Source organism: Rhodovulum kholense, assembly GCF_003053725.1.
GTDB lineage: Bacteria > Pseudomonadota > Alphaproteobacteria > Rhodobacterales > Rhodobacteraceae > Rhodovulum > Rhodovulum kholense.
In genome coordinates, this window is the sequence record NZ_QAYC01000004.1 from 1 (window position 1) to 55,306 (window position 55,306).

The 55,306-nt window shown below is 68.6% G+C and carries 53 protein-coding genes and 3 pseudogenes (1 of these 56 cut by a window edge); 26 read left to right on the forward strand and 30 right to left on the reverse strand.

Going from position 1 to position 55,306, the window contains the following annotated elements; genetic code table 11:
* Positions 1–68 precede the first annotated feature (68 nt).
* From C8N38_RS06525 to C8N38_RS06535, 3 genes are read left to right on the forward strand one after another with little or no spacing between them, the layout of a single operon-like run.
* A complete protein-coding gene (locus C8N38_RS06525; RefSeq protein WP_108025111.1) occupies positions 69–1,115 on the forward strand; it encodes an ABC transporter substrate-binding protein in 1,047 nt (348 codons plus the stop codon).
* A complete protein-coding gene (locus tag C8N38_RS06530) occupies positions 1,108–2,100 on the forward strand; it encodes a FecCD family ABC transporter permease (protein WP_245895562.1) in 993 nt (330 codons plus the stop codon). The genes C8N38_RS06525 and C8N38_RS06530 overlap by 8 nt, the downstream gene beginning before the upstream one ends.
* Entirely contained in the window at positions 2,088–2,921 is an 834-nt protein-coding gene (locus C8N38_RS06535; RefSeq protein WP_108025115.1) for an ABC transporter ATP-binding protein, read from the forward strand. Before C8N38_RS06530 ends, C8N38_RS06535 begins: the two co-directional genes overlap by 13 nt.
* On the opposite strand, the gene C8N38_RS06540 is transcribed toward C8N38_RS06535, so the two are convergent.
* Positions 2,909–4,996 carry a TonB-dependent receptor plug domain-containing protein gene (locus C8N38_RS06540; RefSeq protein ID WP_108025117.1) on the reverse strand — a complete coding sequence of 696 codons (2,088 nt, stop codon included), beginning with the start codon at positions 4,994–4,996 and terminating at the stop codon, positions 2,909–2,911. The genes C8N38_RS06535 and C8N38_RS06540 overlap by 13 nt on opposite strands.
* 729 nt (positions 4,997–5,725) lie before the next feature.
* Here C8N38_RS06540 and C8N38_RS21815 point away from each other — a divergent pair.
* The 3 genes and pseudogenes from C8N38_RS21815 to C8N38_RS21825 form a co-directional block, all read left to right on the forward strand.
* Entirely contained in the window at positions 5,726–6,016 is a 291-nt protein-coding gene (locus tag C8N38_RS21815) for a recombinase family protein (protein ID WP_245895564.1), read from the forward strand.
* A 9-nt stretch (positions 6,017–6,025) separates the two neighbouring features.
* Positions 6,026–7,567: a recombinase family protein gene (locus C8N38_RS21820; RefSeq protein ID WP_245895566.1), complete on the forward strand. Its 1,542-nt coding sequence runs from the start codon at positions 6,026–6,028 to the stop codon at positions 7,565–7,567.
* A 551-nt stretch (positions 7,568–8,118) separates the two neighbouring features.
* Positions 8,119–8,220 (forward strand): annotated as a pseudogene (locus C8N38_RS21825) (plasmid partitioning protein RepB C-terminal domain-containing protein); the annotation flags it as partial.
* Between the two features lie 18 nt (positions 8,221–8,238).
* Here C8N38_RS21825 and C8N38_RS21830 read toward each other — a convergent pair.
* Both C8N38_RS21830 and C8N38_RS06565 read right to left on the reverse strand, forming a co-directional pair.
* Positions 8,239–8,337: pseudogene (locus tag C8N38_RS21830) on the reverse strand (IS5/IS1182 family transposase); the annotation flags it as partial.
* A gap of 18 nt (positions 8,338–8,355) precedes the next feature.
* On the reverse strand, positions 8,356–8,970 hold the full coding sequence (locus tag C8N38_RS06565) for a cupin domain-containing protein (protein ID WP_108025119.1): 615 nt from the start codon (positions 8,968–8,970) through the stop codon (positions 8,356–8,358).
* A gap of 235 nt (positions 8,971–9,205) precedes the next feature.
* On the opposite strand from C8N38_RS06565, the gene C8N38_RS06570 reads away from it, so the two are divergent.
* The 4 genes from C8N38_RS06570 (at position 9,206) to C8N38_RS06585 (ending at position 12,695) form a co-directional block, all read left to right on the forward strand.
* Positions 9,206–9,946, forward strand: a complete 741-nt coding sequence (locus C8N38_RS06570; protein ID WP_108025121.1) for a substrate-binding periplasmic protein — start codon at positions 9,206–9,208, stop codon at positions 9,944–9,946.
* A gap of 94 nt (positions 9,947–10,040) precedes the next feature.
* Positions 10,041–10,697: an amino acid ABC transporter permease gene (locus C8N38_RS06575; RefSeq protein ID WP_108025123.1), complete on the forward strand. Its 657-nt coding sequence runs from the start codon at positions 10,041–10,043 to the stop codon at positions 10,695–10,697.
* The gene (locus C8N38_RS06580; protein ID WP_108025125.1) at positions 10,694–11,425 is read left to right on the forward strand and encodes an amino acid ABC transporter ATP-binding protein; all 732 of its coding nucleotides are present in this window, start codon (positions 10,694–10,696) and stop codon (positions 11,423–11,425) included. Before C8N38_RS06575 ends, C8N38_RS06580 begins: the two co-directional genes overlap by 4 nt.
* A gap of 13 nt (positions 11,426–11,438) precedes the next feature.
* Positions 11,439–12,695: an NAD(P)/FAD-dependent oxidoreductase gene (locus C8N38_RS06585; protein ID WP_108025127.1), complete on the forward strand. Its 1,257-nt coding sequence runs from the start codon at positions 11,439–11,441 to the stop codon at positions 12,693–12,695.
* A gap of 178 nt (positions 12,696–12,873) precedes the next feature.
* Here C8N38_RS06585 and C8N38_RS06590 read toward each other — a convergent pair whose 3' ends face one another.
* The 3 genes from C8N38_RS06590 to C8N38_RS21375 are packed head-to-tail and all read right to left on the reverse strand — an operon-like array spanning position 12,874 to position 15,697.
* A complete protein-coding gene (locus tag C8N38_RS06590; RefSeq protein WP_108025129.1) occupies positions 12,874–14,103 on the reverse strand; it encodes an NAD-dependent epimerase/dehydratase family protein in 1,230 nt (409 codons plus the stop codon).
* Positions 14,100–15,134 (reverse strand): ATP-grasp domain-containing protein, encoded by a 1,035-nt coding sequence (locus C8N38_RS21370; protein ID WP_342750290.1) that lies wholly within the window; start codon positions 15,132–15,134, stop codon positions 14,100–14,102. The genes C8N38_RS06590 and C8N38_RS21370 overlap by 4 nt, the downstream gene beginning before the upstream one ends.
* The gene (locus tag C8N38_RS21375) at positions 15,131–15,697 is read right to left on the reverse strand and encodes a nucleoside-diphosphate sugar epimerase/dehydratase (protein WP_158272315.1); all 567 of its coding nucleotides are present in this window, start codon (positions 15,695–15,697) and stop codon (positions 15,131–15,133) included. The genes C8N38_RS21370 and C8N38_RS21375 overlap by 4 nt, the downstream gene beginning before the upstream one ends.
* Before the next feature lie 299 nt (positions 15,698–15,996).
* Between C8N38_RS21375 and C8N38_RS06600 the strand changes: the two genes are divergently transcribed.
* The 4 genes and pseudogenes from C8N38_RS06600 to C8N38_RS06615 all read left to right on the forward strand — a co-directional run.
* A complete protein-coding gene (locus C8N38_RS06600; protein ID WP_215731102.1) occupies positions 15,997–16,650 on the forward strand; it encodes a cephalosporin hydroxylase family protein in 654 nt (217 codons plus the stop codon).
* 2 nt (positions 16,651–16,652) lie between these two features.
* Positions 16,653–17,339 carry a formyltransferase family protein gene (locus C8N38_RS06605; protein ID WP_108025136.1) on the forward strand — a complete coding sequence of 229 codons (687 nt, stop codon included), beginning with the start codon at positions 16,653–16,655 and terminating at the stop codon, positions 17,337–17,339.
* A 112-nt stretch (positions 17,340–17,451) separates the two neighbouring features.
* Positions 17,452–18,729, forward strand: coding sequence for a glycosyltransferase family 2 protein (locus C8N38_RS06610; RefSeq protein ID WP_108025138.1), 1,278 nt, complete (start codon positions 17,452–17,454; stop codon positions 18,727–18,729).
* Between the two features lie 200 nt (positions 18,730–18,929).
* Positions 18,930–19,923, forward strand: a pseudogene (locus C8N38_RS06615) (integrase core domain-containing protein); the annotation flags it as partial.
* Positions 19,924–20,053: 130 nt separating this feature from the next.
* On the opposite strand, the gene C8N38_RS06620 reads toward C8N38_RS06615, so the two are convergent.
* From C8N38_RS06620 to sfsA, 3 genes are all read right to left on the reverse strand, one after another.
* A complete protein-coding gene (locus tag C8N38_RS06620) occupies positions 20,054–21,586 on the reverse strand; it encodes an alpha/beta hydrolase family protein (protein ID WP_108025140.1) in 1,533 nt (510 codons plus the stop codon).
* An 81-nt stretch (positions 21,587–21,667) separates the two neighbouring features.
* The gene (map, locus tag C8N38_RS06625) at positions 21,668–22,546 is read right to left on the reverse strand and encodes a type I methionyl aminopeptidase (RefSeq protein ID WP_215731103.1); all 879 of its coding nucleotides are present in this window, start codon (positions 22,544–22,546) and stop codon (positions 21,668–21,670) included.
* Positions 22,547–22,613: 67 nt separating this feature from the next.
* Positions 22,614–23,321: a DNA/RNA nuclease SfsA gene (sfsA, locus tag C8N38_RS06630; RefSeq protein WP_108025144.1), complete on the reverse strand. Its 708-nt coding sequence runs from the start codon at positions 23,319–23,321 to the stop codon at positions 22,614–22,616.
* Between the two features lie 108 nt (positions 23,322–23,429).
* Here sfsA and C8N38_RS06635 point away from each other — a divergent pair, with 108 nt between their 5' ends.
* The 4 genes from C8N38_RS06635 to C8N38_RS06650 are packed head-to-tail and all read left to right on the forward strand — an operon-like array spanning position 23,430 to position 26,454.
* The gene (locus C8N38_RS06635) at positions 23,430–24,161 is read left to right on the forward strand and encodes a competence/damage-inducible protein A (RefSeq protein ID WP_108025145.1); all 732 of its coding nucleotides are present in this window, start codon (positions 23,430–23,432) and stop codon (positions 24,159–24,161) included.
* On the forward strand, positions 24,131–24,883 hold the full coding sequence (locus C8N38_RS06640; protein ID WP_245895568.1) for a GNAT family N-acetyltransferase: 753 nt from the start codon (positions 24,131–24,133) through the stop codon (positions 24,881–24,883). Before C8N38_RS06635 ends, C8N38_RS06640 begins: the two co-directional genes overlap by 31 nt.
* Positions 24,884–24,886: 3 nt before the next feature.
* Positions 24,887–25,462, forward strand: a complete 576-nt coding sequence (locus C8N38_RS06645; protein WP_108025149.1) for a peroxidase-related enzyme — start codon at positions 24,887–24,889, stop codon at positions 25,460–25,462.
* Positions 25,459–26,454: an OmpA family protein gene (locus C8N38_RS06650; RefSeq protein ID WP_108025151.1), complete on the forward strand. Its 996-nt coding sequence runs from the start codon at positions 25,459–25,461 to the stop codon at positions 26,452–26,454. The genes C8N38_RS06645 and C8N38_RS06650 overlap by 4 nt, the downstream gene beginning before the upstream one ends.
* A gap of 26 nt (positions 26,455–26,480) precedes the next feature.
* Here C8N38_RS06650 and C8N38_RS06655 read toward each other — a convergent pair whose 3' ends face one another.
* The 5 genes from C8N38_RS06655 to C8N38_RS06675 all read right to left on the reverse strand — a co-directional run bounded on the left by C8N38_RS06655 (position 26,481) and on the right by C8N38_RS06675 (position 31,993).
* Complete coding sequence (locus tag C8N38_RS06655) at positions 26,481–27,383, reverse strand: LysR family transcriptional regulator (protein ID WP_108025153.1); 903 nt, start codon at positions 27,381–27,383, stop codon at positions 26,481–26,483.
* Positions 27,384–27,521: 138 nt separating this feature from the next.
* Positions 27,522–29,546 carry an NADPH-dependent 2,4-dienoyl-CoA reductase gene (locus C8N38_RS06660; protein WP_108025155.1) on the reverse strand — a complete coding sequence of 675 codons (2,025 nt, stop codon included), beginning with the start codon at positions 29,544–29,546 and terminating at the stop codon, positions 27,522–27,524.
* Between the two features lie 483 nt (positions 29,547–30,029).
* Positions 30,030–30,449: a hypothetical protein gene (locus C8N38_RS06665; RefSeq protein ID WP_245895570.1), complete on the reverse strand. Its 420-nt coding sequence runs from the start codon at positions 30,447–30,449 to the stop codon at positions 30,030–30,032.
* The gene (locus C8N38_RS06670) at positions 30,446–31,216 is read right to left on the reverse strand and encodes a DUF6478 family protein (RefSeq protein WP_146176234.1); all 771 of its coding nucleotides are present in this window, start codon (positions 31,214–31,216) and stop codon (positions 30,446–30,448) included. Before C8N38_RS06670 ends, C8N38_RS06665 begins: the two co-directional genes overlap by 4 nt.
* A gap of 105 nt (positions 31,217–31,321) precedes the next feature.
* Positions 31,322–31,993, reverse strand: coding sequence for a hypothetical protein (locus tag C8N38_RS06675; RefSeq protein ID WP_108025159.1), 672 nt, complete (start codon positions 31,991–31,993; stop codon positions 31,322–31,324).
* Between the two features lie 111 nt (positions 31,994–32,104).
* Here C8N38_RS06675 and C8N38_RS06680 point away from each other — a divergent pair, with 111 nt between their 5' ends.
* The 4 genes from C8N38_RS06680 to C8N38_RS06695 all read left to right on the forward strand — a co-directional run bounded on the left by C8N38_RS06680 (position 32,105) and on the right by C8N38_RS06695 (position 36,313).
* Entirely contained in the window at positions 32,105–32,989 is an 885-nt protein-coding gene (locus tag C8N38_RS06680) for a CPBP family intramembrane glutamic endopeptidase (protein WP_108025161.1), read from the forward strand.
* Positions 32,990–33,081: 92 nt separating this feature from the next.
* Entirely contained in the window at positions 33,082–33,957 is an 876-nt protein-coding gene (locus tag C8N38_RS06685; RefSeq protein ID WP_108025163.1) for a CPBP family intramembrane glutamic endopeptidase, read from the forward strand.
* A gap of 83 nt (positions 33,958–34,040) precedes the next feature.
* Positions 34,041–35,042, forward strand: a complete 1,002-nt coding sequence (accD, locus tag C8N38_RS06690) for an acetyl-CoA carboxylase, carboxyltransferase subunit beta (protein WP_108025165.1) — start codon at positions 34,041–34,043, stop codon at positions 35,040–35,042.
* A gap of 32 nt (positions 35,043–35,074) precedes the next feature.
* Positions 35,075–36,313, forward strand: a complete 1,239-nt coding sequence (locus tag C8N38_RS06695; RefSeq protein WP_425440026.1) for a bifunctional folylpolyglutamate synthase/dihydrofolate synthase — start codon at positions 35,075–35,077, stop codon at positions 36,311–36,313.
* Positions 36,314–36,353: 40 nt separating this feature from the next.
* Here the strand turns inward: C8N38_RS06695 and zapE are convergent, their stop codons facing one another.
* The 7 genes from zapE to mbfA all read right to left on the reverse strand — a co-directional run bounded on the left by zapE (position 36,354) and on the right by mbfA (position 42,469).
* Positions 36,354–37,433: a cell division protein ZapE gene (gene zapE / locus C8N38_RS06700; RefSeq protein ID WP_108025169.1), complete on the reverse strand. Its 1,080-nt coding sequence runs from the start codon at positions 37,431–37,433 to the stop codon at positions 36,354–36,356.
* 50 nt (positions 37,434–37,483) lie between these two features.
* On the reverse strand, positions 37,484–38,401 hold the full coding sequence (locus C8N38_RS06705) for an alpha/beta fold hydrolase (RefSeq protein ID WP_108025925.1): 918 nt from the start codon (positions 38,399–38,401) through the stop codon (positions 37,484–37,486).
* Positions 38,398–39,312: an ornithine cyclodeaminase family protein gene (locus C8N38_RS06710; protein WP_108025171.1), complete on the reverse strand. Its 915-nt coding sequence runs from the start codon at positions 39,310–39,312 to the stop codon at positions 38,398–38,400. Before C8N38_RS06710 ends, C8N38_RS06705 begins: the two co-directional genes overlap by 4 nt.
* Positions 39,305–39,931 (reverse strand): HAD family hydrolase, encoded by a 627-nt coding sequence (locus tag C8N38_RS06715; RefSeq protein WP_108025173.1) that lies wholly within the window; start codon positions 39,929–39,931, stop codon positions 39,305–39,307. Before C8N38_RS06715 ends, C8N38_RS06710 begins: the two co-directional genes overlap by 8 nt.
* A gap of 99 nt (positions 39,932–40,030) precedes the next feature.
* Positions 40,031–40,480, reverse strand: a complete 450-nt coding sequence (locus C8N38_RS06720) for a YaiI/YqxD family protein (RefSeq protein ID WP_108025174.1) — start codon at positions 40,478–40,480, stop codon at positions 40,031–40,033.
* Between the two features lie 16 nt (positions 40,481–40,496).
* The gene (fghA, locus tag C8N38_RS06725) at positions 40,497–41,327 is read right to left on the reverse strand and encodes an S-formylglutathione hydrolase (RefSeq protein WP_108025176.1); all 831 of its coding nucleotides are present in this window, start codon (positions 41,325–41,327) and stop codon (positions 40,497–40,499) included.
* Positions 41,328–41,491: 164 nt separating this feature from the next.
* Positions 41,492–42,469 carry an iron exporter MbfA gene (gene mbfA / locus C8N38_RS06730; RefSeq protein ID WP_108025178.1) on the reverse strand — a complete coding sequence of 326 codons (978 nt, stop codon included), beginning with the start codon at positions 42,467–42,469 and terminating at the stop codon, positions 41,492–41,494.
* Between the two features lie 160 nt (positions 42,470–42,629).
* Between mbfA and C8N38_RS06735 the strand changes: the two genes are divergently transcribed.
* Positions 42,630–43,256 (forward strand): TetR/AcrR family transcriptional regulator, encoded by a 627-nt coding sequence (locus C8N38_RS06735; RefSeq protein ID WP_108025180.1) that lies wholly within the window; start codon positions 42,630–42,632, stop codon positions 43,254–43,256.
* An 18-nt stretch (positions 43,257–43,274) separates the two neighbouring features.
* On the opposite strand, the gene C8N38_RS06740 is transcribed toward C8N38_RS06735, so the two are convergent.
* On the reverse strand, positions 43,275–43,997 hold the full coding sequence (locus tag C8N38_RS06740; protein WP_108025182.1) for an NYN domain-containing protein: 723 nt from the start codon (positions 43,995–43,997) through the stop codon (positions 43,275–43,277).
* A 125-nt stretch (positions 43,998–44,122) separates the two neighbouring features.
* The gene (locus tag C8N38_RS06745; protein WP_108025184.1) at positions 44,123–44,569 is read right to left on the reverse strand and encodes a c-type cytochrome; all 447 of its coding nucleotides are present in this window, start codon (positions 44,567–44,569) and stop codon (positions 44,123–44,125) included.
* Between the two features lie 153 nt (positions 44,570–44,722).
* Here C8N38_RS06745 and C8N38_RS06750 point away from each other — a divergent pair, with 153 nt between their 5' ends.
* Complete coding sequence (locus C8N38_RS06750) at positions 44,723–46,603, forward strand: Y-family DNA polymerase (RefSeq protein ID WP_245895572.1); 1,881 nt, start codon at positions 44,723–44,725, stop codon at positions 46,601–46,603.
* 397 nt (positions 46,604–47,000) lie between these two features.
* Positions 47,001–47,345: a DUF2794 domain-containing protein gene (locus C8N38_RS06755; protein ID WP_108025927.1), complete on the forward strand. Its 345-nt coding sequence runs from the start codon at positions 47,001–47,003 to the stop codon at positions 47,343–47,345.
* Between the two features lie 19 nt (positions 47,346–47,364).
* Here the strand turns inward: C8N38_RS06755 and C8N38_RS06760 are convergent, their stop codons facing one another.
* The 3 genes from C8N38_RS06760 to C8N38_RS06770 form a co-directional block, all read right to left on the reverse strand.
* Positions 47,365–48,210 carry a C40 family peptidase gene (locus C8N38_RS06760; protein WP_108025186.1) on the reverse strand — a complete coding sequence of 282 codons (846 nt, stop codon included), beginning with the start codon at positions 48,208–48,210 and terminating at the stop codon, positions 47,365–47,367.
* Positions 48,207–49,589 carry a leucyl aminopeptidase family protein gene (locus C8N38_RS06765; RefSeq protein WP_108025188.1) on the reverse strand — a complete coding sequence of 461 codons (1,383 nt, stop codon included), beginning with the start codon at positions 49,587–49,589 and terminating at the stop codon, positions 48,207–48,209. The genes C8N38_RS06760 and C8N38_RS06765 overlap by 4 nt, the downstream gene beginning before the upstream one ends.
* Positions 49,590–49,659: 70 nt before the next feature.
* Positions 49,660–50,040 carry a hypothetical protein gene (locus tag C8N38_RS06770; protein ID WP_146176235.1) on the reverse strand — a complete coding sequence of 127 codons (381 nt, stop codon included), beginning with the start codon at positions 50,038–50,040 and terminating at the stop codon, positions 49,660–49,662.
* Positions 50,041–50,186: 146 nt separating this feature from the next.
* On the opposite strand from C8N38_RS06770, the gene C8N38_RS06775 reads away from it, so the two are divergent.
* Positions 50,187–50,837, forward strand: coding sequence for a carbonic anhydrase (locus C8N38_RS06775; protein WP_108025191.1), 651 nt, complete (start codon positions 50,187–50,189; stop codon positions 50,835–50,837).
* A 16-nt stretch (positions 50,838–50,853) separates the two neighbouring features.
* On the opposite strand, the gene C8N38_RS06780 is transcribed toward C8N38_RS06775, so the two are convergent.
* The 4 genes from C8N38_RS06780 to feoB all read right to left on the reverse strand — a co-directional run.
* A complete protein-coding gene (locus C8N38_RS06780; protein WP_108025193.1) occupies positions 50,854–51,963 on the reverse strand; it encodes a cytochrome-c peroxidase in 1,110 nt (369 codons plus the stop codon).
* On the reverse strand, positions 51,938–54,562 hold the full coding sequence (locus C8N38_RS06785) for a TonB-dependent receptor (RefSeq protein WP_108025195.1): 2,625 nt from the start codon (positions 54,560–54,562) through the stop codon (positions 51,938–51,940). Before C8N38_RS06785 ends, C8N38_RS06780 begins: the two co-directional genes overlap by 26 nt.
* 208 nt (positions 54,563–54,770) lie before the next feature.
* On the reverse strand, positions 54,771–55,040 hold the full coding sequence (locus C8N38_RS06790) for a FeoC-like transcriptional regulator (protein WP_075784263.1): 270 nt from the start codon (positions 55,038–55,040) through the stop codon (positions 54,771–54,773).
* Positions 55,041–55,050: 10 nt separating this feature from the next.
* On the reverse strand, positions 55,051–55,306 hold the end of the coding sequence (gene feoB, locus C8N38_RS06795) for a Fe(2+) transporter permease subunit FeoB (RefSeq protein WP_108025197.1). The gene runs 2,063 nt beyond the window's last position; the window shows 256 of its 2,319 coding nt (coding positions 2,064–2,319); its start codon lies beyond the right edge, outside the window — the gene reads right to left on this strand; it ends in the stop codon at positions 55,051–55,053.

Here is a 55,306-nt window from a genome sequence, read left to right on the forward strand (position 1 = left end):
GTGCGCGGCCTCGACTGCATCGACGGCACGCCGCTGGTCGATCTCAAGCCCGAATTCGGACTGCTGCCATGAGGCGCCTTCGCCTGACCGCGCTGGTGGCCGGGGCGCTTGCCCTGGCGGCGGCGGCGGCGCTGGCCGCCGAAACGCACACGATCACCGACGCCACCGGCCGCCAGATCGAGGTGCCGAACGACCCCAGGCGGGTCTTCGCGGCGGGCCCGCCGGCGGCGACGCTGCTTTACACGCTGAAACCCGATGCCATGGTCGGCTGGCCGCGCGCGCCGGGCGCCGAGGACCTGCCTTTCCTGCGGCCCGAGACGCGCGATCTGCCCGCGCTTGGCCGGCTGACCGGCAAGGGCGACACGGTGAACCTTGAGGTGCTGCTGTCAGCTCGGCCCGACCTGATCGTCGATTACGGCACGGTGACCGCCACCTATCGCGACCTGGCCCGGAGGGTGCAGGCGCAGACCGGCACCCCCTATGCCCTGATCGACGGGTCGCTGCCGACGATCCCCGCCACCCTGCGCAGGCTTGGCGACCTGCTGGCCGAGCCCGAGCGGGGCGGGACCCTGGCCGCCTATGCCGAGGCGACCTTCGCCGAGATCGACGCGATCCTGGCCGCCGTCCCCGAGGACCGGCGCCCGAGCGTCTATCTGGCACGCGGCCCCGAGGGGATCGAGACAGCCGCGCGGGGCTCGATCAATGCCGAGATCATCGACCGGGTCGGCGGCCGGAACGTGGTCGGGGCCGGGCCGGACGGCCTCCTGACCGTATCGCCGGAACAGGTGCAGGCCTGGGCGCCCGAGGTGATCGTGACCATCGACGCGGATTTCGCGGCGCATGTCAGCGCGATGCCCGAATGGCAGGGCGTTCCGGCGGTGCGAGACGGGCAGGTCTATCTGGCGCCGTCCGCCCCTTTCGGCTTCATCGACAGCCCGCCTTCGGTCAACCGCCTGATCGGGCTGAAATGGCTGGCCGAGAAGCTGTATCCCGAAGAGGCCCGCATCGACATCGAGGCCGAGGTGACCCGGTTCTACACGCTTTTCTACGGCGTGACGCCCGACCGGGCGGCGCTGGACGGGCTTCTGGGTACCGCCGGGCATCCGGGTGAGTGAGCGCGCGGCACCGCCCTTGCTGGCGCTGGGTCTGGCCGGAGCGTTGGCGACAGGGGCGATGCTGGGACCCTACCCGCTGTCGCCCGTCGATGTGGCCGACACGCTGATCGGCCACCCGCCCGACCCGCAAGCCGCCATCGTGCTGTGGAACATCCGTCTGCCGAGGGTCGTGGCGGCGGCCCTGATCGGCGCCGCGCTGGCCGCGGCGGGTGCGGCCTATCAGACGGTCTTTCGCAACCCGCTGGTCGCGCCCGACATCCTGGGCGTGTCGCAGGGTGCCGGGTTCGGGGCGGTGCTGGGCATCCTGCTGGGCCTGCCGGTGCTGGCGATCCAGCTGATGGGGTTCGCCTTCGGGATCGGCACCATCGCTCTGGTCATGGCCATCGCGCTGGCGCTGCGCGGCATGGGGCAGGTGCTGGTCGTCGTGCTGTGCGGCATGGCGGTCGCGGCCCTTGCCGGGGCGGGGATCTCGCTGGTCAAGCTGATGGCCGATCCAGACGACCAGTTGCCCGCGATCACCTTCTGGCTGATGGGCAGCCTTGCCGGGATCAAGCAGGCCGATGTCGCCGCCGCTCTGCCCGCGATTGTCGCGGGCCTTCTTCCGCTGATCGCGCTGCGTTGGCGGATCGGTCTGCTGGCGCTCGGCGATGACGAGGCGCGGACCCTGGGCGTCGAAGCCGGGCGGCTGCGGCTTCTGGTGATCCTGTCGGCCACGCTGGTGACCGCCGCGGCAGTATCGGTCGCGGGCGTGATCGGCTGGGTCGGGCTGATGGTGCCGCATATGGCGCGGCTGATCACCGGCCCGCGCTTCGACCGGCTGCTGCCGGTGGCGCTGGCGATGGGGGCCGCGCTGATGGTGCTGGTCGACGCGGCGGCCCGGTGCATCGCCCAGCAGGAGGTGCCGCTGGGCATCCTCACGGCGGTTCTCGGCGGCCCGGTTTTCCTGTGGCTGTTGGCACGGGGAGGACGGACATGGGCCGAGTGACGCCGCTGGTCGAGGCGCGCGGGCTGGCCGTGGGTCATGGCGGGCGGGCGCTGCTTGAGGAGGTGGGGCTTGGCCTTCACCGCGGGCGCATCCTTTGCCTTCTCGGTCCGAACGGGGTCGGCAAGACCACGCTTTTCCGCACGCTGCTGGGCCTGATGCCGCCGCTGGGCGGCGCGGTCTTTCTGGGCGGGCGCCCGCTTTCGGATCTCAGCCGGGCCGAGATCGCCCAGCGGCTGGCCTATGTGCCCCAGACCCTGACGACACCCTTTGCCTGGCGCGCCCTCGATCTGGTCCTGATGGGGGCGGCAGCGCGGCTTGGTCCCTTCGCCCGGCCGGGCGCGGCCGAGATCGCGCGCGCCGAGGCGGCGCTGGCCCTTCTGGGGATCGACGATCTCGGCCCGGTCGAGATCACGCGGCTGTCGGGCGGACAACGGCAGATGGTGCTGATCGCCCGCGCCATCGCCCAGGGCGCCGAGGCCGTCGCGATGGACGAACCCACCGCCAGCCTCGATTTCGCCAACCGCATCCGCGTGGGCAAGGCGATCCGGGGTCTGGCCGCGCGCGGGATCGGCGTGCTGCTTTGCACCCATGACCCCGATCAGGCCGCCGATCTGGGCGACGAGGCGGTTCTGATCGAACCCGGCGGTGTTCTGGCGGCGGGCCCCGCCGCCGAAGTCATGACCGCCGCGCGGATGACCCGTCTTTACGACATCCCGGTCCGGCGCGACTCCCTGCCCGGAGGACGGCTGCATTTCTCCGGCCCCTCCGGCCGAGGAGACGAAGGCCCCGTTGCCGGGACCTCTGCCGGTCAGAACGTGTAGGCGGTGGTCAGGTAGAACGTCCGGCCCGCCTCGGGAAAGCCCTCGACCAGCTCGTAATTCTTGTCGAGGGCGTTCCGGACCCCGAAAACGATGCTGGCCCGGTCGCTGGCCTTCCATTCCATGTCGAGGTTCAGCAGACCGAACCCGGCATTCCGGGTATAGGACACGTCGGTCGGATCGGCCGGCTGGATCGCGCTGTCGGACAGCCGCGAACTGGACAGTTCCAGCGACGGCGCGATCGAGAAGCTGTCGGTCGCCTGCCAGTCGAGCCGCAGATAGGCGCTGTGGCGCGGCGTGTCCGTGGCCTTCAGGCCGGGGCGGACCGGATCGGTGATGTCGCGGTCGAGATAGGTGTAGTTGGCCGACAGGGCCAGGCTGTCGGTCAGGTCGGTGCGGGCGCCGATCTCAAAGCCCGCATAGGTCCCGTCGCCGACATTCTGGTTCTGCGACAGGCCGACCCCGACGTTCAGCGACTGGATCGTGTCGTCGATCTCGCTGTAGAACAGAGCCGTCTCGACCGCGACCGGCCCCAGATCGCCGCGATAGCCGACCTCGGCGGTCAGGGCGCGCTCGGCATCGAGATCGGGGTTCGGCACGGCGGTTCCGAAGCGGGAGCTGTAGCGCTCGAAGAGGGTCGGAAAGCGGGTCCGCGACGACAGGCTGGCATGGTATTCGCCGCCCGCCGTAGGCGACCAGATCGCCGCCAGCTGCCAGTTCACGGCGTTAGACGACCCGACCGGTTCGCCGTAATCGGTGCTGGTGCGGCTTGCCGACAGGACCTCGGCCCGGTCGAAGCTGAGCCCGCCCACGAGGCTCAGGTCGTCGCGCAGCTGAAAGCGGTCCTCAAGGGCGAAGGACAGGGTCCGTTCCCGGCTGGTCTCGGTCGGGTCGGGGATACTGTTGATATCGGGGCGCGACAGCTGGATGTCGCGGTGCCGGTCATAACGGTAGTGGAACGCCGATGTCAGCGTGTTCCGCTCGCCGATATCCGAGCCAAGCTCGAGGGTCCCGCCCCAGGCCGTGTCGTCATAGGTGCTGTCGAAGGCCCGCCCGACGGTCTGGCTGCTATGGGTGTAATCGTCATAGGCCGAGAGCACGTTGTCGAACTGGTGGTGGAAGAGCTTGGTCTTCAGCCAGGCGCCGCCCCCCAGATCGGTGGTCGAATAGAAGGTCAGCCCTTCGAGATCCCATTCCGGCCATTCCCAGTCGCGCTGATAGCTGGCGCCGACCGGCAGCGGCGCGGGCGTGATGCCCCGCACCGGCTGATCGACATTGTAGGGGGCGTTCTTCGAGCCCTCCTGCCGGGTATAGCTCAGCACGTATTCGTCGGTCGAATTGGGGGTATAGCCGAATTTCAGGTTCAGGCGGCTGTCTTCGCTGTCGGAATAGTCGCGATGTCCCGCCCCCTGAACGTCCGTCGGCGTGTAGTCGCGCGACAGGTAGTATCCGTCGTTGTCGCGCGTGAGGTAGCTGCCCTGCACGAAGAACCGGTCCATCCGGCTGCCCAGCGACAAATAGCCGGTGCGGGTCGTCACGTCGCCGCGGTTGCCGGCTTCCAGCCCGACCCGTGCCTCGCCTTCGAAGACTTCGGTCGGTTGCCGCGTGACCAGGTTGATCGCGCCGCCCATGCCACCCGGACCGTTCAGCACCGAGACATAGCCCTTCTGGATCTGGGTTTCCGCAAGATCCGGGGTCAGGAAGCGCCCGAAGTCGAGCCGGTTGTCCGCAGGCAGGTAGACACGGATCCCGTCGACGTAAAGCGGCACCTGAAAGCGGTCGAAGCCGCGCACGAAGATCAGCCGCTCGTTGCGCGACCCGCCGGTATTGCCGACCGAGACGCCGGGCAGCGTGCGCAGGGCGTCATCCAGCGTGGCGCGGTTGGTGCGCTTGATCTCTTCGGCGCCGACCGTGCTGCTGGTGCCGCCCTGCGTCGCCTCGTCGGACGACCGGACGACGATCTCGCCAAGCGCGAAGACCTCGTCCGGCTTGTCCGAGGACTGCTGGGCAAGGGCAGGAAGGCCGAGGCCGCACGATACCAGACAGCCGGTTCGCACCAGCCGTAGAAGCAATGACATGTCTGTCCCCCAAGTCTTGCAGACGCCGCCGCATGGCGGCGCTGCCGATTCGTTATATTGCCAAACTATATAGCGCTAACGATTGTGACAGTCCTGTGCCGCGCACAGGAGAACGAAGCGGGTCCGATGCCCGCCGCCAGAGCAGATGCGTCCTGCAGTGCCCAACCGCAGGGCGCCTTGATGACGGCGGCCCCGGTGGAACGCCAGGCGAGACCTCGGGGCTCGGCCATGGTCCGGTTCCTTGGACCCCGGGCCGCCCGCGCCTGAGGGTCCGCCACCGCGTCTTTGCAATCGTTTCGCGCATCTCGGGATCCGCATCGTCACAGCGACCGGCCCCTATCAGGACCATGCGGAACACCCTGTCCGAATGCCTGGCCAACCGGATCAGATGCTCTCCGCTGGGCCCGCGCTCTTCGGCGAACCAGTATTCCACGGTCCGCTCGCTTGCCCCGGTCCAGCGCATCGCCGTCTTGATCGCGCGATGGGTCGAGCCAAGCTCAAGCCGCAACGCCATGGCCAGCGTCCCGCGATAGCCGACCGTTTCCGGGCGAAGCTGCACAATTGTGCCCTTCTCCGGCACAACTGTGCCCATCTCGATCCGCATCTCTGCATCCTCCTCCGATAAGACTTCGCGAAGGACATGAGAAACGGCCGTTCGGATTGGCGCCCATTCCTCGGAAAAGGGCCAGTCGCCGGGATCGGCCCGAATGATCGCATCGGGAGGCGGTCGTGGCCCGGGCAAGTCGACCCAGTTCCGAGAGGACCGACCGCCTGCTGGCTGCGGACTACGTCCGGATGTCGACCGAGCATCAGCAATACTCCACCCGGAACCAGGCGCAGACCATCCGCGACTACGCCAAGCGGCGCGGCATCAGGATTGTCAGAACCTATTCGGACGGCGCGAAAAGCGGGCTGGTCATCGGCGGCAGGATGGCCCTGCAGCAGATGATCGCCGACGTCGAATCCGGCGCGGCCGAATTCAGCGTGATCCTTGTCTATGACGTCACCCGCTGGGGGTGATTCCAGGACATGGATGAATCGGCCTATGACGAATACCGCTGCCGGAAGGTCGGCATGCAGGTCGCCTATTTCGCCGAGCTGTTTGAAAACGACGGATCGCCGACCTCGACCATCGTGAAAAGCGTCAAGCGGGCCATGGCCGGCGAATACAGCCGCGAGCTGTCGGTCAAGGTCTTCGCGGGCCAATGCTGCCTGATCGAGCCGGGATACCGGCAGGGCGGCCCGGCGGGCGTCGGGTTGCGCCGCGCGCTGCTCAATGACCGTGGCGAGGTGAAGACCGAACTGAACCGCGGCAAGCACAAGAGCCTTCAGACCGATCGCGTCGTTCTGGTTCCGGGACCGGATGACGAGGTTCGGACGGTGCGCTGGATCTACGACCGCTTTCTCATGCAAGGCCGGACCGAGGACGAGATCGCGGCCGAGTTGAACGCGCGCGGCATCCTCACCGATCTGGGGCGGGCCTGGCCCCGCGCGACGGTCCGCCAGATCCTGACCAGTGAGAAATACATCGGCAACAACGTCTGCAATCGCCGATCCGTCAAGTTGAGGCGCAAGCGGGTCGCCAACGCCCCCGACATTTGGATCCGCGCGGACGGCGCCTTCGAGGCCATTGTCGACCCAAGGCGGTTCCGACAGGTGCAGGCCGTCGTCGCGGCGCGCAACCGCCGCTTTTCGGATGAAGAAATGCTGGAACGCCTGACCCGGCTGTTTCAACGCCATGGCGACATCTCGGGGCCGGTGATCGACGAGGCCGAAGGGATGCCGTCGAGCGGCGCCTATGCCCACCGCTTCGGCAGCCTGCTCAGGGCCTATTCCCTCGTCGGCGTCACCCCGGATCGCGACTATCGCTATATCGAAGCCAACCGCCTGTTGCGCCAGATGCACGGCGAAGCCGGGACCAAGGCGCAGATCGTTCCGATCGCTGCAATCACCTTGGAAAATCCTCGCGAGCGGTCGGAAAAGACGTTTCGCGCCCCGGTGGACAGTATTGGAAAGGTGGGGCGGAAAAAGCCGCTCACGGTGGCCCGGGACGATGCCGGGGCCGCAGATGGCTATCGCCTGGTCTGCGGGCAGGGTCGGATGGAAGCGTATATCGCGCTGGGCGAAACCCATATCCCGGCCATCGTCGTGGACGCGACCGAGGTCGAACGACTTCTACGCAGCGGGATCGAGAGCATTGCCCGCCGTCAGCAGCGATCGCTCGAGTTGCTGCAGGATATCGCCATTCTCAGGAACCGCGGATATTCGGACCCGAAGATCGCCGAAAAGACCGGGCCGTCCCGGTCCTGCATCCATGAAATCGGCGAGCTCATCGCCAACGGCGAGGAGCGGTTGCTGATCGCGGTCGAAACCGGCCGGATGCCCCTGAGCGTCGCGCTTTATATCGCCCGGGCGGAAGAGAAGGATGTGCAGAAGGCGCTGGAGGCAGCCTATGCCTCGGGTGAATTGCGGGGCAAGAAGCTGCTGGAAGCACGGCGGCTGGTGGAACTGCGCCACCGGCATGGCAAGAAAAAAGTGTTGCACCCACAAAGCGATCTGCGGTGCGGATGACATCGGCGGCGCTGGTCCGGGCCTATCGGATCCAGGCAGAACGCCAGCAGGACATGATCCGCAGGGCCCAGTCCACGCGTGATCACCGGCCGTTCCTCGACGCGGCGTTTCAGTCCCAGCTCGGGGACGGGAACTTTGTGACCCTCCTTCGGGCCGAGAGACTGGCTTCCCTGCCAAGCAAGGTGGTCGACGGCCTCAAGGAACATCGGGCCAAAACGCCCCCGCCCAAGGGACCGGGCTTCGAGCCGACCCCGCGTCAGATCCCGATCACCGGCATCCTGCCGCTGACGCAACTGCCGAGCACGGTTCCAAAGGGTCGGCAATATGCACAGATCGCCGCATCCATCCGCGAGGCCGGCCTGATCGAACTGCTCGTGGTCGCGCGCGCACGGCAGCAGGATGGCACCTTCAACCTGCTCGACGGCCCTGTCCGGCTCCATGTCCTGAAGGAGATAGGCCCCGACGCCGTCACCAGCCTGGTCGCCACCGACGACGCGTCCTTCACCTGCAACAAACGCATCGGTCGCCTTGCCACGATCCAGGAGCACAAGATGATCCTGCGCGCCATCGGGCATGGCGCGCCCGAGGCCCGTATCATCGCGGCCCTGAATGTGGATGTGGCACTGATCCGGCGAAAGCGGACGCTGCTGAACGGTATCTGCCCCGAGGCGATCGGCATCATGGCCGCGGTCTCCGAGCAGCCAGTCGACATCTGCCAGGCTGCACAAAGATGCATGTGCGCCGATGCGATCGCCGACCCGACCCGGAGTGGACGCCGGGAAGCAGTGCTACCAGACAGGCGGCGTGGTGATCCAGAGCACCCGCGTCGGTCCGTCAGACAGGTTGCGGAACTTGTGCGGCAGCGCGCTTTCGAAATGGAAGGAATCGCCTTCGTTCAGGTGGAAGGCATGGCCGTCGATCCAGATTTCCAGACGGCCCCCAAGAACAAGCCCGCATTCCTCGCCCGCATGACGATAGGCGTCTTCGCCCGACCCGCCACCCGGCTGAAGGACGATATCCATCACCTGAAGAGTGCCTGCATCATGTGCGGTCACAAAGGACTTCACCATGCCGCGGTCGCCGAAATCGATGCTCCGACGCCGGTCGGCGCGCACGATCATTCGGGCCTCGCGGTCCGAAAGGTGATCGTCCCAGACGAAAAGCGACAGGACGGGAATGTCCAGCACAGCGCAGATGGCCCGCAGGACCCGGATCGACGGCGAAGAGATGCCGCGTTCGATCTGGCTCATCAGGCCGACAGAGATGCCCGCGCCATCCGCGACCTGCTTTAGGGACATGTCGCGGCCCTGACGGGCGCGCCGCACCGCCTGCCCCAGCGACAGGTCCGCTTCGACGGTCCCGGCGGGATCGGTGTCGGGCGAGTTGGGGTCGGTTTGGGTCATCGCTTCTTTTTCATGCAGGTGAAGCCATAGCTATGCATTCGATGCGGCATCCCGCAAGCAAAAAGGCCGACGCTGGCGTGGTCTTTTCGTCTGAGTGAAGGCCTCATGAATTTTCGCTTGCAAAGGGGCGTACGTTCACTAGCGTGAAAAAATAACAGATCGAGACGCGACGGAGATGCGGGGCAACCTGTCCGGATCTGCTGCGCATCGGCGCCCATCAACAGGAGACCTGTTCATGAAACTGAAAATCCCGATGCTCGCCGCCGCGGCTGCGATGGTCGCATCCCTCGCGCAGGCGGCCGACAGCCTGAAAGTCGGCGTGACCACGACAGGCATTCCGTTCACCTTCGTCGACACGGCGACGCAACAGCCGACCGGGGCGATGGTCGATCTGGCCCAAGCCATCGCCGAAGAGATGAACACCGGCGCGAGCTTCGAGATCACCCAGTTCTCGGCCCTGATCCCGGCCCTGACCACCGGCAAGATCGACGTGATCTCGGCCGGCATGTATGCCACCGACAAGCGCCGCGAAGTCGTCGATTTCTCGACCCCGGTCTACAGCTATGGCGACGCGCTGTTCGTGGCCGCGGGCGACGACACGGCCTACCAGCTTGACGATCTGAAGGGCGAGGTCATCGGCGCCCAGATCGGCACCACCTTCGCCGACAAGCTGCAGGCGCTGGGGATCTTCAAGGAGATCAAGCTTTACGACAGCCTCGTCGACATCATGCGCGACGTGAAGCTGGGCCGGATCAAGGCAGGGGTCGGCGACGAACCGATCATCGCCTACCAGGTCTCGCAGAACCCGGGTCTCGGCGTGCATCTGGTCGAGGGCTACACGCCGATGGGCAAGGGCGACGTGGCGCTGGCCGTCTCGAAGGACAACCCCGATCTGCTGAAGGCGGTCGACGCAGCCATCGCCGGGATGAAGGCCAGCGGCAAGCTGGACGAGATCTTCGCGAAATACGGCCTCTGACGGGCACGCAACCCGGCCCCGGGCGCGGGTCTGCGCCCCGGGGCCAGAGACCCGAAACCGCCCCCCCTGAATGGAAAGATGAACGGAAAGATGCATGGCGCCACTTCTTGACCGGGTGCAGGACTACCTGCCGCTTCTGACCCAGGGCCTCTGGCTGACCGTTGCGGTCACGATCCTGGCGCTGGTGCTGGCATCGGCGCTGGGGCTGGTCTGGGCGATTTTGCGGACCTCGGGCCGACGCTATCTGGCGGGACCCGCGCGCTTCGTGGTCGAGTTCCTGCGCGGCATCCCGATCCTTGTGATGCTGTTCTACATCTACTTCGTGCTGCCAGAGTTGGGGATCGACCTGACCGCCTTCCAGGCCGGGGTGATCGGTCTGGCGCTGATCTATTCCTGCTATATCGGCGAAACCTTCCGCGGCGGGATCGAGGCGGTGGACCGGGGCCAGACCGAGGCCGCGAAATCGATCGGCATGCGCCACGGCAAGATGATGCGCCGCGTGGTGCTGCCGCAGGCGATCCGGATCGCCTTGCCGCCCTATGGCAACAATATGGTGATGCTGCTGAAGGACAGCTCGCAGGTTTCGGTGATCTCGGTGGCCGAGCTGACCATGCAGGGCAAGATGCTGGCCTCGTCCACCTTCGACAACATGACCGTCTTCACCCTGGTTGCGGTTCTTTATCTCTGCCTGACGATCCCGCTGAACATGCTGATGCGGCAGGTCGAACGCCGGATGGGAGCGGCCCGATGATCCGTTTTACCGATGTGCACAAGTCCTTCGGCTCGCTCGAGGTGCTGAAGGGGATCGATGCCGAGGTGGCCAAGGGCGAAACCGTCTGCCTGATCGGGCCTTCGGGGTCCGGCAAGTCCACGCTTTTGCGCTGCGTGAACGGGCTCGAGGATTACCAGCAGGGGGAAATCGCCATCGAGGGCGCCCGGGTCGATGCCCACGCGCCGTCGATCCACCAGATCCGGACCCAGGTGGCGATGGTGTTTCAGCGCTTCAACCTGTTCCCGCACCGCACCGCGCTGGAAAACGTGATGGAGGGACCCCTGCATGTCCTTGGCGAACCGAAGGCCGAGGTCCGCGACCGGGCCGAGGATCACCTGAGGCGCGTCGGGCTGGCCGACAAGATGAACGCCCATCCCGCCGCGCTGTCGGGCGGCCAGCAACAGCGCGTGGCCATCGCCCGTGCCCTTGCGATGCGGCCGCGGGCGATCCTGATGGATGAGCCCACCTCGGCGCTCGATCCCGAAACGGTCGGCGACGTGCTGTCGGTGATGGCAGATCTTGCCCATGAGCACATGACGATGCTGGTCGTGACCCATGAGATCCAGTTCGCCCGCGAGGCCGCCGACCGGGTGCTGTTTCTCGATGGCGGGCGCATCGTCGAACAGGGCCCGGCCGCCGATGTGCTGACCTCTCCGCAACATCCGCGCACGCAGGATTTCCTGCGCCGCGTCACCCATCCGGTCTGATCCCGTGGACGACATGCCGCAATCGCTCTGGGTCGCGACGGCCCGCCCCGGCCCCGACCTGCCCGCGCTTGCCGAAAGCCGCCGGACCGACGTTCTGGTGATCGGCGGCGGGTTCACCGGGCTTTCGACCGCGCTGCATCTGACCGAGGCGGGCGTCGCCGTGACCCTGCTGGAGGCCGAGGTTCCCGGCCATGGCGGCTCGGGGCGCAATGGCGGGCAGGTCATTCCGGGCCTGAAGGACGATCCCGATGGTCTGGATGCGCTTTTCGGCCCGGCGGCGACCGCCTTCGCGGGCGGCACGGCCGATGTCCTTTTCGATCTGGTCGCGCGCCATGGCATCGACTGCGACGCAAGCCGCGACGGCTGGATCCAGGCCAGCCTCAAGGACAGTCACCTGCCCGCGCTGGAACGCCGGATGGCCCAATGGCAGGCGCGCGGCGCCCCGGTCGAGTGGCTGGACGCCGAGGCCATCGCAGAGGCCACCGGAACCCGTCGGTTCCGCGGCGGCTGGCGCGACCTGCGGGCGGGCCGGGTACACCCGCTGAACTATGTCCGGGGGCTAGCGGCGGCAGCCCGGCGAACCGGCGCAGATCTTTTCGCGCACAGCCGCGTCGTCGAGATCCGCCGCACCGGCACGGGCTGGCAGGCCCGCACGCAATCGGGGGCGACGGTCACGGCAGACCGTGTCATTCTGGTGACCAATGCCTATACCCCGCCGAACCTCTATCGGCGCATCGAGAGGACGCTGGTTGCGGCCAACAGCATCCAAATTGCAACCCGTCCGCTGCCGCCCGATCTGCTGGAACGTATCCTGCCCGGGCGCTCCGTCGTTTCCGAAAGCCGCCGCGTCGGCACCTATTTCCGCATCGGTCCCGGCAACCGCCTGATGATCGGCGGGCGCGGGCGCTTTTCGTATCGGGGGGCCCCGGCGGACTATGGCATCGTCGAACGGGAATTGCGGGCCTTCTTCCCCGAGGCCGCCCGGCTTGGGGTCGAGTATCGCTGGTCGGGTCGGGTCGGGATGACCGCCGACCACCGTGTTCGCCTGTTCGAGCCGGACACGGGCATGATCGTGGTGATGGGCTATAACGGACGGGGCGTGGCGCTTGGCACCGCGATGGGCAAGGCGCTGGCCGATCACCTTGCCAGAGGCACCCGATTGCCGCTTCCCTCCCGCAAGATCGACCCGCTTCCGTTTCACCGGTTTCACCGCAGCTACGGGACGGCCGCGATCGCCTGGTACCGCCTGCGCGACGCCGTGGAGCGCTGAAGCCGACCTCGCATGGGATTGGCCTTCATCAGCGATGCAAAGGCATGCGAGCGCTCGGCGATCATCGCGCCCAGTATGGGTCGCAGCGAGATCTTCCGCGCTGCGACAAAGACCTTTGCCAATCCGTGCATATCCAGAGCGCACATCCGTTCGATAACGCGCTCGGGTCCAGAAGACCTCAGTCTCGGGAATGTCCCGGTGCCCCCAGCGCGGCCAGCGTTTCGGCCAACCCGTCTGCCAGCGCGATCCGGGGGCGCCAGCCCAGGTCGTCGCGCGTGGCCGACCAGTCCAGCCGGACCCGGTCGGCCCGCCCCGCGACCGGCAACTCCGCCAGGTCCAGCCGCTGGTCGAGCCGCGTCGCGATCATCCCCGCGATTTCGGCCGGGGTCGCGATGTCGTCGGAGCCCAGGTGATAGACCGGCGCGGTGCCCGCTTCGGCGATCTCGACCAGCCCCCGCACCGCGTCGTCGACATGCAGCAGCTCGAGCTTCGCCGGCCCGTCCTCGAAACGATGCGTCGTGACCGGGCGTCCGGCGGCGATGCCCTCGGCGAAGCTCTGGATCAGGCGGGGCCGCAGGCCGCCCGGGCCATAGGTCTGGGCCAGACGCACCACGCAAGCCTCCAGCCCCGAAGCCTCGACCGTCAGTTTCAACAGGCCTTCCTGCAAGGCCTTGATCTGGCCCGCGACCCCCCGGGGACATGGCGGGGCCGAGGACGGAACGGGGCCGGTCGTGGTCCCGCCCGCGAAGACCGCCGCGCAAGAGACGAGGACTAGGCGCACCCCGAGCGAAGCGGCCGCGTCCATCAGGTTCTTCTGCATGGTCAGCGCCTCACCGAGGGCCGCGTTGTTGGTGTAGATACGCGGATGCGCCAGGTGGATCACGCGGCCCGCACGGGCCTCGCCCAACCGGGCGGCGATCTGTGCGGGTGCCGCCATCAGATCGAGCGTCTCGCGCCCGCCACCCCCTGTCACCCGGTTGGGGAAGGCGGTGCAGAGGTGGCGCCCGATGAAGCCTGTCGCCCCGGTCACCAGCGTGCGCCCGCCCTGCCGCCTGCGGGCCGCGCCCAGCGCCGCGCGCACCGTGTCCAGCATGTCGAGCTTGATCTCGCGTTCGCCCGTGGCCTCGATCACGCGGGCCACCGCCGCATCGAAGGGCAGGCCCTGCCAGCGCGCAAGCACCCCGGCGGCCACCGCATTGCTGCGCGACACGCCGAAATCGCAGACCAGAAGCAGCGTCTCGCCCCGCTCGAGCGCGGCGACGCCATCCGCGACATGCCGGGCGACGGCATCGGTGGCGTTGCCCGCGGCATCGACGAGGTGGCGCAGGTCGATCCGCGTGGCGCCCTCCAGATGCGCCTCGCGGGCGGGCCCCGTGGCCAGTCGGCCGGGCACGATCCAGCGGATCATGTCCGCTTCTCGTCCGGGGTGACGGTTTCGGTCAGGCTGCGCAGGTACCAGCCCGGGCGCAGCCCCAGCGGCGCGGCGGGCGGCCGTCCGGTCAGGCGGCGCAGGAAATGGTCGACCTCGTTGAAGCCCGCGAGCGTGCGCAGATAGGTGCTGGCCGAGAAGCGCGGGTTGATCTCGAAGGGCACGAACCGGCCGTCCGGATCGACGCGGCCCTGCACGTTCAGCGGCCCCCGGCTGCCCAGCGTCTCCGCGATGTCGCGCGCGGCCGCGCAGACCTCGGGGAAGGGCTCGATGCGGCCCTGGGTGTAGCCGCTGGAAATCAGGAAATCCGGCCCCCGCGCCAGCACCGACAGCTTGGAGGTAAAGGCCCGCCGCAGCGCGATCACGCCCACAACGCTGCCGTCCGGGTCAGACAGCACGCCCACCGTGAACTCGCCGCCCTCGACCGGCACATAGGCCTGGGCGACCGGCGCGATCCCGTTGCGCAACAGGTAGGCGCAGTACAGCTCGGCCTCGCCAGGGTCGCGCGCGAAGAACACGAAGGCGCTGCCGCCCGAGGCGCTGGAGGGCTTGATCACGCAGGGCGTCGGGAACCCGGCGATGTCGCCCGGCGCGGCGATGCCGCGGGTCATCGGGATCGGCACGCCGGCTGCGCCCAGAATCTCGAAACAGCGGGTGTTTTCGGTGGCGACGGCCACGACCTCGGGCGCGTTCTGCGCGATCCGGATGCCGGCCTCGGCAAACCGCGCCGCGGCGGGCGCCAGAAGCGCGGCCGGCTGGTCGCCGCCCGGGATCAGCACCTCGACCCCCGCCGCCCGGCACAGCCGCAGCACGCTGGCCACGTAATCGTCGCGCTCGGCCAGGAAGGTCTCGGCGAAATGCGCGTCGAAATGGCCATAGGCCAGCGGCGAGATATCGCAGCCCAGCACATGATAGCCGCCCGCCGCGGCCAGCGCCTTGGCGATCTCGGTGCCAAGCGAGGCGCCAGCCATCCCCGCGATCATCACGGTGATGGGCGCGTCCCGGCTCATAGGTAGAAGAAGGAGCGCGGCCGGTCGTGCAGCGCCGCGACCCCCGCGATGATGCCGCGCGCGTCCTGCGGGTTGAGCCCGACATAGACCGCCCCGGCCGCCTCGGGCACTCGATTGGGCGCAAGGATCGGAATCCCCATCAGTTCGCGCCCCTGCCGGAACGGGTTGGCGTCGAGGAAGGCCAGCACCCGCCCGCGATCCTTCAGCGTCGAGGCGATGAACATGCCGTAGACGCCGCTGCCATAGATCACGCAACGCGTGTCGGGATGCCCGGCCTCGAACGCCTCGATCCGCGTGGCGATGTCCTGCCACTGCCGGGCGATGGCGCGGGCCTTGTCCATGGTCTCGGCCAGATCGGCGGCCGAGGGGGCGGGGCGCGCGGGCAGCGCGGCCGGGTCGTGCACGGCTTTCACGATGAAGGCCGCACGGTGGGTCTCGGCGTCGATGCGGATGTCGGAATAGCCGGCATCGGCGAACAGCCTCTCCAACGACAGCCGCGAGAAATGCTGCACGTGGTCGATAACCACCAGGTCGCTGATGTTGCGGTACATGCTCGGGATCACGACATGCACCCGGCCGCCGGGACGCAGGACGCACGCTTGGGAAAGTGCAGCCTAGCCCGGAGTCGAGCGAGGACTCCGAAAGCACTGCGGCCCAAGGTGCTGGCGGGTCTCTCCACGTAAAAAATCGGCCGTCGTACGGCTTTCTTCGCGGCGGCAAGGCGTGTAAGAGCCGGGTTGGTTGATGTATCGGAAAGCTGAACATGTCACAACGGGACGATCGCGCGGAATTCGAAGAAATGAAGCGGCGGCAGTCGTTGGCCCTCGGCGGAGACGAGGCGCTTCATGGCAGGTCGTCCGCCATGTTCGAGGCCCTGAACGAGTACGATTTCAGCTATCTCTGGAGCTGGATGGGCGCCCCGATCATTCAGACGCCAACGGACATCATGGCGACGCAAGAGGTGATCTGGTCCTCGAAACCGGATGTCATCATCGAAACCGGGGTCGCACGAGGCGGATCGGTTCTGTTCATGGCGTCGCTGCTGGACCTGATGGGCGGCGGCAAGGTGATCGGGGTCGATATAGATATCCGCGCGCATAACCGTGATACGATCGAGACCCATCCGATGTCGAAACGCGTGACCCTGATCGAGGGCAGCTCCGTCGAGGCCGAGACCGTTGCCCGTGTCCGCGCCGAGATCCCCGATGGGGCCAGGGTCATGGTCGTTCTCGACAGCGATCACAGCCGCGAGCATGTGCTGGCCGAATGTCGCGCCTATGGCCCGCTGGTTACGGAGGGATGTTACCTTGTCGTCGCGGATACGATCGTCGCGCACCTGCCGGAGGCGTCGAAAGCGCGCAACAGATCCCGTCGGCTCGAGCCCGGCAATGATCCGGCCGCGGCGGCCCTGGCCTATATGGCCGAAAACCCCGATTTCGAAGTCGACCCGGTCCTGAACGGCAAGCTGATCCTGTCGTCCTCGCCCCGCGGCTATCTGCGGCGGAAGGGTGCCTGACCATGCGTCGGGCGGACAGCGTTGCGTTCTTCGGGCTACGTGACGACGCCTATTCCGAGATCGCCCTGACGCATCTGGAAACCCTGTTCGAGACCGTCATTCCGGTGCTGTCAACCAACGAGGTTCCCCCGACCTCGCCCGACCCCGGCGTTCTCGAAACGGACTGGTTATTCTGCTTCAAATCCAAGACGATCTTCCGCGCCGCGACGCTCGAGGGGCTTGGAAAGGCTGCCATAAACTTTCACACTTCCTCGCCCGCCTATCCGGGCTCGGGCGGCGTGAACTGGGTCCTTTATAATGGCGACGAAAGCTCGGCGATCACGGTCCATCTGATGACTGCGGATGTCGATGCGGGTCCCATTCTTGACGTTTCGGATTTCTGCTGCCGCGACGCCCGGACCGTCGCGGATCTCCTGAAACTGACCTATCGCCATCATCTCCTGACCTTCCTCCGGGTGACTGCGGCGATTGCCCGAGACGGCATGGATTGGGTCGATCGCGCGCGTCTTGAAAACACGGCGCAGCACTGGGCACCCAAAACCTATCGCCTGCGCGACCTTGAGGACCTCAAGCGGCTGGATCCGGAGATGACGGAAGAGGAAATCGCGCGTCGCATACGAGCCACCAGCTTCGGCCGTTACGGACCGTTCATCGAATTGCACGGCAAACGTTTCACCCTTTCGGAGTGACGACAGGCCGATTAGCCCCCTTCACGAACTTGCCTCTTCGAAGCCCTGAGACTACGACAGGTGCCAGTTTTCCGCCGCCACGGCGGCGTGATCCTCTGCCTGGGAGCACTGCATGATCCCCGAGCCTCGCCCTGTCATCAGTCTCGTGATTCCGACGCGGGAGCGTGCACACTACCTCGATGCCGCCATCCGCTCGGCGCTCGTTGCGGCCGATGCGGCCGATGCGCCGGTCGAGATCGTCGTCTCCGACAATGCCAGCACCGATGACACGCCCGCGGTGATCGCAGGCTTCGACGATCCGCGCATCGTCGCCGTGCGCACCGACCGGCGGCTGTCGATGCGCGAGAATTTCCAGTTCGCGCTGTCGAACACCACCGGGGACCATGTGCTGTTCATCGGCGATGACGACGCCGTGTTGCCCAACGGCCTGCGGCTGCTGGCCGCTCTGATCGCGCGCCACGACCCCGATATCGTGAAATGGCGGGTGATGACCTATCTTTGGCCCGATCCGCGGACGGGGGCGGCGGGGACGCTTCGGGTGCGGCCGCAGGCGCTGGACGGTCGGCTGAAGCGCCTCGATCCCGCTGCGGTCCTGGACGGCTTTGCCCGAGCGCAGTTTCGCAGCTACCATGACGGTGGGATGATCTATCACGGCTGCCTGTCGCGGCGCCTGATCGCGCGGGCCGAAGCCGGATCGGGCGGCCCGTTCTTCCGCGGGTCCTCGCCCGACGTGTTCACCTCGCTGCAGGCGCTGATGGTGACGGACCGGCCGATCCTGCGGATCAGCCTTCCGCTCACGCTCGGCGGTTCCTCACCGCGCTCGAATGGAGCTGCGGGCCAGAAACTCGCGATCTCGGGCGCTTCGGGCGAAGGCACCGAATTTGCCAAGTTCATCGCCGAGACTGGCAGCGACCCCTATCAATGCCGGCTGCCGGTGAGTTGCCCGTCTCTCAGCATGATCACGCTCGACTGCCTGCAATGCGCGGCAGAGCTTCAGGCGTATCCGCTAACCATCGACGCTGCCGCCTGGTCGGCGCGCATCGCCGCCGATATCGGCCGTTTCGCGGAACCGACGCGCAGCGCGTGCGAGGCGCTGGCCCGCGTGCTGCTGGGCCCGGACTTCCGTCTGGAGGGTCCCGCGCCCGAAAGCGCCCCCGCTGCCGCCGCCGCCATGCCCGCGCCCGCACCACCCGACGGCCCGACGCTCCGCCGGCTGTCGACCACCCTGCATTTCGAGGGCGGGCGGATGACGGCCGATGCTGCCGCGGCCGCCGACACGCTCGACCGGCTGGTGCGGTTCGACCGCGCCGATGCCCGCCCGCCCGGCGCCCTGGGCCGCGTGCGGAACGTGCTGGGCCAGCATGCCCGGGCACGGCAGATGCTGAGGTGAGTTTGACCTGTCAGGGGATTTCTCCTCCACCATCGAAGACAGTCCGGCCCGACTTGAGGGCCGACAATGACGCGAACGAGAGCAACGGACGAGCAGTCCACCGGCATCCTGGCCAGGCCTGAGGCGGACGCGACGCGCGCGACCCCGTGACGCACGGTCAAGCCTCAGGCAAACGGCCCGGGGAACCGTTTCCAGCACTCTACGGCATTTCGGACGGGACCTTCTGCAACTGGACGGCCCGGTTCGGCGGCATGACGGTGTCCGAGGCCAAGCGCCTGAAGACGCTCGATGACGAGAACGCCAAGCTGATGACGCCGCTGGCCGCGCAGATGCTGAGCCTGGCGGCGATGAAGGAACCGGTCTCAAAAAAAGTCGCGACGCCTGCCTTGAAGCGTGACGCGGTCGCGCACCTGAGGTTCCTGCTCGGGCTATCGGAACGGTGGGCGTGCCGGATTGCCGGGGCGGATCGCAAGATGGTCCGCTGCCGGGCGCAGCGTGCGCCGGATACGGTGCTGCGCGCCCGGTTGCGGGACTTGGCCAATGCGCGCCGGAGGTTTGGCGATCGGCGGCACTTCGTGCTGCTGTGCCGAGAGGGAGAGCCGTCCGGCATCAAACGGATCTGTCGGCTCTTCCGCGAGGAGGGGGTGCCGCTCCGCAAAGCGTAGGCTCGGCGCAAGGCCGTTGCGGGCGCGCGCCCCGATCCCGGTCGAGGCGCGCCCCAATGCGCGCTGGTCGCGCGGTTTCGTCCACGATCAGTTTACCAATGCCCAGCACTTCCGGGTGCTCAACGTGGTCGGCAACGTCACCCGCGAATGCCTTGGGTCGCCCCAGGACAGCTCGATCTCGGAGCGTCGTGTCGCGCGTGACCTCATCGCGCTGATCGAGCGCTGGGGAAAGCCGGGGATGATTGTCAGCGACAACGGCACGGACCTGATCTCGAACGCTATCCTGCGACGGTGTTCCGAGAAACGGATCGAATGGCATTCGCATCGCGCCAGGAAAGCCCATGCAGAAGGTGTCGCCGAAAGCGTCACCGGCCGGATGCGCGACGATCCGCTCAACGAGACCATGTGCCACGACCTGGCTCACGCGCGTGTCGTCATCGCCGCCGGGGCCACGGACTATGACACCGAGCGCCCGTATTCGGCTTTGGATGACCAGACACCGGCTGACGACGCACCGACACTGACCGCCGCAATCGCCAGGCGCTGCTGCGCGACATGAAAGGTCCGTGCCGGGTCGGGATGCGCCGCGTTCGACGAACTGTGTCTTCTTCTTGGTTCAAATACCCCCTGCCCGCTCTGCGTCCCGCGATGCGGCCCGATCAGACAGCCTGGAACATCGGGAAGGTCACGCCCAGCGCCCAGGCCAGAAAAAGGCCAAGCCCCAGCCCGACTCCCGCGGGCCGGTTGGTGGCGCGGCCGATCCAGCCGCCCATGGTGCCGAACAGCAGATAGAAGATCAGGATGATCGGCAGGATCAGCAGCAGGAAGAACAGCCGGTGGAAGTCGAGCGCGGTGGCGATCCCCAGCGAGGCCAGGAAGGCGCCGCGCGACACAAGGCTGCGCCAGACCGGCGCGCGGCCGCCCTCGACCATCAGCGCGTCCGACAGCATGTAGGGCACCGCCCCGACCGCCATCGCCGCGATGATCAGGCCCCGGATCGGGATCGGGTAAAACGAGGTCACGTAGCGGTCCATGGCGAAGCCGAAGACCCCGATCGTGTAAAGCGCCACCAGCGCGGCCAGCGCCAGGATCCGGCCGATCTCGCGCCAGCCCGCCCAGCGGACCTCGCCCCACCAGGCCAGCAGCGCCAGCACCATCGCGCCGTAAAGCGCGAAATGGACGGCGAGGTAGTCGGCCACCAGCACCGGCAGGAACTGGGTGCGGAAGGGCGCCAGGATCAGCGGCACCGCCACCGCCGGAAGCAACGCCACGATCAGGAAGCGGCGGCGCGGCAGCGGTGCGGGCCGGGGCGCTTCGGTCTGGCCGCGCATCCGCGCCAGCGGCCAGGCCAGCGCCACGATGCCAACGAGCAGCAGCGCGATCCAGCCGCCGATCTCGACAACCGGCCCGCCGCTTGTCCGCCCGAAGGTTGCGTCAAGCCAGGCCCGGGTTTCGCGAAGCGCGGTCGGCGACCAGATCACGCCGATATGCTCGACATCGGGCGCCAGCAGCGCGCGCCGCCCTGTGCCCGTCGCCGGATCGCCCACGGTATCGCCCAGCTGCGCCGACGGATCGGCCAGCTGCAGCGCCTCGAGCGGGTCCGTGGCCAGCCGGGTCTCCCATTCTCCGTTGATCATCAGCAGGTTCGGCGGCTCGGTCGCAGTGATCGAGTCGTTGGCCGCCGCGATGCCGATGGTGGCGGCGATCCGCGGGTCGTCGCGCGCCTCGCGGATCGCGATATAGCTGCCCATGGAATGGCCGAGGATCGCGACCCGCCCGTCCGCCCAGGGCTGGGCCAGCGCGGCATCGGTCACCCGCCGCGTCTCGGCCATCAGCAGAAGCGCCGTGCCTTCGGGACTGTCGAGATCGCCCGACATCGGCACCGGGTTGCGCCCGTGCCCTTCGTAATCGAACGCAACCGCCGCATAGCCCGCGCGCGCCAGCGTCAGCGACCAGGCCTGCATCAGCTGGCGCGATCCGGCAAAGCCGTGCGAGACGATCACCACCGGGGCGGGCGGCGCGTCCTTCAGCCGGTAGACCGTGGCGGGCGTCGCGCCGGTGCCGGGCACCGGGGCGATGACGATGCCGCGCCGCTCGGACTCGAGCTGCCAGACCGAGACCGCGATCGCCAGAAGCGCCGCGATGCCCACGATCCAGCGCATCGGCGTCAGACGTGCGAAGAGTTCGACCATGATACCGCCTCCATCGCCGCCCGAAGACGGCGGACTGCCCGGATTGTCGTTCGGAGCGCCGCGCCCCGGGAAGGGGGCGGCTCAGCTGTAGGTAGGGTGGAAAAGCCCGCCCGGCGAGAGCGTGAAGATCTCGCAGCCATCGGCGGTGACGCCGATCGAATGCTCGAACTGGGCCGACAGCGATTTGTCGCGGGTCACGGCAGTCCAGTCATCGGCCAGGATCTTGGTTTCGGGGCGACCCAGATTGACCATCGGTTCGATGGTGAAGAACATGCCCTCTTCCAGAACCGGGGTCGGGTCGCGGGTCGGGGTGCCCGAGATCGTGACCTTCTGGCCGTCTTCGTTCAGCCGGAACGGTGCGTAATGCAGCACGTTCGGCGGCGCGTGGAACACCCGCCCCAGCCCGTGGCCGCAGAAATCGCGCACCACGCTCATGCGGTGGGATTCCACATAGGTCTGGATGGCCGCGCCGATATCGCCGAAGGTGTTGCCGGGACGGACCGCCTCGATCCCCTTGAACAGCGAATCGTGGGTGACCTGGATCAGCCGCTCGGCCTTGCGCGAGAGCTTGCCCGCCACATACATCCGGCTGGTATCGCCGTACCAGCCATCGACAATCACCGTCACGTCGACATTGAGGATGTCGCCATCCTTCAGCACCTTGGGCCCCGGGATGCCGTGGCAGACCACGTGGTTCACCGAGATGCAGCTGGCGTGCTTGTAGCCCTTGTAGCCGATGGTGGCGGACACCGCCCCCTTGGCCTCGACCAGATCGGTGATGACGCGGTCGATCTCGGCCGTCGTCTGGCCCGGGAAGACCAGAGGCGCGATTTCGTCGAGGATCTCGGCCGCCACACGTCCCGCAGCATGCATGCCGGCGAAATCCTCGGGGTCGTAGATGCGAATGTTGTCCTTCGTCCGCCTGCCGCGGGTCTTCTCGTCCAATGCGCACTCCTTCATGGCTTGACCCAGAGATACGCCCCCCGGCAGGCAAAGACCAGAGGCGGAACGGTCGCGCCGGTCCGCCTCAGCCCAGATCGACCGGAAGCGCCTGCGCAAGCGTTACGCCCTCGGGGCCGATGCGGGTGGCGTGGCACAGGAAAACGACCCCCGCCGCGGCCGCCGCCCGGGCCGCTTCGGCATAGCCGGGGTCGAGATCGGCGGCGAGCCCGAAGCGCCCGCAATCGGTCCGCTGCACCAGAAACAGAACCGCCGCCCGGTGCCCGGCGGCCACCATTTCGGCCAGATCGCGCATGTGCCGGGCGCCGCGCGCCGTCACGCAATCGGGAAACTCGGCCCGGTCGCCCTCGCGACGCAGATGTACGTTCTTGACCTCGAGATAGGTGTCGGGCTGTCCGGCGCCGCTCAGCAGGAAATCGACCCGGCTGCGGGCGGCATAGCGCACCTCGGGGCGGACCCGGTCATGGCCCGCGAGCGCCGGAACCCGGCCCTCGGCCAGCGCCTCAGCCACCACCCGGTTGGCAAGGCCCGCATCGACCCCGGCCCAGTGCCCACCCGCAAGCTCGGCCAGCCGCCAGGCAAAGCCCAGCTTGCGGCGCGGATCGTCATTGGGCTCCAGCCAGACCCGCAGCCCGGGCTCGGTCAGACCCAGCATCGCGCCGGAATTCGGGCAATGCGCCGTCACCTCGGTCCCGTCCTCCAGCCGCACATCCGCGAGGAACCGCTTGTAGCGGCGGATCAGCCGCCCCGGCACGAGGGGTCTTTGAAAGCGCATGGCGGGCTCCTATACCCTAGGGCGAGAACCGGCAAGCCGGGCACGGACAGGGCAAGACGGGCTCCCCGCGACCGGGACCGGGCAGATCGGCCGGGCAAGGAGGCAGCCATGACCAACCCCACCGCGGCGATGCTGGTGATCGGCGACGAGATCCTGTCGGGCCGCACCCGCGACGCCAACATGCATTACCTTGCGGGCGAGGCGATCAAGCACGGCATCCGGATGGCCGAGGTCCGCATCGTCCCCGACCGTCAGGACCGGATCGTGGCCGCGCTGAACGCGCTTCGGACCGATTACGACATCGTCTTCACCTCGGGCGGGATCGGACCGACCCATGACGACATCACCGCCGATGCGGTGGCGGCGGCCTTCGGCGTCGGCATCGGCGTGCGCGAGGATGCCCGCGCCCTGCTGGCCGAATATTGCGCGCGGATGGGGCGAGATCTGAACGAGGCGCGGCTGCGCATGGCACGCATCCCCGACGGCGCCACGCTGATCGCAAACCCGATCTCGGCCGCGCCGGGCTTCGTGATCGGCAATGTCCATGTCATGGCCGGGGTGCCCAGCGTGTTCCAGGCGATGGTCGCGGGCGTGCTGCCGACGCTGGCGGGAGGCGATCCGCTGATGTCGCAGACGCTCTGCGTCGAGCGGCCCGAAGGCGATATCGCGGGCGAGCTGCGCGGGCTGGCCGCGCGGTTCGACGATCTGTCCATCGGGTCCTACCCGTTCAGCCGCGACGGGGTTTACGGCACCAACATCGTAATCCGCGGCTCGGACGGCGCGCGGATCGACGCGGCCATGGCCGAGCTGTGCGCCCTGTTCCCCGAGGCCATGGCGTGAACCTCGCGCGGCTTTTCGCAGGGCAGGAGGCAACCTGGCCGCCCGCCGCCCGCCACATCGCGGGCCCCTGGTCCCTGCGCGACGGTCAGGGCGGCGGCAAGCGCGTGTCGGCCGCGACGCTGGACGGCGCCTTCGACCCTGCGGCCGTCGCCGAGGCCGAGGCCGGGATGCGGGCGCTGGGCCAGGCCCCGCTGTTCATGGTGCGGCCCGACGAGACGGCGCTTGACGCGGACCTCGCGGCGCGCGGCTATGCCGTGGTCGATCCGGTGACGATCCTGTCGGGCGCGGTTGCCGATCTTGCCGCCGAACCGCCGCCGCCCGTGTCGGCCTTCACGCTCTGGGAGCCGCTCGCGATCATGGACGAGCTCTGGGCGGAAAACGGCATCGGCCCGGCCCGGCGCGCGGTGATGGCCCGGGTTCAGGGGCCGAAGACCGCCATTCTGGGACGGCGAAAGGACCGCGCCGCGGGCGTGGCCTTCGCCGCGCTCGACCGCGACATGGCCTTCGTGCATGCGGTCGCGGTCTCGCCCGAGCATCGTCGGCAGGGAACCGCCGTCAACATGATGCGGGCCGCCGCACAATGGGCCCAAGATCAGGGGGCCACATCGCTTAACGTGCTGGTTACAGACCACAATCACGCGGCCCGCGCTCTCTATGCTTCCCTGAACATGACGGATGTGGGACAGTATCACTATCGAACGATCGCGCCGCAAAAGGCCTGAGCAGTGACCCATGACGCGCCCCGTCCGACGGCACTCGACCTGCCGGCTGTGGACCCGTTGCCGGCCGAAACGCAGCGGTATTTCGACCTCTGCGCGGAGCGGCTTGGCCTCGTGCCGAACGTGCTGGCCGCCTATGCCTTCGACATCGGCAAGCTGAACGCCTTCACGGCGATGTATAACGACCTGATGCTGGGCGACAGCGGGCTGTCCAAGCTCGAGCGTGAAATGATCGCGGTCGTGGTCTCGTCGATCAACCGCTGCTGGTATTGTCAGGTGGCCCATGGCGCCGCCGTGCGCGAGCTGTCGGGCGATCCGCCACTGGGCGAGGCGCTGGTGATGAACTACCGCGTCGCGCCGCTGAGCCCGCGCCAGCGCGCCATGCTGGATTTCGCGGCCAAGCTGACCGAGGCCAGCCACCGGGTCGAAGAGCCCGACCGCCAGGCGTTGCGCGCGGCGGGCTTTTCCGACCGCGACATCTGGGACATCGCCGCCGTGGCCGGGTTCTTCAACATGACCAACCGGGTCGCCTCGGCCTCGGGGATGGAGCCGAACCCCGCCTATCACGGGGCACATCGATGACCCCGCCCGCCCCGCTGGCGCGGGTTCCGGCCCTGCTGCCGGTGCTGGCTCCGGCACTGGTTCTGGCGCTTTGGCCCGGGCGCGCGCCGGCAGAGGTGCCCGCGCTGCCCGAGACCGCGACCGTGGCCGCCGACGAGACCGAGGCCGAGTCGAGCCTGCGGCTGCCGACCGCCCCCTATGACGGCCAGACCGTGCCGACGCTGCGGGCCGAGGGTGCGATCCGTCGGCTGGTCTGGCAGGCCCCGCTGGACGGGCAAGGCACCTTGCAGGTGATCGACGGGCTGAAGGCCCAGCTGATCGCGGGCGGCTACCGGATCGCCTTCCAATGCGCGGCCGCGGGCTGTGGCGGGTTCGACTTCCGCTTTGCCACCGACACCCTGCCCGAACCGGCGATGCATGTCGATCTGGGCGATTTCCGTTATCTGCTGGCCGAGAAAGTACGCCCCGACGGCACCGACTATGTCAGCCTGATGGTCAGCCGCTCGGAAGAGCGCGCCTTCGTGCAGGTGACCCGCGTCGGCCGCCCCGAAGCCCCGGCGCCCGTCCAATCCACCAAGTCGCCCGACCCGGCGGCCCTGCCGCTGATCGACGCCCCAGCCGGACCGGCGACCGAGGGCACGCTGGCCGACCGGCTCGACCGCGACGGGCGCGCGGTGCTGGCCGGGGTCGATTTCGCCACCGGCGCCTCAAACCTCGACGGCGGCCCCTTCCCCGCGCTGGACACGCTTGCCGACTATCTGCGCGCCCATCCCGGGGCCCGGATCGTGCTGGTGGGCCATACCGACACCGAAGGCGGGCTGGCCGGGAATATCGCGCTGTCGAAGAAGCGCGCCGAAGCGGTGCGCAGCTATCTGGTGGCGACGCTGGGCGTTCCCGCCGACCGGGTGGCGGCCGAGGGCGTCGGCTTTCTTGCGCCGCTGGCCAGCAACGCGACCGACAGCGGCCGCAGGGAAAACCGCCGCGTCGAGGCGGTGCTCGACACGGCGCAATAGCCATTGGCACGGCGGGGCGGCCGCGCTCAGATCATGATGTCGTCGCCGTCGAAATGGGTGATGAGGAAGTCGATGAAGGCCCGCACCTTGGGCTGGGTGAACCGCCCCGGCGGATAGACCGCATAGATGCCCAGCCGTTCCATCGGCAGGCCCGGGATCGCCTCTTCGACCAGCCCCTTTTCCTTCGCCTCCTTGAACAGGAAGCTCGGCAGGTAGGCGATGCCAAGCCCGGCGATCGCGGCGTTCAGCAGCGACTGCCCGTCATTCACCGTCAGCCAGCCCGCGGTGCGCACCTGCCGCTTTTCGCCCGAGGGCGCGGTGATCTTCCAGACATTGCCGCTGGCCTGGTTGGAATAATGCAGAAGCTTGTGTTCGTTCAGGTCGTCGATCTTCTGCGGGCGCCCGAATTTCTGGAAATAGGCGGGCGAGCCGATCATCCGCTTGGTGGTGTCGGCCAGCTTGCGCGCCCGCAAGGTGCTGTCTTCCAGTTCGCCCACCCGGATCGCCATGTCGAAGCCTTCCGAGATCAGTTCGACGAAGCGGTTGTTCAGCACCATGTTGATGGTGATGTCGGGATATTGCTGCAGGAACTCGCCCAGAAGCGGCGACAGGTGATTGACCCCGAAATCGGTCGCGACCGAGATCCGCAAGAGCCCCGAGGGCGCCGACTGCATCGCCGTGACTAGTGCATCGGCCTCGCCCGCATCGTTCAGCACCCGCCGTGCGCGGTCGTAATAGGCCAGACCGATCTCGGTTGGGCTGACGCGCCGCGTCGTGCGGTTCAGAAGCCGCGCGCCCAGCCGCGCCTCAAGCGACGAGACGTGCTTGGACACGGCCGATTTCGAAATGCCCATCTTCCTGGCGGCATCGGTGAAGCCGCCTTGATCCACGACGGTGGCAAACGCCTCCATCTCGGTCAGTCTGTCCATAGGTTCTTCCTTGCTCGCATGCCCATCTTACCACCGTTTCGCAAGATGCCGCCGGAATCGGGCAGGAATTGGGAAGGCCCCAGACAATACTTTGGTAACGGGACGGATCGTCGTCCCATCGGAAACAGGCGCCCGGGGTCAGAACGTGGCCGCCAGCCGCGCGCCCTGGTCGATGGCGCGCTTGGCATCGAGCTCGGCCGCCACATCCGCCCCGCCGATCAGGTGATAGGCGATGCCCGCCGCTTCCAGCTCTGCCGCCAGCCTTCGCTCGGGCTCCTGCCCGGCGCATAGCACCACCGTATCGGCCGCGATCAGGCGCCGCTCGCGCCGCTCGGGGCCAAGGCTGATCTCGATCCCCTCGGGGGTGATGCGGTCGTAACTGACGCCCGACAGCATGGTCACGCCCTTCATCTGCAGCGCGGCGCGGTGAATCCAGCCTGTGGTCTTGCCCAACCGCTTGCCGGGCTTTTCGGCCTTTCGCTGCAACAGCGTCACCGCGCGGCGCGGCGGCTCGGGCCGGGGACCCTCGGGCGCCAGCCCGCCACGATGGGTCGCGGGATCGGCCACCCCCCATTCGGCACGCCAGAGCGCGGGATCGCAGGTCGGGCTGTCGCCGGTGACCAGATATTCGGCGACATCGAAGCCGATACCGCCCGCCCCAACCACCGCGACGCGCGGCCCTGCCTCGGCCCGGCCCGCCAGCAGATCGACATAAGAGATCACATGCGGCAGGTCCTGGCCCGCGATGCCCGGATCGCGCGGCTGGACGCCGGTCGCCAGCACCACCGCATCATAGGACAGAAGATCCTCGACCCCGGCCTCCACCCCCAGCTTCAGCGCGATGCCCTCCCGCGCGACCATGGTGGCGAACCAGTCGACCAGCCCGTCGAACTCTTCCTTGCCGGGAATGCGCCGCGCCATGTTGAGCTGCCCGCCCAGCGCCCCGGCCTTGTCGAACAGCGTCACCGCATGGCCGCGCCCGGCCGCGACCAGCGCCGCCGACAGGCCCGCAGGCCCGGCCCCCACGACCGCGATCCGGCGCGGGGTGGCGGCCGTCTCGTAACGCAGTTCCGTTTCGAAACAGGCGCGCGGGTTGACGAGGCAGGTCGAGATCTTGCCGCTGAAGGTATGGTCCAGACAGGCCTGATTGCAGGCGATGCAGGGCGCGATTTCACGCGCCCGGCCCGACCGCGCCTTGGCGACGAAATCGGGATCGGCCAGGAAGGGCCGCGCCATCGAGACCATGTCGGCCGCGCCCCCGGCCAGCAGCCCCTCGGCGATCTCGGGCGTGTTGATCCGGTTCGAGGTCACGACCGGGATACCGACCTTGCCCATCAGCTTTTGCGTGACCCAGGCAAAGCCCGCCCGCGGCACCGAGGTCGCGATGGTCGGCACCCGCGCCTCGTGCCAGCCGATGCCGGTATTGAGGATCGTGGCGCCCGCCGCCTCGACCCGCTGCGCGAGCTCGACCACCTCATCGAAACTGGACCCGTCGGGCACCAGGTCGATCATCGACAGCCGGTAGATCAGGATGAAGTCGGGACCCACCGCGGCCCGGACCCGGGCCACGACCTCCAGCGGCAGGCGCATCCGGTTCTCGTAGCTGCCGCCCCAGCCATCCTCGCGGCGATTGGTGTGGCGCACCAGGAACTGGTTCAGGAAATAGCCTTCGGACCCCATCACCTCGACCCCGTCATAGCCCGCCTCGCGGGCACGGGCCGCGGCGGTGGCGATATCGGCGATCTGTTTCTCGATCCCCGCCTCGTCCAGCGCCTTCGGCGGAAAGGGCGAGATCGGAGACTTGACCGCGCTGGGCGCCACGCAATCGGGGCTGTAGGCATAGCGGCCCGCATGCAGGATCTGCATCGCGATCCGCCCGCCCTCGGCATGGACGCGGTCCGTCACCCGGCGGTGATTGACGATGTCCTCGGGCGAATAAAGCCCGGCCGCGCCCGGAAACACACCGCCCTCGGGGTTGGGTGCCATGCCGCCGGTCACGATCAGTCCGACGCCGCCCCGCGCCCGCAGCCCGTAGAATTCGGCCACCCGTTCCCAGTCGCCGCGCTCTTCCAGACCGGTATGCATCGACCCCATCAGCACCCGGTTCGGCAGGCGTGCAAAGCCAAGATCGAGCGGCGCAAGAAGATGCGGATAATCGGTCATGTCGTCGGTCCTCCCCCGGCACAGACTGTCGCGCCGCCACGCCGCTGTCACCGGGGACCCGACGTCAGGCTCCCGCCAACGGGACGCGGACTCGCTCAGCATACGCGTGCAAGGCGGCTCTGCCAGCCCGGCGTTCCGATGGGGATCTATTCGCCAGGCCATGCCGGTGAAGAACGCCGGCGTTCGACGCCCCGAAGGGACGGCAGGCGACCCCGGATTGCCTTTGAGGCAGCACGGAAATGACCGGGCCGCCCGCTCCGGCCGGAGGCACCCGTCCGTCGCAACCGGCCTAACCCCTGTCTCCAAACGGCGCCGCAGGCCCGGCTGGCGGGCGGCCTTCCTCAAACGGCCCGGGCTGCCGTTGGGCTTTGCTTCGGCGGGATGAGGCACCGGAACGAAACTCCGTCCCGGCGAAGCTCGAAACTACGTCCCACCCAGCGCAAGCGCGCAGGTCCCGGCGGCCGGACCGGCCCCGGTGCCGCGTCAGGACCCGGACCGGTGCGAAACGCGCGGAAAGAGCGGGATCTCGCGGCAATGGTCGCGGAAGGCGCGCTTGAGCAGATCGAGTTCGGCCCGCATCTGGTCAAGCTCGGCGCGCACGTCCCGTTCCAAGACCGCCCCCGCAAGGATCGAGACATGCGCCAGCGTGGCGCCGGTGTTGCAGTCGCGAATCAGCACGTTCTGCACACCGTCCGACAAGAGATCGGCGGGGATCGGCACCGACAGCCGATGCCGCCCCGGGCGGTCGGGGTCGGCACAGGCGGTAACGCCCGGCAACGCCCGGTCGCCATGCAGGGCCTCGATCCCGGGCGGCGGCGCCCCGGTCGGCAGGTCCAGTACAGCCTCCCACAGGCCCGCCTGCAGCCGTTCCCCGCTGAGCCGGGGCAGATTCGCGGGCCTCACGCCTCGGCCCTCGGACGGCGGCTGAGGACGAGATCGGACAGCAGGATGCGGTTCATTCCGGGGCCGTCGAAGATCAGGTCCATCCACATCCTTTCGGCGCGGCGGTCGTTGAGATCGCTGGCGGCAAGGTCGAAATCGAGCGCGATCCGGGGGTCGCGCGGCGGCAGCGCGCGCACGACCTGGGTCAGGTTCGGCCCGTGGCGGATGTTGAGCCGGGCGAAGGTGTCGACCGGCGCCTCGGTCTCGAGCACGGCCTCGAGCCGGATCAGATGGCGTCGTCGCAACCCCTCGACCGCCCGCAGCGGCAGGTCGAACACCACCGACAGGAACCCGCCGTCAAAGCCGAAAACCTCCAGCGACAGGCCATAGGGCGCACTGTCCTTGGGGCCGGTATTGGCGATCTGGCGCAAGGCGATGTCGGCCCGGTTGGCGTCGTGAAACAGCGTCACCCGCGGCCCCAGACGGGTGCCGTTGCCGACCCCGGTCAGCCCGCGCGGTTCGACCGGACCCGAGAAGGGCGCCGGGCGAAACCCCCAGTCGGACCCCAGCGGCAGGCGCGGCGCCCCGGCCCGGGCATGAAGCGCCGCCAGCCGCGCATCGGCGGTGTGGATCACCCGGTCGAGACGGTGGCGCAGGCGCCAGGCACGGCCGCGCAGGGCGGCGAGATCGGGCGCGTCAAGGTGGTCGGCGGCGTCGCCGGCCCGGCTCCAGGCGGCCAGGGCGGGACGGAACAGAAGACGGTCGGTCAGCGAGTCGCGTTTGGGCAAGGTCGGCATCGGTCACGTTGGGGTTCGGGTCGCCGCCAATTTAGGCGCGCGCAGGATGCCGGAAGGTTAACGCTGGGGAAGAAATGGACCGGGCCGCGGCGCGGCCTACGGACTGGCGGTCAACGCCGGATCGGGAAGGGCTTCGGTTGCGGCCAGACTGCGCCGGGCGAGATCGCGCAGCAGGCTCCGCGCCGCCGGATCGCTCAGCGGATGCGCGACAAAGCCCGTTGCCGCTGCGGTGACGATCCGCCCGTTGGCCTCGAAGATCGCGCGCCAGGCATCGGGCCGCAACCCTTCGGCCAGCCCCGGGCCGCGGTCGATGGACTTGACCAGGAAAAGCCCCTCTTCGGTCTCTGTGTCCAGCACCTCGACATCGTCCGGTTCGCCGCTGCGCGCGAGCGCCGCACGGCCCAGATCGGACTGGAAATAACGGCGCAGCACAAGGGCGCGGTCCTCGGGGCTGCCGCCCGGCCCCGGACTGGCCGCGACCGACACGGTCAGGATCGCGTCCTCGGCGGGCACGGGGGCGCCGGGGGCCCGCACCAGTGCCGCGCAACTGGCCAGCAAAACGAAGGCCCCGTCCTCGCCGTCCTGGCTGGCGCCTTCGTCGACGCAGAACCCGTAGGGCGCGACGACCGCCACGCGGTCCCCGGCCACGGTGACCCGCTGCACCCCGTCCCCTCCGGGCACGCAGCCGCCCAGCGCCAGAAGCACCGCAGCCGTCAGCGCAATGGCACGGCGCGGCGGGCGGGGCGGGGCGGGGCTTTGGCGGCGCATCGGGTCCTCGGTCGTTGGCTCGGGCCCGGCATAGAGACGGGGCGGCGATGAGACAAGCCATTGAAGCCCGGCGCCCGCCCGGTCTAGGGTCGCGGCCGAAAGGGCCGCCCGATGCGCTACGACCCGCATGAAACGCTTGTCTCGACCGCCCGCGCCCGGCCGGAGCTTTGGCGGACCGGCGCCGGGCTGGCCGTTGTCGCGGCGGTCCAGATCGGCCTTGTCTATTGCGTCTATGGCGCGGTCGCGGCGCTGCGCGGCCCCGGCATCGCCGAGGCAGCGTTCCGGGGCGTCTTCGTCACCTCTCAGACCGCGACCGACACGCTCTGGCTGCTGACCTCGTTTCTGTGCCTGATCTGCGGCGTGGGCGTTGCGGCGCAACTTCTGCAGGGCCGGAGCCTCGGCGACCTGACCGGCGCGCCCGGTCCGGCGATCCGCCAGTTCGCCCGGGCGCTGCGCGCGCTGGCGTTGCTGTATCTGCTGATCTGGGTCGCGCTGCCCTCGGGGTCCGAGCCGGTCCCGCACCGCTCCATGGGCGCCTGGTTGATGCTGCTGCCGCTGGCCCTGCCCGCGCTGCTGATCCAGACCTTCGCCGAAGAGCTGCTGTTCCGCGGCTATCTGCAACAGCAGCTGGCCGCACGGTTCAAAAGCCCCGTGCTCTGGATCGGCCTGCCCGCGCTGATGTTCGCGGCGGCCCATTACAGCCCCGAGGCGGCGGGCGCCAATGCCCTGCTCGCCGCGCTCTGGGCTGCGGCCTTTTCGGTCGCGGCCTCGGATCTGACCGCGCGCACCGGCAACCTGGGCGCGGCGGTCGCGCTTCATTTCGTCAACAACGCCATGGCGATCCTGATCGTTGCCCTGCCCGGCCCGGTCTCTGGGCTTGCGCTTTACACCTATGGCTTCGGCGCCGACGACCCCGCGCTCCTGCCGCTGGTGGCGGTCGACTTCGCCGTGCTGGGCGTCTCCTGGCTGGCGGCAAGGGTGGCGCTGCGGGTCTGAGTTGAAGCCCGCGGCCCCCCGCACTAGCTTGCGCCTCAGACGCGAAGGTCCGCGTCGCGCCATCCGACGCAACAAGATACAAGAAGAGAGCGATGCGTTCCCCCCTGTTCGAGGCCTATATCGAGCCCGCCCGGCTCTATCCCGAGTTCTGGCGCCTGATCGTCGGCGTGCTGGTGATCCTGCTGGTCTATGTCGGCGTGTTCTCGACCATGCTGGTCGCGGCCTATCCGGTGCTCGGGCCGCTGAACTATTTCGGCTGGATCATGGGGCTCTCGGCCCCCGCGACCCCGACCCAGACCCTGTTCGTGCTGGCAAGCTTTCTCGGTATGGGGCTTGGGGTGCTGATCGCGACACCCGCGCTGCATTACCGCGAACCCGGCTCGCTGTTCGGACCGCTTCGCGACTGGGCACGGGGCTTTTTCGGCGCACTCAAGGTGCTGATCCCGGCCTATACGGCACTCTTTGCGCTGTCCTGGGCGACGATCCCGCTCGAGGCCAATCTGTACCCGGCGACCTGGGTCCGGGTGCTGCCGCTGGCTCTGGTGCTGGTCCTGATCCAGACCGGGTCCGAGGAACTGCTGTTTCGCGGCTATCTTCAACAGCAACTGGCAGCGCGCTTTGCCTGGCGCGCGGTCTGGATGGGGCTGCCCGCGCTGATCTTTGCCGCGCTCCATTACAACCCGGCGGCGGGGATGAACAACGTGATGGTGCTGGTCGGTATCCTCGCCTTCGCGCTGGCCGCCGCCGATCTCACAGAACGATCGGGCAGTCTCGGCACCGCCATGGGCTGGCACTTCGTCAACAATGTCAGCTCGCTTCTCTTCACCTCGGTCAAGGGCACTATCACCGGGCTGGCGCTGTTCGTGACCCCGTTCGACGTGACCGATACCTCGAGCGCACCGCTTGCCATGGCCATCGACCTGATCGCGATCCTCCTGCTCTGGCGTCTTCTGCGCGCGCTGATCTGACCGGGGGGGGGCCGGGGCGCGGCGCGATTGCAATTCCGGCGTTCGCGGCTTATCTCACGGCCCATTCGTGCGAGAGGCCCCCGATGAACTGGATCAACAACTACGTCCGGCCCAAGATCAATTCGCTGTTCTCGCGGCGCGAGATGCCCGAGAACCTGTGGTCGAAATGCGATGCCTGCGGGACGATGCTGTTCCACCGGGAAGTGTCGGATAACCTGAACGTCTGCACCTCCTGCGGCCATCACATGGCGATCCTGCCGCGGGACCGCTTCATCACGCTGTTCGACGGCGGCATCTTCACCGAGGTAGAGGTGCCGGTGCCGGTTGCCGACCCGCTGCAGTTCCGCGACCAGAAGCGCTATCCCGACCGCATGCGCACCGCCCAGAGGACCACGGGCGAGAAAGAGGCGATGCTGGTCGCCGAGGGCGAGATCGGCCGCACGCCGGTCGTTGCGGCCGCGCAGGATTTCAGCTTCATGGCCGGGTCGATGGGCATGTATGTCGGCAACGCCATCGTCGCGGGCGCCGAGCGTGCCGTGGCACTGGGACGGCCCTTCATCCTGTTCTCGGCCGCGGGCGGCGCGCGGATGCAGGAGGGCATCCTCAGCCTGATGCAGATGCCGCGCACGACCGTCGCGGTACAGATGCTCAAAGAGGCCGGCCTGCCCTATATCGTGGTGCTGACGCATCCCACGACTGGCGGGGTGACCGCCTCCTACGCGATGCTGGGCGACGTGCAGATCGCCGAGCCCGGGGCGCTGATCTGCTTCGCCGGGCCGCGGGTGATCGAACAGACGATCCGCGAGAAGCTGCCCGAGGGCTTCCAGCGCGCCGAGTACCTGCTGGACCACGGCATGCTCGACCGGGTGACGCCGCGCGGCAAGCTGCGCGAGGAACTGATCACCATCATCCGCATGCTGATGGGGCTGCCGCCCGCGGTGATCGCCGACCTGCCACCGCCGGCAAGCTTCTCGCACGGGCCGGCGCGCGGCGACGACGAGGGGTCCGAAACCCCGCCCGACCCGCCGCGTGCCCTGCCCGCCCAGCCTGATGCCGAACCTCCGGCCGGAGGCGCAAAGGCGTGAGCACGGCCTCCAGCGACATCCTTCTCGACCGGATGATGGCGCTCCACCCCAAGGTGATCGATCTGGTGCTGGACCGGGTCTGGCGGCTTCTGGCGGCGCTCGATCATCCCGAAAGGCGGCTTGCCCCGGTCATCCATGTGGCCGGGACCAACGGCAAGGGCTCGACCGTGGCGATGATCCGCGCCGGGCTCGAGGCCGCGGGCGCCCGGGTGCAGGCCTATACCTCGCCGCATCTGGCGCGGTTTCACGAACGGGTCCGGATGACGGACGGGCCGATCGCCGAAGCCGCCCTTGCCGCCGTGCTCGATGAGTGCGAGCGCGCCAATGCGGGCCTGCCGATCACCTATTTCGAGATCACCACCTGCGCCGCCTTCCTGGCCTTCGCGCGCGAGCCGGCCGATTATTGCCTGCTTGAAGTGGGCCTCGGCGGGCGGCTTGACGCGACCAACGTGATCGAGGCCCCGCGCCTGACGGTGATCGCGCCGGTCTCGATCGACCATCAGCAGTATCTGGGCGAGACCCTGGCCGAGATCGCGGCCGAGAAGGCCGGGATCCTCAAGCGCGGCGTGCCCTGCGTGGTCGGTCCGCAAGACGAGGCGGCCATGGAGGTGATCGAGGCCCGTGCAGCCCGGCTTGGCGCACCGCTGATCGCCCATGGCCAGCACTGGCATGTCTGGGAGGAACGCGGGCGGCTGATCTTCCAGGACGAACGCGGGTTGCTGGACCTGCCGATGCCGCGCCTGATCGGGGCGCATCAGGTCGTGAATGCCGGGGCGGCACTGGCAGCGCTGCGGGCGCTCGGCCAGAACGAGGCCGCCTGCGAGGCCGCGATGACCCGCGCCGAGTGGCCCGCCCGGCTGCAACGGCTGCGCCAGGGCCCGCTGGTCGAGGCCGCAGGCGGGGCCGAGCTGTGGCTCGACGGCGGCCACAACCCGGCCGCCGGGATTGCGCTGGCCGAGGCCGTCACACGGCTTTCGTCAAAACCGCTGCACCTCGTCTGCGGGATGCTGAACACCAAGGATGTGGCGGGTTTCCTGAAACCGCTCGCGGCTGTCGCGGCCAGCCTGACGGCCGTGTCGATCCCGGGCGAAACCGCGACCCTGCCCGCCGAGGCGACCAGGGCGGCGGCAGAAGCGGCCGGCTTGCGGGCTGAAACCGCCGGGGACGTGGCCGAAGCGGTGGCCCGGATCGCCGCCGCCACGCCTGAAGCGCGCATCCTGATCTGCGGCTCGCTCTATCTCGCGGGCCGGGTCCTGCGCGAGAACGGCTGACCCCGACCCCGAATTTTCGCAGAAAATTCGCGCCCCGCCCTCAGCCGCGCGCCCAGTCCGCGCCTTGCATCTCGCGCAGACGGCTGGCCGTCCGCTCGAATTCGAAGGTCCCCTCGCCTTCAAGATAAAGCATCTCTGGCTCCGCCGCCGCCGAGGCGATCAACCGCACCTTTCCCTCGTAAAGCGCATCGATCAGCGTCACGAAGCGCCGCGCCTCGTTATAGTTCTCCGACGACAGCCGCGGGATGTCCTCGAGGATCAGCACCCGCACCGCCTGCGCCATTGCCAGGTAATCGGCCGGCCCCAGAGGCTTGGCGCAAAGATCCCAGAACGTCGCCCGCGCCACCCCGTTGTGGAAGAACGGCAGTTCCACCTGCCGTCCCTGCACCCGCAGCACCAGCGGCCCGCCCTCGCCATGGGTGAAATGCTCCCAGATCGCCGCCATCCGGGCCCGGGCCGCCCGGTCCGAGGGCGTGAAATAGACCTCTTCCCCGGTCAGCCGGTTCTGCCGGTAATCCGTCGCCGACCCGAGTTCCATGACCTCCAGCCGCTCTTCCAGCATCCGGATGAAGGGCAGGAAGCGCTCGCGCTGAAGGCCGTCCTTGTAAAGATCCCCGGGCACCCGGTTCGAGGTCGTCACCACCGTCACCCCGGCCGCGAACAGAAGCTCGAAGAGCCGCCCCACGATCATCGCATCGGTGATGTCGACGATCTGCATCTCGTCGAAGCAAAGCAGTTTCAGACCGTCGGCAATTCCGGCCGCGACCGGCCTCAGCGCGTCGTCGGCGCCCGTCGCCCGGGCCGCGTGCAGCCCCCGATGCACCTCCTGCATGAAGGCGTGGAAATGGACCCGGCGCTTGCCCTCGATGGCGACCGCGCCGAAGAACAGGTCCATCAGCATCGACTTGCCGCGCCCGACCCCGCCCCAGAGATAGAGCCCGCGCACCGGATCGGGTGGCGGGGCCTTGCGGAAGAACCCGCCCCGCGGCGCGGGCGGCGGGTTCTCTAGCGCCTCCCGGATCCGGTCCAGCGGCGCCAGCGCGGCGATCTGGGCCGGATCGGGGCGCAGATGCCCCTCGGCCGCGCGCGCGTCGTACAGGTCTTTCAGTGTCTCGCTCATGGGCCGGATCTAGAGTGCCACGGTGCGGAAGAAAAGCGGAACGCGCGGCCTTATGACCCGGCAGGCGGGATCGCCGCCACGATCTCGGAGACATGGGTCACCGGCAGGGCATGGCTGGCCTCTGGCAGAAGCAGGTGCCCGGCCGCGGGGTTCAGCACGGCCAGCCGGTCGCGGGCCTGCGCCGAAATCGCCTCGTCGCGCCCGGCCCAGATCGCCAGGACCGGCACACCCGCCTCTGCCAGGGCGCGATGCTCGGCCGCCAGATCCCTCGCCAGCACGTGCCGCAGGCTTGACAGCACCGCTGGCAGAAAGCCGCGAAACCGGGTCTCGGCGATCTGCGCCGCGATCAGCCCGGCGGGCAGACCGCGCGCGCGGCCGACGCGCTGCGTCATCCGCCGCAAGACGCCCACGCCGATCACCGCCATGACCCAGTCGCCCAGCCCGGGAAGCCGCGCGACCAGATCCGCGAGGCCGGGCGGCGTCTGGCCCAACCCGGCCGGAGCCAGCAGAACCAGCCGCCGCACCCGGGCCGGATGGTCCGCCGCAAAGGCCGTCAGGATCGCGCCGCCCATCGAATAGCCGACCAGAGTCAGCTCGCCACCCAGTCGTTGACTGTCCAGAACCGCCTCGAGCTGGCGCAGGAAGAAGGCCCGGTCTTGCCGCCCGCGCGGCCGATCGGAATAGCCGCGCCCGTAAAGGTCGTAGCGCAGCACCCGGTAGCCCCGCCCGGCCAGCCCAGCCGCCACTCCGTCGAGGATGTAGCTGCCAGTGGTCAGCCCGTGCAGCACCACCGCCACCGGTCCTTCGGGCGGCCCTTGCCAGATCAGATGGGTCCGCCCACCGGGCAGGTCAGCAATCTGCCCCGGCGCGCCCGCACGGGCGCGCGCGTCCATCGGGCGGCGCAGGGCCTCGGACAGCGGCCAGGCCGCCGCCACCAGAAGACCCGCCACAAGCCCCACCCGGATCATGCCGCCCGCCACGCGTCGAGGATGTAGCGGCTGGTCATCAGGTCCAGATGCGCGCCGCCGCCATTCTTGAACAGCGTGATCTCGTCATCGCTGTCGCGCCGGAAACGTCCGCCGCCCAGATCGTAATAGTCGGCCACCACATCGCCCGGCCCGATCGCGCCTGTAGCGATCGGCGTTTTCAGTTCGCCGATATGGGTCAGCACCGTCTCGCGGCTGTCGAGAAAGATCCGCGCCCGCTGCAGAGCCCGGTCGTCGGCCTCGCGCATGTCGGGCCGGTAAGCGCCGATCAGGTCGACATGCTGGCCCGGCCGCAGCCATTCGCCCCGGATCAGGGGCTCGGTCGCCATGGTCGCCGAGGTCACGATATCTGCCTCCTGCACCGCCGCCTCCAGATCGGTCGCAACGGCGGCGCCCAGCGGTTCGGCCAGACGCCGGGCGCTGGCCTCGGTGCGGCTCCAGACCGTGAAGCGCGCTTCGGGAAAGGCGCTTCGATAGGCCTCGACCAGCGACCGGGCGACATTTCCCGCGCCCACCACCAGAATATTGCGGCTGTCGGGTCGTGCCAGCCGGGTCGCGGCGAACAGGCTGTCGCCCGCCGTCTTCCACTTGGTCACCAGATGGAAATCGACGATGGCCTCGAGCGTGCCGTCGGTGTCGGCGTAAAGACAGACCCCGCCATTGACCACCGGTTTGCCCCTCGCTCCGTTGCCCGGAAACACCGTCGCCGACTTTACCGCCAGCCCCAGCCCGTCGATCCAGGCCGCCCGGTTCAAAAGCGTGTCCTCGCCGCGATAAAGAAAGCTGTCGGCGATCTCGGCGCGCGGCAAGGCATGGCCGCGCGCAAAGGCCTCGCAAAGCCCCGACCAGGACAGCGCACGCTCGCCCTCCTCGAACCCGATGATCTCAGCCATGACCGACCGCGCCCGGTGCCAGCACGCCTTCGGCAACCAGCCGCGCGGCCCAGCCCCCGGCGCCCTCGAAAAGATGGGTCTGCCAGCCCCGCGCGGCGGCGGCGGCGATGTTCTCGCGCTTGTCGTCGGTAAAGATCAGCCGCTCGGGCGCGATGCCGCTGTCGGTTTCGAGGATCTCGTAGATCCGGGGGCCGGGCTTCATCGCCCGCAGCCGGGCCGAGACATAGGCCCGGTCGAAAAGATCGAAGAACGGATAGGCGGCGCGGGCGATGTCATAGGTCGCATCGCCGAAATTGGTCAGCGCGAAGACCGGAACACCCGTGGCCTTGACCGCCTTCAGCACGGCGACCGTGTCCGGAAAGGCGGGGCTTGCCATGTCGAGCCAACTATCGCGCCACATCCGGATCTCGGCGGCCCATCCGGGATGGCGCGCGGCCAGCGCCTCGACCGCGTCCGACAGAGGGTCGCCGCCATCGACGCCCTCGTTCATGCCGTGCAGGTCGACCTCGGCAAACAGCCGGCGGCGGCGGTCCTCGCCAAGACAGCGGTCATAGAAGGCTTCGGGCTGCCAGTCGATCAGCACACGGCCGATGTCGAAAACGACGGCGTCTATGGGCATCGGATCTCCTGCGGGTTGGAACCTCGCGCGCAGGCTAGTCCGCGGACGCGGATTCTTGAAGGCCCCGGCTCGCCCGCCGTAAGGCGCCCGACCGCGACGTCACCCGCGCGCGCAGGCGCTAAGCTCCCGGTCCAGCGCATCGAGAAAACGCGACCGGTCGGCCTTGCCGAAACTCTTGCCGCCGCCTTGCCGGAACGGGTCGGCGGCGCGCAGATCGGCCATCAGGTCGCGGGTCGCCAGCTTCTGGCCGATATTGGCGGGCGTAAAGCCCTCGCCGGTATGGCTCAGCACCCGGGCCCCGGCGGCGACCGCCTTCGCGGCCAGCGGGATGTCGGCGGTCACGACCACATCGCCCGGCCCGGCATGGTCCGCGATCCACTTGTCGGCCTCGTCCGGGCCTTCGGGCACATAGACCATGCGCACCAGCGGGTGATCGACGGGCCGGATCCCGCCATTGGCGACGTAGACCAGGTCCGCCCGGTGGCGTTCGGCCACCCGCAGCGCCTCGGCCTTCACCGGGCAGGCATCGGCGTCGACATAGACGGTCATGCCTGCCCCCCGCGCCTCACCGGTACAGCGCCTCGGCATGGAAGGCGACATGGTCCTCCATGAAGGTCGAGATGAAGAAATAGCTGTGATCGTAGCCCTTCTGCATCCGGAAAATGCCCGGATGCCGGGTCTCGGTCATGGCCGCCGCCAGTGCCTCGGGCATCAGCGCATCGAGAAACTGATCGCCGGTGCCCTGATCGATCAGCATCGGCCCGGCAAAGCCATTGGCCCGCAGGGACAGGCAGGCATCGTGGCGGGTCCAGTCGACATTACCCTCGCCCAGATAGGCATGGATCGGCTTCTTGGCCCAGTCGGACTGGCTGGGATGCGTGATCGGCGCAAAGGCCGAGACGGCGGCATAGCGCTCGGGGTAAGCCATCGCGAGGGTCAGCGCGCCATGCCCGCCCATCGAATGGCCGCAGATCGACTGGCGCTCTTCGTCGATGGCGAAATTCGCGGTCAGCAGGCGGGGCAGTTCCTCGGCGATATAGTCCCACATCCGGTAATTCTTCGACCACGGGTCTTGGGTCGCGTTGACGTAAAAGCCCGCGCCGGTCCCGAGATTGTACATCGGATCGTCGGCGATGCCCTCGCCACGCGGCGAGGTATCGGGAAAGACCAGCGCGATACCCTGTTCGGCCGCCCATTGCTGGGCACCGGCCTTGGTCATGGCATTCTCATGGGTGCAGGTCAGCCCCGACAGATACCACAACACCGGCACCGGACCGTCCTTGGCCTCTTCCGGCAGGAAGAGCCCAAAGGTCATGTCGCAGCCGCAGACATCCGAGGCATGACGGTAGACGCCCTGCATCCCGTCGAAACACCTGTTCTCCGAAACCGTTTCCATCCGGCAAACTCCCTCCTCGCCCGCTTGCCTCAGGGCTAGCGCGGGATCGCGGACAGGGCAAGCGCGCAACCGGCCGACGGGCCGGTAACCGCGCGCATCGCGGGCAACCGGGCCCGACTTTTCGCAGAAAAGTCGCGACCCGCCCGGCCCGGGTCTTTCCGGACTCAACCCGACCCGATCAGCACCCCGGCGGCAAAGACCAGCGCCCCGCCCAGCACCACCTGGAAGGCCGCGCGAAAGAACGGCGTGTCCATGTACTTCTTCTGGATCCAGGCAATCGCCCAAAGCTCGCAGAACACCACCGCCATGGCGATGCCGGTCGCGGTCCAGAAATGCGGGATCAGATAAGGCAAAGCATGGCCAAGCCCGCCAACCGCCGTCATCACCCCCGAGGCGATCCCCCGCTTCAGCGGCGAGCCGCGGCCCGAGATCGCCCCGTCATCCGACGCCGCTTCGGTGAAGCCCATCGAGATCCCGGCGCCCACCGAGGCCGCCAGCCCGACCAGAAAGGTCGTGCCGGTATCCTGGGTGGCGAAAGCGGTGGCGAAGATCGGCGCAAGCGTCGAGACCGATCCGTCCATCAGCCCGGCCAGCCCCGGCTGCACCCAAGTCAGCACGAACTGACGATGCGCGGTGCGGCTTTCCTTCTCGGCCGCGGCCGCATCGACATGGGTCGCGATCAGCCGGTCGGCCACCGTCTCGTGCCCTGCCTCCGCTGCCGCCAGATCGCCCAAGAGCTTGCGCGTCGCCGCATCCGTCGCCCGCCCGGCCGCGCGCAGGTAGAAATCATGGGCGTCGCGCTCCATCATCTCGGCCTCTTCGCGAATCCGCTCGATGCCGAGATTGCTCATCAGCCAGACCGGCCGCCGCGCGTAATAGCCCGCGACATGCTCGCGCCGCAGCAAGGGAATCACCTCGCCGAACCGCGCGCGGTGGGTCTCGATCAGGCGCCGCCGGTGACCGTCCTCCTCGCGCGCCATCGCCTCGAAGACCTGTGCCGAATCCGGATAATCGGCGCGCAGCTGTTCAGCATAGCTGCGATAGATGCGGGCGTCGTCCTCTTCGGACGAAATCGCAAGCGCCAGGATTTCCTGCTCGTTCAGGTCGGAAAACCGGCGGCGCTGGGAAAGACCGGGAATCATCGTCAATGGACTCCAGTTTAAAACGATTCTAAATTAGTCCGCTCTGCCCCTCCCTGCAAGGGACGCGCTGCCGCAGGCCGGGCGGCCCGTTGCCACAGGCTTGCCTTGCGGAAACTGAACCGCCCGGTCTAGGATGTCGGCGATGCCGCAGGACTCCCCCATGACCGCGAAACCGGACCGGATCCGCAAGGGACGCAAGTTCGACCAGGTGCTCGAAGGGGCGCGCGAGATCTTCCTGCGCGACGGGTTCGAGCGCGCCTCGGTCGATGCCATCGCCCGGGCGGCCGGCGTCTCGAAAGCCACGCTTTACAACTACTTCCCCGACAAGCGGCTGCTGTTTTCCGAGGTGCTGCGGCGCGAATGCGATCGCCAGGCCGGGGCCGCGCTGCACGAGATCGACATGGCCGCGCCCGCCGAGACGGTGCTGAAAAGTGCGGCGCGCCACATCGTTTCGGCGTTGCTGTCCGAGTTCAACCAGGCGGTGTTCCGGATCTGCGTGGCGGAATCCGACCGCTTCCCCGATCTCGGCGCCGCCTTCTACCAGTCCGGCCCGATGCGGCTGCGCAGCGAAATCGCGGCCTTCCTGCGCGAGGCGACCCGGCGCGGTGAACTGTCTGTCGAGGACGAGACCCTCGCCGCCGACCAGTTCGCAGAGCTTTGCAAGGCCGATCTTTACACGCGCCGGGTGTTCCGGCTGGACAACGGCTTTGCCGAGGACGAGATCCGCCGGGTGATCGACGGCGCGGTGGCGGTCTTCCTCGCGCGCTACGGCGCCAATCGGACCTGACCCCCGACGCGGCCCGGCTCAGTCGAGCCGGCGCACCAGAAGCTGATTGCCCACCCGCTTGGTCTCGAACCGTTTGAGATCGCGCACCAGATCGGAAAGCTTGCGCTTGCCATAGCTTCGGGTGTCGAAATCGGGGCTGTCGGCGGTGATGAACTGGCCGATCTGGCCCAGCGTGAACCACTCGTCTTCCTGGTTGATCTTGTCCATCGCCCGGATGATGAGTTCGGACACCTCGTGGACCGGCCGCTTGCCCTCGGCCGCGGGTTGCGCCCGGTCGCGCACCGTGCCCTGTGCGGGCTCCTCGACGATGTTCTCGACCAGCACGAAGCGGTTGCAGACATTGCGCAGCGAGACCGGCGTCTTGGCCTCGCCGATCCCGATCACGTCCAGCCCCTCTTCGCGGATGCGGCTGGCCAGACGGGTGAAATCGCTGTCAGAGGACACCAGCACGAACCCGTCGAACCGGCCCGAATGCAGGATGTCCATGGCGTCGATCACCAGCCCGATATCCGAGGCGTTCTTGCCCTTGGTATTGGCGGTCTCCTGATGCGCCACCATGCCCAGCGCCAGAACCTTCTCGGCCCAGGGCTTCAGCCGGTCCGAGGACCAGTCGCCATAGACCCGGCGCAGGGCCGGTTCGCCGAAGCTGGTGATCTCTTTCAGGATCGGTTCGGCATGGCGGGCGGGGATGTTGTCGGCGTCGATCAGGACGGCCAGAAGCGGCGGCTTTGTCTCGGGCATGGGTATTTCATGATTTCTTCTGCCGGGCGGGACGGGGTGCCACCCGGATCGTCATATAGCCCGGCCCACGCCCGCGGGAAAGCCGGGGCCGGCGCGGCGGCGCGTTCCGGCCCCGACCCTGCCGGTCATTTCTTGACGCGATAGTCGTCGTGGCAGGATTTGCAGGTCTTGCCGATGTCGCCGACAGACCCCCGCAGCGCATCCAGGGAGGCCATGTCGGCCTCGCTGGCCGCAGCCTTCAGCGCCTCGGATTTTTCGGTGAAGTCCGCAAAATCGGTCCAGATCGCGGGCTTCGCTTCCGATTCCGGATCGTCGGCCGGGGTCTCGAAGAGACCGGGCACCTTGGCCGCGGTCTCGGCGATCGTCGCCGCCGCGGCCGTGGCGGCCCCGGAGTCGAAGGCGGCATCGCCCTTGGCCATGTCGGCGATGGTCTTCATGCTTTTTCCGATGGTTTCCATCGCTTCCTGCCGGGCCTTCACGGTCGGGTCGGTGGCATCGGCCGCATGGGCCAGCGTGGCCGCCGCAGCGGCCAGCGCGAAGATCGTCACTTTGGTCATGCGCCTTGTGGTCATTCGGATCCTCCTGATTGACGCCCCCAGCCTATGCCGGAATTGCGACAGCTGCGGGTCACATCGCCGTGGGGTCGGCGGCAGGGGGCAGGCGGGGCCGACTCGACTCGGCGCAGAGGGGGGTGCTAGATTGGATCAAAACGAGAACATTCTGCCATGCCCGCCCGCCGAATCCTGTCGCTGTGGTTTCCACGGCTTGCCGCAGACCGCGCGTTGCGCGACCGCCGGGGCCTGCCGCCCGGGCCCTTCGCCGTGCTGGCCGACCGCCGGGGCGCGCAAGTCATCGTCTCGCTCTGCGCCGAGGCCGAGGCGGCCGGACTGCGGATCGGCCAGCCGCTGCGCGACGCGATGGCGATCTGCCCGCAGCTGGCGACCCGGCCCGCCGACCCCGCCGGCGAGGCCGCCTTCCTGACCGGGTTGCGGCGCTGGGCCGGCCGGTTTTCGCCCTGGGTCGCCGAAGACCCGCCCGACGGGCTGCGGCTCGACATCACCGGCTGCGCCCATCTCTTCGGCGGCGAGCCCGGCCTGATCGCCGCGGTCGAGACCGATTGCACGGCGCTGGGGCTGAGCGTGCGCCCGGGCATCGCAGACACGCTGGGCGCGGCCTGGGCGCTGGCCCGCTTTGCCGGGACCGAGGCGCAGCCGCACCGGACCGGCGACGCCATCGCGCAGGAAGCCCGCGCCACCCGGTCGCGCGCGGCCCGGCGCGCAGGTCAAAGGGTGGGCCAAAAGAACGTCCAGACCGCCGCCCGGGTGGAAAGACTGGCGCAGGGACCAGCCGACGGACGGACCGAAGAACGGGCGGCAGAGCGCCTGCCGATCGCGGCCCCCGGCCAGACCCGCGCCGCGCTGGCGCCGCTGCCGATGGCCGCGCTGCGGCTCGACGAGACCATAATCGAGGCGCTGGCCCGGCTCGGGCTGCGGCGGGTCGGCGACATTCTCGGCATGCCGCGCGCGCCGCTCGCCCGCCGCTTCGGGCGCGGGCTTGTCGACCGGCTCGATCAGGCGCTGGGCGCGGCCCCCGAACCGGTCTCGCCCGCCCGGCCCGCACCGCATCTCGCGGTGCGGCTGTCCCTGCCCGAACCGATCGGGCTCGAGGCGGACCTGCTGGCCGCCATCGACCGGCTGCTGCCCGCGCTCGGGGCCCGGCTCGAGGCCGCGGGGCTGGGCGCGCGGCGGCTGCGGCTGCAGGCCTTCCGCACCGATCACGGCATCCGGACGGTCGAGGTCGGGCTGGCCCGCGCAACTGCCGCGCCCGACCGGATGCGGCCGCTGCTGGCGCTGAAACTCGGCGGGATCGAGAACGGCATCGAAGGCGGGCATGACGACGGAAGCGGAATCGACCGGCTGCGGCTCGACGCCATCGAAACCGAACCCTTGCACCCGCATTCCGGCCGGTTCGACATCCCGGCCCGCACCGGGGCCGGTTCGGGCGACGGCCCAGGCGGTGGATCGGACGACGGCTCGGGCGACAGATCGGGCGACAGATCGGGCGACGATCCGGGCCGGGACACCGCGGAGCGCGCCGACCGATACAGGGATGCGACCAAGAACGCGGGCAAAGACAGGGCCGGGCCGCCCGAACCGGCGGCGGCCGATCCCGGGATGGCGGATCTGATCGGGCGGCTTGGCGCCCGGATCGGGCTCGAGGCGGTGACCCGGCTGGCCCCGGCCGAAAGCCACATTCCCGAAAAGGGCTTTCAGTTGCTCGCCGCCGCCTGGTCCGACCCGGCCGGCCCCTGGCCCCGGCCCGACCGGCCGCGGCCGCTTCTGCTTTTTGCGCCGGAACCGGTGGCGGCCGCCGAGCACCCGGAACCGCCCGACCGGTTCCGCTGGCGCCAGCGCGCCTTTGCCGCCCGCGCGGCGATGGGTCCCGAACGGCTCCTGCCGGAATGGTGGCTGGACGATCCGGCCTGGCGGTCGGGACCGCGGGATTACTGGCGCGTCGACACCGATGCGCAGACCCGGCTCTGGCTGTACTACGCGCATGGGGCAGAGATGTCGGCGGGCTGGTTCTGCCAGGGCCGGTTCGGCTGACAGCAAGCCCGCCCATCACCCTGCGTCGCGCCCCGGAGCGGGACAAAAATTCTCGCAGAGAATTTTTCGGCCGCCGCTCCGCCGCCGGGCCTCGGGAAAACGTCCTTGGCCCAAGCCACCACCCGGCCCGCACGGACACCAAGAAACGGCCAGCCAGGGGCCAAAATTCTTGGAAAGAATTTTGCCTTGGCCGGCCAGGAGTGGGAGGTCGTCACCCGGCGCCGCAGCTTGGGTGGGGGCTGTTTCACCGCGGCACCGGGTCCAGCGTATCGCTATGCCCCCTTATGCCTCCGATTCCGGGCCTCCACAGGAAGCCCTGATGCCGAAGCACAGGTATTTTCAGGGCAAAACCCGGGCGGCCCTTGATTTGCCCGCGACAGGGCGGCACCTTCGTCACATGAGCGTCATCCCCCCCACGCCGTTCCCGGCCGAACGCCCCGCCGAACAGGTCGCCTTCGACCGGACCGAGCTGGGGGTCATCCTCACCCTCTATGGCCGGATGGTCGCTGCGGGCGAATGGCGCGACTACGGGATCTCCTGCCTCCGCGACGCGGCGATCTTCTCGATCTTCCGCCGCACTGCCGAACACCCGCTCTACCGCATCGAGAAACGTCCCCGCCTGCGTGGCCGGCAGGGGCTTTACTCGGTGATCGGCATGGACGGGCAGATCCTCAAGCGCGGCCACGAGCTGCCGACCGTGCTGCGGGTGCTGGAACGCAAGCTGATCCGGCCGGTCGAGTAGCCGCCGATCCGGCCCGCGCCTAGGCGCGCCGATGCGCGGTCGGACGGCCCTCGCCCTGCGCCTCGATCCGGGCAACCGCATCGGCGATCCGCTCGTAGGCGACCGACATCGTGTGCCCGTTGGCATGGATCATCACCTCCGGATCGACCGCCAGCGCGACATGGCCGCGCCAGAACAGAAGATCCCCGCGCTCGACCGGGCTGCCCTCGGGCAGGGCCTCGCCCAGCCCCCGCTCCTGCTGATCGCTGTCGCCCGGGCAGGCCCGCCCGGAGGCCAGCCAGGCCATCTGCACCAGCCCCGAACAGTCGATCCCCCAGACCGAATTGCCGCCCCAGAGATAGGGCACCCCGAAAAACAGCTGCGCGACGGTCACCGGGTCGCGGAACGGCACGTTCAGCGGCCGCAGATGCGGCTTGGGCACGAACCAGCCTTGCGCGGTCTCGAAGAACCCACCCTCGGCCGAGACCACCCGGACTTCGGTGCCGAAGGACAGGCCCATCACCTCGGGCCGCTTGAGGTCGGGCGCGGAATAGGCGTGGCTCGCAGGCACCGCTACCCGGTGGGTGGGCGCGGGGACATCGGCGGCCAGCGCCTGGGCCGCGACATAGCCCACGAACCCGTCGCGCGCAGCCCAGCCGAACCCGAACCCGTCATGCATGTCGAGCAGCTCGAACGCCTCGCCCAGCACCAGCTGGCGTTCGCGCGGCCCACCCGGCGCGCGCAACAGATCCGTCAGCGGCCGGGTCACCCGAAACTGCACCGGATCGGCATAGCGGGGCGCCTCGACCAGCCCCTTCAGCCGGGTCGCCGCCACCCGGTCGTTCGCGGGCGTCTCGCGCCGGTCGCGGGGGACGGCGCCGGTCACAGCCCCAGCACCTCGGGCAGCGCGGCGAGGATCGTCCGCGCCCCCTGCCCGACCCCGCCCTTGGGACGGGCCGGGGCGTCGGAGGGTTGCCAGCCGTAGATGTCGAAATGGGTGTAGCGCGCCTCGCCGACGAAACGGCGCAGGAACAGCGCCGCGGTGATCGACCCGGCGAACCCGCCCTTCGGCGCATTGTCGAGATCGGCGATGCCGGGCTCGATCATCGCCTCGTAGGGCGCGTGGAACGGCATCCTCCAGACCGGATCGGCCATCGCCGCTCCGGCCCCGGAAAGCGCCGCGGCCACAGCCTCGTCATCGGTGTAGAAGGGCGCGATGTCGGGGCCGACCGCGACCCGCGCGGCGCCCGTCAGCGTCGCCATCGAGATCAGGCAGTCGGTCTCTTCCTCGGCGGCATGGGCCAGCGCATCGGCCAGCACCAGCCGCCCCTCGGCATCGGTATTGTTGATCTCGACTGTCAGCCCGTTGCGCGCGGTCAGGATGTCCTGCGGCCGCATGGCATTACCGGCGATGCTGTTCTCGACCGCCGGGATCAGCACCCGCAACCGCAGCGGCAGCTTCAGCGTCATGATCATCGAGGCCAGCCCCAGCACCGTGGCCGCGCCGCCCATGTCCTTCTTCATCAGGCCCATCGAGCTGGAGGGCTTGATGTCAAGCCCGCCGGTGTCGAAGCAGACGCCCTTGCCGACCAGCGTCAGCCGAGGTCCGGCCTCGCCCCAGCGCAGTTCCAGCAGGCGCGGGGCCTCGGCGGCGGCCCGCCCCACCGCATGGATCATCGGAAAGTTCTGCGCCAGAAGCTCGTCTCCGCGGATCACGTTGGCCTCGGCCGCATGGCGCGCGGCAAGGCCGATCACCGCCTCTTCCAGCGCCTCGGGGCCCATGTCCGAAGCCGGGGTGTTGATCAGGTCGCGGGTCAGCACCTCGCCCGCCGCCATCGCCTCGATCCGGGCGACATCGACGCCCTCGGGCGCCTTGAAGCTGGCGCGTTGCGCGGCCTGAGGGCGGTAGCGGTCGAACCGGTAGGCCGACAGCAGAAGCCCCAGCGCCTCGGACTCAAGGTCCGCGCCCGCAAGCGCGGTATCCAGATGCCAGACGCCTTCGGGCAGGCGCGCCGCGACCGAGGCCAGATGGAATCGCCCGCGCGCCCGGGCCGGCGCCGCGCCAAGCCCGGCCACGGCCCCCGCGACGGCGCCATCCGGGCCGGGCAGAAGCTGCAGCTCGCCCAGACCGGCGGCAAAGCCGGTCGCCTCGAGCCAGGCGGCCTCGGTCGGCGGCCGGCTTGCGCGCCAGGCGGCAAGATCCGCCTCCTGGACAACGAAAAGCGGGCGCGACGGCGCGGCGGAATCGGCAAAACGCGGGAACATGGGACAGTCCTTCGGGGAGGGTCGGGATCAGACCCGACCCTAGCCTCTTCGGCGCGGCCCGCAAGCCGGTTCAGCCGGACCGGTGCTGAAGCTCTTCGGCCAGCCGGAACGACCGCACCGCGACCCGCTTGAGTCGCGCCAGGGTCGCCGCGACCGCGACCTGGTCGCCGGACTGCGACGCGCGCGACACGTTTCGCGCCGCCGACGACAGGCTGATCATGCCAAGCGAGTCGCCCAGCGCGCGAATCTGCGCGGTCAGTTCGACGCAATCGCCGGGTCGGATCTGGCTTGCCGCCAGATGCAACCCGTCGATCAGCGATTCCAGCCGATCGATCGACAGGACGATCAGATGAGACGCCCTTACCTCGCCCAAATCGACGAACATGTCAGCCAGGCGCTCGGAGTCCAGCCGCAATGGCTCGTCCTGGCGCATAGTTACGACGTTGGACACCTGAAGCACCCTCCGATCACCACACCTAACGTTCAACCTCGCCTTTCAGCGTCAAGAAACCGTTGCCGCGGGTGTTTGAAATGTCTCGAATTTCCGGCAATTGCGGCTTATGCACCCGCAGAGGAAATCGGGGAGAAGCCGCACAAATGATGAACGCACGCCCGCTGCCCAGCTATCTCGTCCAGCGCTATCACGGCTGGCGAGCCACCACCCATGCCGAAAACAAGGCCTGGTACCGCCGTCTCGCCGAAGAGGGCCAGCGCCCCCGCGCGATGATCATCTCCTGCTGCGACTCGCGCATCCACGTCACCTCGATCTTCGGCGCGGACGAGGGCGAGTTCTTCATTCACCGCAATATCGCGGGTCTGGTGCCGCCCTATGCGCCCGATGGCGACCATCACGGCACCTCGGCGGCGGTCGAATACGCGGTGACGGTGCTGAAGGTCGCCAACCTGCTGGTGGTCGGCCATTCCAATTGCGGCGGAGTCCGCGGCTGCCATGACATGTGCGCGGGGCTCGCGCCGCAGCTGGAGGAAAAGACCAGCTTCATCGGCCGCTGGATGGACCTTTTGCGCCCGAGCTACGAGCGCCAGGCCGGCATCGCCGACGAATCCGAACGGCTGCGCGCCATGGAGAAGGAGGCGGTGCTGGTCTCGATCGAGAACCTGATGACCTTCCCCTTCGTGCAGGCCGCCGTCGAGGCCGAGTCGCTGACCCTGCACGGGCTCTGGAACGACATCGGCGAGGGCGTGGTCGAATGCTACGACCCCGAGACCGGCAGGTTCATGCCGGTCTGAGGCCGGGCTTCGGGACTCAGATCGCCTCGAGGAAGGCGACCAGGGCCTCGACATCGTCGGGGCCCAGATCGAGCGGCCGCACCAATGGCGACGGCGTCGCGGCCCCGGTCTCGACCGGGCCGGGCGCCTCCGGAAGCCGCGCCGAGGCACCGCCGCCCCCCGCATAGAACCGGATCACCCCCGGCAGATGGGGGAAGATCCCGTTATGCATGTAGGGCGCGCTTTGCGCGACATGGCGCAGGCTCGGGGTGCGGAACCGCCCGGCATCCTCCGGCAGCCCGGTCACGGCAAAGCGCCCCAGATCCTCGCGCCCGCGGCCCAAGAAGGACAGCCCCAGATCGTGGAAGGCGCCGTCGCTGAGCAGCGGCCCGAAATGGCAGTTGGCACAGCGCGCCTTGGTGCGGAATAGATGGAGCCCCCGGATCTGAAGGTCGCCGAGCGCGCGACCGTCCCCCGCGAGAAACCGGTCGAGCCGGGTCGGCCGGTCCAGATGGGTCTGGAACGCCGCCAGTGCCGCCGCGATCCGGTCGAGCGTGACCGGCCCCGGCCCGAAGGCCGCCTCGAAAAGCGGCGGATAGGCCGGATCGGCCGCAACCCTCGGAGCGATGGCGCCCAGATCGGCATTGGCCATCTCGACCGGGTTGGCCATGGGTCCCAGCGCCTGCGCCTCCAGCGTCGCGGCCCGCCCGTCCCAGAACAGCGGCAGCCCGGCCCCGGCGGCGAACAGCGCGGGCGCGTTGCGGGGGCCTTCCTGCCGCCCATGCCCCAGCGAGCGCGGCAACCCGTCGCCCCAGCCCAGACGCCGGTTGTGACAACTGTCGCAGGCGATCTGCCCAGAGGCCGACAGCACCGGATCGGCGAAAAGCTTCTCGCCCAGCGCCCGGCGGGCCTCGGCCGCGCTGCCCGGCGCGGGCCGGGGCGGCAAGGGACGGGGCGCAAGCTCGACATAGGTCACGCCCGGGTCGATCTCGGGCGCGGGCCAGGTTTCGGGCGGCCCGGCATAGACCGCTCGCAGGTCCTCGGGCGCCAGCCGCAAAGGTGCCGTCATCGCCGCCAGCCCCAGCCCCGCCGCCGCGACCAGAAGCCCCAGCCGCAAGGCCTTACCAGCTGTAAGTCGTGCCGACATAGAAGCTCCGTCCGGGGATCCAGGGATTGCTGTCGGTGGCGGTGCCGCCGCCGGTATCGTCGAACAGGTTCGCGACTTTGACGTTCAGGTCGAGATCGCCTCCCCGAAGCTGGGCCAGCCGGACGCGCGCGGTGAGGAAGGCCGAAACCGCGGTGTCGAACTCGTAATCCTCGTAAACGTCGTGGGTGCGCGCGCCGTAGGTCGGGTGGCTGTGCGTCTCCCTTTCGTCGGTGTTGCGCACGCCGGTATAGGCGAAGGACACGTCGGCCCCGACCCCCAGCCCGAAGCGGCCGTTCTTCCAGTTCGATCCAAGCTCGACGGTCGCGCGGACCGGAATGTCGCGCCGCCCGGTCCTCTGATCGAATTCGTTCCGGGTATAGGACCGGCCGTCGTACCAGATGAATTCGTCGTCGCCGATATCGCCCTCGTCGCCGAAATAGGTGTCGTTCGACATGTCGCTGTCGGCCCAGACGCCCGAGAGGTAAAGCCCCACATCGTCCAGCGCCCCGCCGCCACGCCAGCGCTTTTCGTATTCCAGCGAGACCGACCGGTATTCGGTGGTGCCGTCATTGCTGAGCAGGTTGTTGGAGCCGGTGCTGTCCGCCGACCGGGCGAACTGGTCGCGCCCCTGCCGGTCGATCAGCTTCAGCCGCCAGGTGCCCCGGGTCCAGGCGTCGCGGTACATCACCGCCAGCGAGGTTTCGTCGACATAGGGCGTCTTCAGGCCGTCCTGCGTGTAGGAATAGGAGCCGAGGTCGAGAAACGGGGTCCAGGCGCCGACCTCGCCGGTGGTGGCATCGTGACTGCGCCGTTCGTTCGCGCCGCGCGGCAAGGCGTCGTGGATCGCATAGGAAATATATTCGCCGCTGAAGTAGCGGTTCGCCCCGGCCACGACCGCGAAATCCGGGCCGGGCGTCCAGCTGGCCGACAGCCGCGGGGCGATGTCGGTATTCTTCAGCACGTCGTTATAGGAAAACCGCAAGCCACCCCGCAGGCCGAAATCGCCAAAACTCCGGTCGTATTCCAGATAGGCCTCGGCCAGGGTGGCGTCGGTCGAGATGTCATAGGCGTCCTGGACGATGCGTGCGCGCAGATACTGGTCGTCGATACAGGCCGGATCGCCTGCGGGGCAGGTGAAGCTGCCGAACGGGTCGCTGGCGTCGAGATAGGTGCTCGACGTGTAAGAGGTAAAGCCGTCGCCGCTTTGCCGGGCATCGACCCTTTCGACATAGGCACCAAACTTGAAGCGGCCGCCTCCCAGATCGGCCTCCAGCTCGGCCTCGATCCGGTTGCGCGTGTCGGAATAGCTTTTGCTGCCATAACCGCCGCGGCGGCACGCATGGTAATCCTCGGCAGCGCTGGGCGTGTCGGGCGTGTCGCACCAGGCGTCGAACGCATCGGTGTGGTAGGATTGGCCCCGAAGCGTGCTGAAATAGGACCCGAACCAGGACAGGAACGTGTTCTGATCGGTGCTGTTGCTAGCCTCGTTGTCCTGATGCACGGCGCCCAGTGTCAGCTTGACGTTCGACAGGCTGGCCGGGCCCAGATCGAAACCGCCCAGCTGCCGGGTGTAGCTCGCATCGAGCGACAGGTTCCGGGTTTCGACGTCGAGGTGATAATCTTGGGTCCAGGGCGAATCCCAGCCCTGGCTGTAATCGGTCAGGTAGCCGTTCAGCTCGAGTTGGTCGCCGTTCTCGAACTCATGCGCAAGGCTCAGCCGCCAGAAATCGCTGCGGCTGTCGTCATCGGCCGTCAGCGGGCGGTATTGCGGCTCTTTCGCCTTGGTGGCCTCGGCCATGCGGCGCCCAAAGCCGAAGATCACGGCCGTGTTCTCGCCAAGGGGCTGGTTGAACTCGGCCGAGACCTCCCGCTTGGAAAAGTCGGGCTTCGGCACGCGGTCGGGGTTGTCGCCGTCTTCGGTGCCCAGCCGGTAATGCACCAGCGCATCGTTCTGGAAGCTCAAGGAGACCTTGCCAGAAGCCCGCGCGGCATCCGGCTGGGTCAGGGTATAGTCGACCACGCCGCCCTCGAAACCGCCATATTCGGCCGAGATGTTGGAATCGCGGACCTCGATGCTGTCGACCATCGCCGAGGGCACGAACTGGGTCTGGGAATGCAGCCCGTAAAAGCTGTAGGTCCCCGGATTGCCGGTCTGGCGGCTGAGATCCTCGCTGGTATGCGGATGGGTGTTGCCGGTCGCCGACCCGATCCCGGTGCCGTTCAGCCGGATCGCGTTGCCGCTGACCCGGCCGCCCGAGATCGAGAATTCCAGCGGCTTCAGGTCGAGGATGTCGTCGACATTGACGCCCGAATCGAACGGCGTGTCGCGGTACTGCACGTTGGGCAGGCTGGTCAGCGCGGTATTGGCGTCGCCCGAACCGTCGCTGCGGATCTGGACCGCATCGGCACCCAGGGCGGTCGTGCCGCTGTCATCCGCATCGCCCGTGGCGATCTCGGTGCCGGTCTCGTCGGTCTCGGCCAGCGTCACCGGATCGAGGGCAAAGGCTTGCTGGGCCAGGACGCTGTCCGGTGGCACGGCGGCCAGCGTCAGAATCGTGGCGCCGACCCGCAACGCGGGCCGGTTTGTCTCTTTGGTCATCGTTACATTCCCCCAAAGCCCGTCTGTCACGGACCCCTCTTGCTGTCGTCGAGGCTGGCGGAACGCTGGCGGAATGGGCCGCGCCTATCGAAGCGGCGGCCCACACAAGGTCGTTACAATTCCCCATAAAAACAGTCAACTAAAGGTGCGGCCCCCGCGAGAGGGACCGCACGTCACTTGGCTGGACTGGTCTGGAAAAGAGCCGGGGTCAGTGCAGCGGGCGGCGCTGGCGCCCGACCCACTGATAGACGGCGTCGTTCATCCCGGCGAGCGGCGCGCAGCTTTTCGCGCAACCGCAGCAACCCTTGCCGCAACCGCCTTCGGGCGTTTCGGTCAGGCAGCGCAGCATGCCCTTCTGCACCAGCACGTCGACCATGCCCCGGATCGCCTCGGGATCGGTGTCGAAGCGGTTGGCGAGCTGCTGGAGCGAAACCTGACCGGCCTCGGCGCAATAGGCGCGGATATCGGAAAGAACCATCGCCCCGCCCTCACGCCGCCCGCGCCGCGGCGCCGCCCGGACCCCGCGGGGTCGAGGCGATCCGCATCGTCACCAGCACCGCCACGAAGATCGCGAGGATGCCGACGATCCAGGCCGAGGCCTCGGCCGGATGGGTAGCCAGCCGGCTCGACTGGTAGGTGATGACGCCCGTGCCATAGGCCAGACCGGTGGTCCAGCCGACCGCGAACAGGGTCCATTTGGTGCCGGTCTCGCGCCAGATCGCGCTGGTTGCGGCCACGCAGGGC

Excerpts from the sequence above, each read along its gene's own strand:
- C8N38_RS06620 (WP_108025140.1), bottom strand. The coding sequence starts at position 21,586 with ATGGTCGAACTCTTCGCACGTCTGACGCCGATGCGCTGGATCGTGGGC.
- C8N38_RS06675 (WP_108025159.1), bottom strand. The coding sequence starts at position 31,993 with ATGCGCCGCCAAAGCCCCGCCCCGCCCCGCCCGCCGCGCCGTGCCATT.
- C8N38_RS06600 (WP_215731102.1), top strand. The coding sequence starts at position 15,997 with ATGTTCGAGGCCCTGAACGAGTACGATTTCAGCTATCTCTGGAGCTGG.
- C8N38_RS06570 (WP_108025121.1), top strand. The coding sequence starts at position 9,206 with ATGAAACTGAAAATCCCGATGCTCGCCGCCGCGGCTGCGATGGTCGCA.
- zapE (WP_108025169.1), bottom strand. The coding sequence starts at position 37,433 with ATGAGCGAGACACTGAAAGACCTGTACGACGCGCGCGCGGCCGAGGGG.
- C8N38_RS06745 (WP_108025184.1), bottom strand. The coding sequence starts at position 44,569 with ATGACCACAAGGCGCATGACCAAAGTGACGATCTTCGCGCTGGCCGCT.
- accD (WP_108025165.1), top strand. The coding sequence starts at position 34,041 with ATGAACTGGATCAACAACTACGTCCGGCCCAAGATCAATTCGCTGTTC.
- C8N38_RS06660 (WP_108025155.1), bottom strand. The coding sequence starts at position 29,546 with ATGACCGATTATCCGCATCTTCTTGCGCCGCTCGATCTTGGCTTTGCA.
- C8N38_RS06580 (WP_108025125.1), top strand. The coding sequence starts at position 10,694 with ATGATCCGTTTTACCGATGTGCACAAGTCCTTCGGCTCGCTCGAGGTG.
- C8N38_RS06740 (WP_108025182.1), bottom strand. The coding sequence starts at position 43,997 with ATGCCCGAGACAAAGCCGCCGCTTCTGGCCGTCCTGATCGACGCCGAC.
- C8N38_RS06605 (WP_108025136.1), top strand. The coding sequence starts at position 16,653 with ATGCGTCGGGCGGACAGCGTTGCGTTCTTCGGGCTACGTGACGACGCC.
- C8N38_RS06680 (WP_108025161.1), top strand. The coding sequence starts at position 32,105 with ATGCGCTACGACCCGCATGAAACGCTTGTCTCGACCGCCCGCGCCCGG.
- C8N38_RS06635 (WP_108025145.1), top strand. The coding sequence starts at position 23,430 with ATGACCAACCCCACCGCGGCGATGCTGGTGATCGGCGACGAGATCCTG.
- C8N38_RS06765 (WP_108025188.1), bottom strand. The coding sequence starts at position 49,589 with ATGTTCCCGCGTTTTGCCGATTCCGCCGCGCCGTCGCGCCCGCTTTTC.
- C8N38_RS06755 (WP_108025927.1), top strand. The coding sequence starts at position 47,001 with ATGAGCGTCATCCCCCCCACGCCGTTCCCGGCCGAACGCCCCGCCGAA.
- C8N38_RS06565 (WP_108025119.1), bottom strand. The coding sequence starts at position 8,970 with ATGACCCAAACCGACCCCAACTCGCCCGACACCGATCCCGCCGGGACC.
- C8N38_RS06540 (WP_108025117.1), bottom strand. The coding sequence starts at position 4,996 with ATGTCATTGCTTCTACGGCTGGTGCGAACCGGCTGTCTGGTATCGTGC.
- C8N38_RS06695 (WP_425440026.1), top strand. The coding sequence starts at position 35,075 with ATGATGGCGCTCCACCCCAAGGTGATCGATCTGGTGCTGGACCGGGTC.
- C8N38_RS06655 (WP_108025153.1), bottom strand. The coding sequence starts at position 27,383 with ATGGACAGACTGACCGAGATGGAGGCGTTTGCCACCGTCGTGGATCAA.
- C8N38_RS06525 (WP_108025111.1), top strand. The coding sequence starts at position 69 with ATGAGGCGCCTTCGCCTGACCGCGCTGGTGGCCGGGGCGCTTGCCCTG.
- C8N38_RS06780 (WP_108025193.1), bottom strand. The coding sequence starts at position 51,963 with ATGTCGGCACGACTTACAGCTGGTAAGGCCTTGCGGCTGGGGCTTCTG.
- C8N38_RS06750 (WP_245895572.1), top strand. The coding sequence starts at position 44,723 with ATGCCCGCCCGCCGAATCCTGTCGCTGTGGTTTCCACGGCTTGCCGCA.
- C8N38_RS06535 (WP_108025115.1), top strand. The coding sequence starts at position 2,088 with ATGGGCCGAGTGACGCCGCTGGTCGAGGCGCGCGGGCTGGCCGTGGGT.
- C8N38_RS06685 (WP_108025163.1), top strand. The coding sequence starts at position 33,082 with ATGCGTTCCCCCCTGTTCGAGGCCTATATCGAGCCCGCCCGGCTCTAT.
- C8N38_RS06775 (WP_108025191.1), top strand. The coding sequence starts at position 50,187 with ATGATGAACGCACGCCCGCTGCCCAGCTATCTCGTCCAGCGCTATCAC.
- C8N38_RS06715 (WP_108025173.1), bottom strand. The coding sequence starts at position 39,931 with ATGCCCATAGACGCCGTCGTTTTCGACATCGGCCGTGTGCTGATCGAC.
- C8N38_RS06785 (WP_108025195.1), bottom strand. The coding sequence starts at position 54,562 with ATGACCAAAGAGACAAACCGGCCCGCGTTGCGGGTCGGCGCCACGATT.
- C8N38_RS21820 (WP_245895566.1), top strand. The coding sequence starts at position 6,026 with ATGGATGAATCGGCCTATGACGAATACCGCTGCCGGAAGGTCGGCATG.
- C8N38_RS21370 (WP_342750290.1), bottom strand. The coding sequence starts at position 15,134 with ATGAGCCGGGACGCGCCCATCACCGTGATGATCGCGGGGATGGCTGGC.
- C8N38_RS06650 (WP_108025151.1), top strand. The coding sequence starts at position 25,459 with ATGACCCCGCCCGCCCCGCTGGCGCGGGTTCCGGCCCTGCTGCCGGTG.
- C8N38_RS06590 (WP_108025129.1), bottom strand. The coding sequence starts at position 14,103 with ATGATCCGCTGGATCGTGCCCGGCCGACTGGCCACGGGGCCCGCCCGC.
- C8N38_RS06720 (WP_108025174.1), bottom strand. The coding sequence starts at position 40,480 with ATGACCGTCTATGTCGACGCCGATGCCTGCCCGGTGAAGGCCGAGGCG.
- C8N38_RS06790 (WP_075784263.1), bottom strand. The coding sequence starts at position 55,040 with ATGGTTCTTTCCGATATCCGCGCCTATTGCGCCGAGGCCGGTCAGGTT.
- mbfA (WP_108025178.1), bottom strand. The coding sequence starts at position 42,469 with ATGATTCCCGGTCTTTCCCAGCGCCGCCGGTTTTCCGACCTGAACGAG.
- C8N38_RS06610 (WP_108025138.1), top strand. The coding sequence starts at position 17,452 with ATGATCCCCGAGCCTCGCCCTGTCATCAGTCTCGTGATTCCGACGCGG.
- C8N38_RS06735 (WP_108025180.1), top strand. The coding sequence starts at position 42,630 with ATGACCGCGAAACCGGACCGGATCCGCAAGGGACGCAAGTTCGACCAG.
- fghA (WP_108025176.1), bottom strand. The coding sequence starts at position 41,327 with ATGGAAACGGTTTCGGAGAACAGGTGTTTCGACGGGATGCAGGGCGTC.
- C8N38_RS06585 (WP_108025127.1), top strand. The coding sequence starts at position 11,439 with ATGCCGCAATCGCTCTGGGTCGCGACGGCCCGCCCCGGCCCCGACCTG.
- sfsA (WP_108025144.1), bottom strand. The coding sequence starts at position 23,321 with ATGCGCTTTCAAAGACCCCTCGTGCCGGGGCGGCTGATCCGCCGCTAC.
- C8N38_RS06705 (WP_108025925.1), bottom strand. The coding sequence starts at position 38,401 with ATGATCCGGGTGGGGCTTGTGGCGGGTCTTCTGGTGGCGGCGGCCTGG.
- map (WP_215731103.1), bottom strand. The coding sequence starts at position 22,546 with ATGAAGGAGTGCGCATTGGACGAGAAGACCCGCGGCAGGCGGACGAAG.
- C8N38_RS06710 (WP_108025171.1), bottom strand. The coding sequence starts at position 39,312 with ATGGCTGAGATCATCGGGTTCGAGGAGGGCGAGCGTGCGCTGTCCTGG.
- C8N38_RS06575 (WP_108025123.1), top strand. The coding sequence starts at position 10,041 with ATGGCGCCACTTCTTGACCGGGTGCAGGACTACCTGCCGCTTCTGACC.